Source organism: Lysobacter sp. Root690 (genome assembly GCF_001427785.1).
Taxonomy (GTDB): Bacteria; Pseudomonadota; Gammaproteobacteria; order Xanthomonadales; family Xanthomonadaceae; genus Lysobacter.
In genome coordinates, this window is the sequence record NZ_LMHM01000001.1 from 513,807 (window position 1) to 570,884 (window position 57,078).

Annotated in this window: 55 protein-coding genes and 2 pseudogenes (1 of these 57 cut by a window edge); 12 read left to right on the forward strand and 45 right to left on the reverse strand. The window is 64.2% G+C overall.

The features are described from left to right. Positions 1-501 precede the first annotated feature (501 nt). Positions 502-960: a hypothetical protein gene (locus tag ASD86_RS02240; protein ID WP_056106408.1), complete on the forward strand. Its 459-nt coding sequence runs from the start codon at positions 502-504 to the stop codon at positions 958-960. Positions 961-1,045: 85 nt separating this feature from the next. On the opposite strand, the gene ASD86_RS02245 is transcribed toward ASD86_RS02240, so the two are convergent. The 9 genes and pseudogenes from ASD86_RS02245 to ASD86_RS02285 form a co-directional block, all read right to left on the reverse strand. Then, on the reverse strand, positions 1,046-2,305 hold the full coding sequence (locus ASD86_RS02245; protein ID WP_082577978.1) for a D-alanyl-D-alanine carboxypeptidase family protein: 1,260 nt from the start codon (positions 2,303-2,305) through the stop codon (positions 1,046-1,048). 187 nt (positions 2,306-2,492) lie between these two features. Further along, positions 2,493-4,109, reverse strand: a complete 1,617-nt coding sequence (locus ASD86_RS02250) for a septal ring lytic transglycosylase RlpA family protein (RefSeq protein ID WP_056106410.1) — start codon at positions 4,107-4,109, stop codon at positions 2,493-2,495. A 68-nt stretch (positions 4,110-4,177) separates the two neighbouring features. Next, positions 4,178-5,326 (reverse strand): annotated as a pseudogene (mltB, locus tag ASD86_RS02255) (lytic murein transglycosylase B); the annotation flags it as partial. 226 nt (positions 5,327-5,552) lie between these two features. Next, positions 5,553-5,951, reverse strand: coding sequence for a type II toxin-antitoxin system PemK/MazF family toxin (locus ASD86_RS02260; protein WP_056106413.1), 399 nt, complete (start codon positions 5,949-5,951; stop codon positions 5,553-5,555). A gap of 88 nt (positions 5,952-6,039) precedes the next feature. Beyond that, a complete protein-coding gene (locus tag ASD86_RS02265; protein WP_056107066.1) occupies positions 6,040-6,258 on the reverse strand; it encodes a DUF4287 domain-containing protein in 219 nt (72 codons plus the stop codon). Between the two features lie 61 nt (positions 6,259-6,319). Continuing rightward, on the reverse strand, positions 6,320-6,772 hold the full coding sequence (locus ASD86_RS02270; RefSeq protein ID WP_056106414.1) for a hypothetical protein: 453 nt from the start codon (positions 6,770-6,772) through the stop codon (positions 6,320-6,322). Between the two features lie 172 nt (positions 6,773-6,944). Beyond that, positions 6,945-7,580 (reverse strand): HEAT repeat domain-containing protein, encoded by a 636-nt coding sequence (locus tag ASD86_RS02275; protein ID WP_162253594.1) that lies wholly within the window; start codon positions 7,578-7,580, stop codon positions 6,945-6,947. A gap of 45 nt (positions 7,581-7,625) precedes the next feature. Beyond that, on the reverse strand, positions 7,626-8,645 hold the full coding sequence (locus ASD86_RS02280; protein ID WP_056106418.1) for a hypothetical protein: 1,020 nt from the start codon (positions 8,643-8,645) through the stop codon (positions 7,626-7,628). Positions 8,646-8,677: 32 nt separating this feature from the next. Next, entirely contained in the window at positions 8,678-9,022 is a 345-nt protein-coding gene (locus ASD86_RS02285) for a CPCC family cysteine-rich protein (protein WP_200957159.1), read from the reverse strand. Between the two features lie 159 nt (positions 9,023-9,181). Between ASD86_RS02285 and ASD86_RS02290 the strand changes: the two genes are divergently transcribed. The 3 genes from ASD86_RS02290 to ASD86_RS02300 all read left to right on the forward strand — a co-directional run bounded on the left by ASD86_RS02290 (position 9,182) and on the right by ASD86_RS02300 (position 11,862). Next, positions 9,182-9,886: an isochorismatase family protein gene (locus tag ASD86_RS02290; RefSeq protein ID WP_056106422.1), complete on the forward strand. Its 705-nt coding sequence runs from the start codon at positions 9,182-9,184 to the stop codon at positions 9,884-9,886. 61 nt (positions 9,887-9,947) lie between these two features. Further along, complete coding sequence (locus ASD86_RS02295) at positions 9,948-10,853, forward strand: LysR family transcriptional regulator (RefSeq protein ID WP_056106424.1); 906 nt, start codon at positions 9,948-9,950, stop codon at positions 10,851-10,853. A 160-nt stretch (positions 10,854-11,013) separates the two neighbouring features. Then, on the forward strand, positions 11,014-11,862 hold the full coding sequence (locus ASD86_RS02300) for an alpha/beta hydrolase (protein WP_082577981.1): 849 nt from the start codon (positions 11,014-11,016) through the stop codon (positions 11,860-11,862). 54 nt (positions 11,863-11,916) lie between these two features. Here ASD86_RS02300 and ASD86_RS02305 read toward each other — a convergent pair whose 3' ends face one another. From ASD86_RS02305 to ASD86_RS02370, 14 genes are all read right to left on the reverse strand, one after another. Further along, complete coding sequence (locus ASD86_RS02305; protein ID WP_056106428.1) at positions 11,917-12,663, reverse strand: ankyrin repeat domain-containing protein; 747 nt, start codon at positions 12,661-12,663, stop codon at positions 11,917-11,919. Positions 12,664-12,759: 96 nt separating this feature from the next. Further along, a complete protein-coding gene (locus ASD86_RS02310; RefSeq protein ID WP_056107069.1) occupies positions 12,760-14,346 on the reverse strand; it encodes a PepSY-associated TM helix domain-containing protein in 1,587 nt (528 codons plus the stop codon). Between the two features lie 9 nt (positions 14,347-14,355). Next, on the reverse strand, positions 14,356-14,676 hold the full coding sequence (locus ASD86_RS02315) for a hypothetical protein (protein WP_056106430.1): 321 nt from the start codon (positions 14,674-14,676) through the stop codon (positions 14,356-14,358). Continuing rightward, entirely contained in the window at positions 14,673-14,957 is a 285-nt protein-coding gene (locus ASD86_RS02320; RefSeq protein WP_056106433.1) for a hypothetical protein, read from the reverse strand. Before ASD86_RS02320 ends, ASD86_RS02315 begins: the two co-directional genes overlap by 4 nt. A 91-nt stretch (positions 14,958-15,048) precedes the next feature. Further along, entirely contained in the window at positions 15,049-17,271 is a 2,223-nt protein-coding gene (locus ASD86_RS02325; RefSeq protein ID WP_235567637.1) for a TonB-dependent siderophore receptor, read from the reverse strand. A 263-nt stretch (positions 17,272-17,534) separates the two neighbouring features. Next, positions 17,535-17,906, reverse strand: a complete 372-nt coding sequence (locus tag ASD86_RS02330; RefSeq protein ID WP_056106435.1) for a VOC family protein — start codon at positions 17,904-17,906, stop codon at positions 17,535-17,537. 145 nt (positions 17,907-18,051) lie between these two features. Continuing rightward, on the reverse strand, positions 18,052-18,432 hold the full coding sequence (locus tag ASD86_RS02335; RefSeq protein ID WP_056106437.1) for a VOC family protein: 381 nt from the start codon (positions 18,430-18,432) through the stop codon (positions 18,052-18,054). Between the two features lie 103 nt (positions 18,433-18,535). Then, on the reverse strand, positions 18,536-18,826 hold the full coding sequence (locus ASD86_RS02340) for a hypothetical protein (protein WP_056106439.1): 291 nt from the start codon (positions 18,824-18,826) through the stop codon (positions 18,536-18,538). A gap of 285 nt (positions 18,827-19,111) precedes the next feature. After that, positions 19,112-20,716, reverse strand: coding sequence for a hypothetical protein (locus ASD86_RS02345; RefSeq protein ID WP_157476031.1), 1,605 nt, complete (start codon positions 20,714-20,716; stop codon positions 19,112-19,114). Positions 20,717-21,138: 422 nt separating this feature from the next. Further along, positions 21,139-21,447 (reverse strand): hypothetical protein, encoded by a 309-nt coding sequence (locus tag ASD86_RS02350; protein ID WP_056106443.1) that lies wholly within the window; start codon positions 21,445-21,447, stop codon positions 21,139-21,141. 219 nt (positions 21,448-21,666) lie between these two features. After that, positions 21,667-22,656: a hypothetical protein gene (locus ASD86_RS02355; protein WP_056106445.1), complete on the reverse strand. Its 990-nt coding sequence runs from the start codon at positions 22,654-22,656 to the stop codon at positions 21,667-21,669. Positions 22,657-22,864: 208 nt separating this feature from the next. Then, positions 22,865-23,395 (reverse strand): hypothetical protein, encoded by a 531-nt coding sequence (locus ASD86_RS02360; protein ID WP_162253595.1) that lies wholly within the window; start codon positions 23,393-23,395, stop codon positions 22,865-22,867. A 39-nt stretch (positions 23,396-23,434) separates the two neighbouring features. Further along, positions 23,435-23,830 (reverse strand): hypothetical protein, encoded by a 396-nt coding sequence (locus ASD86_RS02365; RefSeq protein ID WP_157476033.1) that lies wholly within the window; start codon positions 23,828-23,830, stop codon positions 23,435-23,437. A 193-nt stretch (positions 23,831-24,023) separates the two neighbouring features. Next, entirely contained in the window at positions 24,024-24,413 is a 390-nt protein-coding gene (locus ASD86_RS02370; RefSeq protein ID WP_056106450.1) for a hypothetical protein, read from the reverse strand. A gap of 428 nt (positions 24,414-24,841) precedes the next feature. On the opposite strand from ASD86_RS02370, the gene ASD86_RS02375 reads away from it, so the two are divergent. Beyond that, entirely contained in the window at positions 24,842-26,638 is a 1,797-nt protein-coding gene (locus ASD86_RS02375; RefSeq protein WP_157476035.1) for a glycosyl hydrolase family 18 protein, read from the forward strand. Positions 26,639-26,862: 224 nt separating this feature from the next. Here the strand turns inward: ASD86_RS02375 and ASD86_RS02380 are convergent, their stop codons facing one another. The 5 genes from ASD86_RS02380 to ASD86_RS02395 all read right to left on the reverse strand — a co-directional run bounded on the left by ASD86_RS02380 (position 26,863) and on the right by ASD86_RS02395 (position 31,582). After that, positions 26,863-28,431 carry a DUF262 domain-containing protein gene (locus tag ASD86_RS02380; RefSeq protein ID WP_056106452.1) on the reverse strand — a complete coding sequence of 523 codons (1,569 nt, stop codon included), beginning with the start codon at positions 28,429-28,431 and terminating at the stop codon, positions 26,863-26,865. Positions 28,432-28,844: 413 nt separating this feature from the next. After that, entirely contained in the window at positions 28,845-29,129 is a 285-nt protein-coding gene (locus ASD86_RS02385) for a hypothetical protein (protein ID WP_157476037.1), read from the reverse strand. 685 nt (positions 29,130-29,814) lie between these two features. Continuing rightward, positions 29,815-30,243 (reverse strand): hypothetical protein, encoded by a 429-nt coding sequence (locus tag ASD86_RS25685; RefSeq protein ID WP_082577982.1) that lies wholly within the window; start codon positions 30,241-30,243, stop codon positions 29,815-29,817. 221 nt (positions 30,244-30,464) lie between these two features. After that, on the reverse strand, positions 30,465-31,232 hold the full coding sequence (locus ASD86_RS26340; RefSeq protein ID WP_157476039.1) for a hypothetical protein: 768 nt from the start codon (positions 31,230-31,232) through the stop codon (positions 30,465-30,467). Positions 31,233-31,336: 104 nt separating this feature from the next. Then, positions 31,337-31,582, reverse strand: coding sequence for a helix-turn-helix transcriptional regulator (locus ASD86_RS02395; protein WP_056106458.1), 246 nt, complete (start codon positions 31,580-31,582; stop codon positions 31,337-31,339). Between the two features lie 154 nt (positions 31,583-31,736). On the opposite strand from ASD86_RS02395, the gene ASD86_RS02400 reads away from it, so the two are divergent. Then, positions 31,737-32,165 (forward strand): hypothetical protein, encoded by a 429-nt coding sequence (locus ASD86_RS02400; RefSeq protein WP_056106460.1) that lies wholly within the window; start codon positions 31,737-31,739, stop codon positions 32,163-32,165. Between the two features lie 60 nt (positions 32,166-32,225). On the opposite strand, the gene ASD86_RS02405 is transcribed toward ASD86_RS02400, so the two are convergent. The 6 genes and pseudogenes from ASD86_RS02405 to ASD86_RS02430 all read right to left on the reverse strand — a co-directional run bounded on the left by ASD86_RS02405 (position 32,226) and on the right by ASD86_RS02430 (position 39,117). Next, entirely contained in the window at positions 32,226-32,648 is a 423-nt protein-coding gene (locus tag ASD86_RS02405; protein WP_056106462.1) for a hypothetical protein, read from the reverse strand. 110 nt (positions 32,649-32,758) lie between these two features. After that, positions 32,759-33,874, reverse strand: a complete 1,116-nt coding sequence (rodA, locus tag ASD86_RS02410) for a rod shape-determining protein RodA (RefSeq protein ID WP_056106463.1) — start codon at positions 33,872-33,874, stop codon at positions 32,759-32,761. Between the two features lie 392 nt (positions 33,875-34,266). After that, positions 34,267-36,141 (reverse strand): annotated as a pseudogene (gene mrdA, locus ASD86_RS02415) (penicillin-binding protein 2); the annotation flags it as partial. 1 nt (position 36,142) lies between these two features. Beyond that, on the reverse strand, positions 36,143-36,628 hold the full coding sequence (gene mreD / locus ASD86_RS02420) for a rod shape-determining protein MreD (protein ID WP_036101614.1): 486 nt from the start codon (positions 36,626-36,628) through the stop codon (positions 36,143-36,145). Next, positions 36,625-37,893: a rod shape-determining protein MreC gene (gene mreC / locus ASD86_RS02425; RefSeq protein ID WP_056106467.1), complete on the reverse strand. Its 1,269-nt coding sequence runs from the start codon at positions 37,891-37,893 to the stop codon at positions 36,625-36,627. The genes mreD and mreC overlap by 4 nt, the downstream gene beginning before the upstream one ends. A gap of 177 nt (positions 37,894-38,070) precedes the next feature. After that, the gene (locus ASD86_RS02430) at positions 38,071-39,117 is read right to left on the reverse strand and encodes a rod shape-determining protein (protein WP_046658019.1); all 1,047 of its coding nucleotides are present in this window, start codon (positions 39,115-39,117) and stop codon (positions 38,071-38,073) included. Positions 39,118-39,477: 360 nt separating this feature from the next. Between ASD86_RS02430 and ASD86_RS02435 the strand changes: the two genes are divergently transcribed. Continuing rightward, positions 39,478-40,410 carry a carbohydrate kinase family protein gene (locus ASD86_RS02435; protein ID WP_036101619.1) on the forward strand — a complete coding sequence of 311 codons (933 nt, stop codon included), beginning with the start codon at positions 39,478-39,480 and terminating at the stop codon, positions 40,408-40,410. 386 nt (positions 40,411-40,796) lie between these two features. Continuing rightward, positions 40,797-42,359 (forward strand): hypothetical protein, encoded by a 1,563-nt coding sequence (locus ASD86_RS02440; RefSeq protein WP_056106469.1) that lies wholly within the window; start codon positions 40,797-40,799, stop codon positions 42,357-42,359. A gap of 114 nt (positions 42,360-42,473) precedes the next feature. On the opposite strand, the gene ASD86_RS02445 is transcribed toward ASD86_RS02440, so the two are convergent. The 5 genes from ASD86_RS02445 to ASD86_RS02465 form a co-directional block, all read right to left on the reverse strand. After that, complete coding sequence (locus ASD86_RS02445; RefSeq protein WP_200957161.1) at positions 42,474-43,241, reverse strand: GH25 family lysozyme; 768 nt, start codon at positions 43,239-43,241, stop codon at positions 42,474-42,476. A gap of 88 nt (positions 43,242-43,329) precedes the next feature. Next, positions 43,330-44,052, reverse strand: coding sequence for a hypothetical protein (locus tag ASD86_RS02450; RefSeq protein WP_157476041.1), 723 nt, complete (start codon positions 44,050-44,052; stop codon positions 43,330-43,332). Beyond that, entirely contained in the window at positions 44,043-44,774 is a 732-nt protein-coding gene (locus tag ASD86_RS02455) for a hypothetical protein (protein WP_056106473.1), read from the reverse strand. The genes ASD86_RS02450 and ASD86_RS02455 overlap by 10 nt, the downstream gene beginning before the upstream one ends. Then, positions 44,771-45,748 (reverse strand): alpha/beta hydrolase, encoded by a 978-nt coding sequence (locus tag ASD86_RS02460; RefSeq protein ID WP_056106475.1) that lies wholly within the window; start codon positions 45,746-45,748, stop codon positions 44,771-44,773. Before ASD86_RS02460 ends, ASD86_RS02455 begins: the two co-directional genes overlap by 4 nt. Before the next feature lie 22 nt (positions 45,749-45,770). Beyond that, positions 45,771-47,738, reverse strand: coding sequence for a M1 family metallopeptidase (locus tag ASD86_RS02465; protein WP_056106477.1), 1,968 nt, complete (start codon positions 47,736-47,738; stop codon positions 45,771-45,773). A gap of 428 nt (positions 47,739-48,166) precedes the next feature. Here ASD86_RS02465 and ASD86_RS02470 point away from each other — a divergent pair, with 428 nt between their 5' ends. Next, a complete protein-coding gene (locus tag ASD86_RS02470) occupies positions 48,167-48,910 on the forward strand; it encodes an SDR family oxidoreductase (RefSeq protein WP_056106480.1) in 744 nt (247 codons plus the stop codon). 503 nt (positions 48,911-49,413) lie between these two features. On the opposite strand, the gene ubiE is transcribed toward ASD86_RS02470, so the two are convergent. Continuing rightward, on the reverse strand, positions 49,414-50,175 hold the full coding sequence (gene ubiE / locus ASD86_RS02475; protein WP_046658025.1) for a bifunctional demethylmenaquinone methyltransferase/2-methoxy-6-polyprenyl-1,4-benzoquinol methylase UbiE: 762 nt from the start codon (positions 50,173-50,175) through the stop codon (positions 49,414-49,416). A 225-nt stretch (positions 50,176-50,400) separates the two neighbouring features. Here ubiE and ASD86_RS02480 point away from each other — a divergent pair, with 225 nt between their 5' ends. From ASD86_RS02480 to ASD86_RS02490, 3 genes are all read left to right on the forward strand, one after another. After that, positions 50,401-50,883, forward strand: a complete 483-nt coding sequence (locus ASD86_RS02480) for a GNAT family N-acetyltransferase (RefSeq protein ID WP_056106482.1) — start codon at positions 50,401-50,403, stop codon at positions 50,881-50,883. A 381-nt stretch (positions 50,884-51,264) separates the two neighbouring features. Continuing rightward, entirely contained in the window at positions 51,265-51,720 is a 456-nt protein-coding gene (locus tag ASD86_RS02485; protein ID WP_036101637.1) for a nucleoside deaminase, read from the forward strand. Positions 51,721-51,844: 124 nt separating this feature from the next. Beyond that, on the forward strand, positions 51,845-52,312 hold the full coding sequence (locus ASD86_RS02490) for a GNAT family N-acetyltransferase (protein WP_200957163.1): 468 nt from the start codon (positions 51,845-51,847) through the stop codon (positions 52,310-52,312). Positions 52,313-52,349: 37 nt separating this feature from the next. Here the strand turns inward: ASD86_RS02490 and ASD86_RS02495 are convergent, their stop codons facing one another. The 5 genes from ASD86_RS02495 to xerC all read right to left on the reverse strand — a co-directional run. Beyond that, entirely contained in the window at positions 52,350-52,814 is a 465-nt protein-coding gene (locus tag ASD86_RS02495) for a DUF2269 domain-containing protein (RefSeq protein ID WP_056106486.1), read from the reverse strand. 4 nt (positions 52,815-52,818) lie between these two features. Further along, positions 52,819-54,135, reverse strand: a complete 1,317-nt coding sequence (locus ASD86_RS02500) for an SDR family oxidoreductase (RefSeq protein ID WP_056106488.1) — start codon at positions 54,133-54,135, stop codon at positions 52,819-52,821. Between the two features lie 245 nt (positions 54,136-54,380). After that, positions 54,381-55,727 carry an ATP-dependent protease ATPase subunit HslU gene (gene hslU / locus ASD86_RS02505; protein ID WP_046659405.1) on the reverse strand — a complete coding sequence of 449 codons (1,347 nt, stop codon included), beginning with the start codon at positions 55,725-55,727 and terminating at the stop codon, positions 54,381-54,383. Positions 55,728-55,865: 138 nt separating this feature from the next. Further along, positions 55,866-56,417 carry an ATP-dependent protease subunit HslV gene (gene hslV, locus ASD86_RS02510; protein WP_036101643.1) on the reverse strand — a complete coding sequence of 184 codons (552 nt, stop codon included), beginning with the start codon at positions 56,415-56,417 and terminating at the stop codon, positions 55,866-55,868. Positions 56,418-56,558: 141 nt separating this feature from the next. Then, positions 56,559-57,078, reverse strand: partial view of a tyrosine recombinase XerC gene (xerC, locus tag ASD86_RS02515; RefSeq protein WP_082577985.1) — the 3' portion only. 365 nt of this gene lie beyond the right edge of the window; 520 of the gene's 885 nt are visible here — the last part of the coding sequence; the start codon falls outside the window, past its right edge; it ends in the stop codon at positions 56,559-56,561.

A 57,078-nucleotide genomic window follows, 5' to 3' on the forward strand; every position in this document is an offset into this window, starting at 1 on the left:
ATCGCAGCGCTGGATGAACTGCGCGGCTTCAAGCCCAAGCAAAAGCGACATGGCCTTCCTGTAGGAGCGGCGCAAGCCGCGACCGCGGGAATGCAACTACGGCGCAGGTTGCGAGGCTGTCGTAATGGCGCGGTCGCGGCTTGCGCCGCTCCTACAGAAAGGCCATGAGGATTACGATCCACTCATGCACAATCGCGCGGGGTTGTGAACCATGGTCATTGCAAGTGAGATGCCTACGCGGCACGCCCCACGCCGGACATCCTCCCGCAGTGGCGCACGACGCACATCCATGTCGCCGCCCTATGAATGGGCTTTTGCTAGCGCAAGCTACAGGCTTCGCGGCGCTGGATGGACTGCGCGCCTTCGAACATACGCAAAAACAAACCCGCAATGCCTATTGTGGAACGTCAGCACGCCCCCCCTGCCGAACCAATTGCACCGACCAAACCTGGCGCCGGCAGCACTGATAGGCTGTAGCAGGCCGCCCCAGAAATATCGCGCATGACCATAGATCCCTACGCCGCACCCAAAAGCCAGATCACGCCGGCGCATCCGCAGCGACCGCGGCCCAGCCGCTGGTGGTGGCTGTACTTCGCGATTCTGTGCGCATTGTTGCTGGCCGGAATGTGGATGCAATGGCGCATCGGCATGCTGGCGCTGACCTCGCTGCTGCCCACCTTGTTGAACCTGTGGGGCATGCTCGGGCTGGTTGGCTTCATCACCGCGCGGCCGATCGGGCCACGTTGGCAATGGCTGATCTGCCTGATATTGACCTCGGCACAACTGAGCGTGGTCATCCTGTTGCTACTGGGCAATCTGCTAGCGTCCGGATGGACCTCCGAACACCTCGTGGCCCTGTTTGCACTGACCGGACCGGTGTTGATGCTGCCATTGCTGCTGGCGCTGACCCGCTATCATTTCGACTTCGGCCATCTGTGGACGCAACGCGCCAACGACTGAATGCGCATCCAAGCCGAACCGCCGAACACGAAAAAGGCCGGCGAATGCCGGCCTTTTTCGTGCTGCGATGAGCATCGAAGCGGACTTACTCCGACTCCCACCACATCCAGAACTCATCCCACAGGCGCTTGAAGAAACCGCCCTCTTCCACCGCCGCCATCGCCACCAGCGGACGCTGCGCGATCACCTTGCCGTCGAGCATGACCTTGACCGTGCCGATCGCCTGGCCCTTCTTGATCGGCGCGACCAGGCTCTTGGGCACGTCCATGCTCGGCTTGAGCAGCGGGTACTTGCCGCGCGGCACGGTCACCAGCAGCGGCTCGGCGACGCCGAGCTGGACTTCGGCGGTCTGGCCCTTCCACACCTTCTGCTGGGCGATCACCTTGCTGGTGTCGTACAGCTTGTGGGTTTCGTAGAAGCGGAAGCCCCAGTTGAGCAGCGCCTGGCTGTCGGTGGCGCGCTGGGCTTCGGAGGTCGAACCCATCACCACCGAGATCAGGCGCTGGTCGCCGCGCAGGGCCGAGGCCATCAGGCAGTAACCGGCCTTGGAGTGGTGGCCGGTCTTGATGCCGTCGACGGTGTTGTCGCGCCACAGCAGCAGGTTGCGATTGGGCTGGGTGATCGGCCCGACTTTGAGTTCCTTGATCTTGTTGTACGAGTACGCGACCGGGAAATCGTGAATCAGCGCGCGACCCAGCAGGGCCAAGTCGTGCGCGGTGGAGTAATGATTCTCCTGCGACAGGCCGTGCGGATTCACGAAGTGCGAGTTCTTCAGGCCGATGCGCGCGGCGTACTGGTTCATCAGCGCGGCGAAGGCGTCTTCGCTGCCGGCGACGTGCTCGGCCAGGGCGATCGCGGCGTCGTTGCCGGACTGCACCACCATGCCTTTTTCCATCTCCACCAGCGGCGCGGTCTGGTTGACCGCGAAGCCCGAGTAGCTGCCGTCGGTGGCCGCGCCGCCCTTGCGCCAGGCGTTCTCGGTCATCATCACCTGGTCGGTGTCCTTGACCTTGCCGCCCTTGAGCTCGGCGGCGATCACGTAGCTGGTCATGACCTTGGTGATGCTGGCCGGCTCGACCCGCAGGTCCGGGTTGTGACTGGCCAGGATGTTGCCGCTGGCCGCGTCGATCAGGACCCAGGCGGTGCCCTGGATCTGCGGCGGCGGCGGAACCGGCAGCGAATCGCTGGCCGGCGGCAGCGCCGCGGCGGGCGTGGCGGCGGCCGGTGCGGCGGCGGGCTTGGCGGCCGGGGTTTGCGCCGAGGCGAAACCGGCCCCGAGCGTTACCAGAAATGCCGAGGTCAGCGCGGCGAAGGCGGCTGCGCGCGAGGTGGAGCGAAGGGTCATCGTTGAACTACTCCGGAGGCCGGCGGCGTGCCGGCCGAGGGTGTGTGGGGTTCCGGCGTCGGCGTCCTGGCGTCCACCGCGGGTATGGGACGGACCGGGCGTTCCTTCCCCAGTCCGCGAAGTCGTGCATCGTGCCTGAGATGGACGATCCTTGCAGCCGCCCGGCACGCCGGACGGCCGCTGCAGTTCAGTCGCGCACGCGTTGCGGCTGGCCGAATCCCAGACCGACGATACGGGCGGCGAGTTCCGGCGCGGCATCGGCCTGCAATGGGCCGACCCGCAAACGCCAGACCTTCTGGCCGTTGGCGGCATTGCCGTCGAGCAACTTGGCGGTGCCGATCCCGGCGCCGCGCAACATGGTCAGGGCGCGGTCAGCGTTGCTGCGCGCGGAGAAGCTGGCGACCTGCAAGACCACATCGCCAACGCTGGGCGTGGCGGCGGCGACCACCGCGGCGGCCTTGGCCGGGCTCGGCGGCGGCGGCGCGGCCGGCGGCGCCGGCAATGCGGTCGTGGCGGCCACGGCGGTCGCGGGCGATGCCTTGCCGGCTTTCTTCGCGGCTTTTTCGGCCGCGGACAAGGCCTTTGCTTGTTCTTTCTGCTGCTTGGCCATGGCGCGCTGCTCGGCCCGGCTCAGCGGCTTCGGCGGCGCCAGGGCCACGCCCTTGCCGGTCGCAACGCGGACCTGACGGGTCTTCATCCACGCGTCGAACTCGTCGGCGCTCATCGACTTGCCGTTCTGCATCATGTCGAAGCGGTAATCGCCCGAGGCCGACGCGACGGTGGCCGGCTTGGCCGCGGTGGCGGTCGTGGCCGGCTTGCCCGTCGCGACCGTGGTCTTGACCTCGGCGGCCGGCGTCGCGGCGGTCGGCAGCGGCTTGCCCGTGGCGACGGTGGTCTTGACCGGCGCGGCGACCGGCGCGGGTTTGCCGGTCGCCACGCGCACGCCCGGCGGCAATTCGCCGGCGTTCGCGCTGGCGATCGGCATCGCCGAAACCAGACGGTCGATCGCCGACGGCGACGCCGGCTTGGCGGCTACCGCGACCGGCTGCGGCGGATTATTGGCCGCGCTGGCGTACAGCGGCGGCGCCGCCTCGCCCGGATGCAGCGCGCGCACCTCGACCCGACCGGTGCCGCGCTGGGTGATGCCCAGCTTGACCGCGGCGGCGTAGCTCAGGTCGATCACCCGGCCGTCATGGAACGGGCCGCGGTCGTTGACCCGCACCGTCACCGACTTGCCGTTGTCGATATTGGTGACCCGGGCGAAGCTCGGCAGCGGCAAGGATTTATGCGCGGCGGTGAAGGCGTACATGTCGTACACCTCCAGGTTGGAGGTGCGGCGGCCGTGGAATTTCTGGCCGTAGTACGAAGCCGTGCCGGTCTCGACGTAATCGTCGTGCGAGTCCAGCACCTTATAGGTCTTGCCCAGCACCACGTACGGCGAGCGGTTGCCGAACTGCGAACGCGCCTCGGCGACGACTTCGGGTTCGGGGATCGAATCGACATCGGGAATGTAATCGGGCGTGGTGTCGCTGACACCCGGCGCGTACAGGCCGCCGGCCTTGTAGTTGCCGCGCTTGCTGAGGTCTTCCTGCGCCGGCGCATACGGCGATTTCTTACGCCCGCCATGCGACGACGACGGCAGGCCGGCGCTGTGGACATGGCCGCGGTCGGGCAGCGCGAGCGCCTGGGAGCCGGATTTCTTGGGAGAACTGGCGCAGGCCGCGAGGACCAGCGGCAGCGCGGCGACGATCAGCCGACCGAGCGCATGTGCGATCGGCAGCCGTTTCGGGCCGGCGCCGCTCATGCCCGCGGTGCCTGGGGTTCGACCGTCGGGGCCGGCGCGACCGCCGGGCTGGACACGTTCACGGGTGCGGCCAAGGGATTCTCCCGTCCGGCGATCGCCTCGGCCAGCTGGTACACCGCCATGCCGTAATGCTTGGAGATGTTGTAGCGGGTGATCGCATAGAAGTTGCGGAAACCGAGCCAGTATTCGGGACCGTTCACACCATCGAGATTGAGCAGCGTCGCGGTCTCGGCCGGCGCCACCGGGGTCTGCGGGCGATAGCCGCGCGCGGCCAGATCACTGAGCGAATACACCGGGTCCATGTTCTCGGGCACGAAGTCGGCCGCGGTCGCATCGCGATTGGCGCGCGCGACCACCGGACCGCCGCGCACCCAGCCGCCCTTCTTGACGAAGTAGTTGGCGACCGAGAAAAACACGTCGTCCAGATCGGTGAACAGATCGCGCTTGCCGTCGCCGTCGCCGTCCACCGCGAACTCGCGATAGCTCGACGGCATGAACTGGCCCCAGCCCATCGCGCCGGCGTAGCTGCCGGTCAGGGTGGTGATGTCGATCTTTTCTTCCTTGCCCAGCGCGAACAGTTGGGCGAGCTCGCCACGGAAGAACGCCTCGCGGCGGTTCTCGCGATCGAGCTTGGTCGGATCGCCCGTGCGCGGGTAAGCGAAGGCCAGCGTGTACAGCGCATCGACCACGTTGTACTTGCCGGTGTTCTTGCCGAAGCTGGTTTCCACGCCGACGATCGCGACGATGATCTCGGCCGGGACCCCGGTCTGCGCCTGCACGCGATCGAGCTGCGCGCGGTGCTCGGCCAGGAACGCCTTGCCGCCGTCGATGCGCGCCTGGGTGATGAAGATCGGGCGGTAATCGCGCCACGGCTTGGCCTCGGCCGGCCGCGACATCGCCGCGACGATGCTGTCGCGGATCTGCGCCTTGGCCAGCACCGACTCGATATAAGCTGGGTCGACACCGTACTGGCTGGCGGTATCGCGCACGAACTGCGCGCGCGCCTGCTCGATCGGCATCTGCACCACCGGCGGCGGCAGCGCGGGTGTGCCGACCACCGGAGTAGCGGGCTTGACCGGCGGCGGCAACGCGGGCGTCGCGGCGGCAGCCTGGGCGGTGGCGATAGGGGATACGGAAGGCGTCTGCGTAGCGCAGGCGGCCAACGCGAGCGTGAGTGCGCCGAACAGGGCGCAACGGGCGGTATGGCGTCGGGTCATTGGCGCGAGGGTAGCACGCGGGCCCGTGGTAAAAAAACCTTGGGTTTGCGGGACTTAACCGATTTTGTTCACGTCAGGTTGTCGAATTGAAAGCGGCCGCGAGGTGGCTTGTCGATGCCTGGGCTCGATGGTGAAACATGAATAGCGGGCAGGGTCGACCGTGAAGCCGTGCGGGCAGCGAAACGAAGCGGCCGATCGCCCCTCGTGCGCGGCGACGCCCTGGCCCTCAGCGCCGCTCGAAGAACGACGCCTGCAGAAACCGCATCCCCGCCAGGACCTGCGCCACCCGCTGCGCCGACAACACGCCGATGTGCTCGCCCAGGCGCGCCTTGTACAGCGACGACACCTGCGAGACCACCACCACGCTGCGCTTGGCCAAGCCGCCCTCCCCCGCCTCCAGCGCGACATTGCCCGGCTCGCTGGCGCGGGCCGGGTTCGAACTGAGCGCGCAGACCACCACCGTGCCGATGCGCGAATGATTGAACACGTCGTCCTGCACCACGACATGCGGATGCGCGACCCCGGGAATTGATCCGCGCGACGGGTCCGGCTCGATCCAGAACACATCGCCCTGATTCACGACCCTCGCGAGCACCTGCTGATTGGCTTGATCGTCTCGGTCCATGCTCAAGGCGAATGCAGAAGGACGGTTGAAGAAGAAACGGTGGCAACGCAACGACGCGCACGAAGGCGCGCGTCGTTGCCCACCGCGCTCAAGACTTCCCGGCCCGCGCCAGATGGTAGGCGACGAGCGCATTGGCGTGGCCATGGCCCATCTGATGCGCGGTCTTGAGATGGGCGACCATCTCCATGTGCTTCTTGCCGTTCAATCCCTCAAGCACGCCCAGCCAATACGCGATGGGCTGGCCGTAGTTCTTTTCGATCGAAGGGAAATACGAGGCCGGGCCTTTCACTTTCGCGTCGTCGCTCATGTCGTGCGTTTCCATGTCGATAGCGGATCAAGGCGGCTAATCTATCGCAAAGATCGCGGCGCTACCCCGCCCCGCCGAGCACTTGATGGGCGTTGCCGATCGTCAGATGCAACGCCGGAGAAGGTTCGCGCGGCAGCCCGAGCTCTTCGCGGACACTCAGGGCTTGCGCGCACGACACCGGACACCACACGAACCCCTCGGTTTCGCATACCACCGGGTCGTAGTCGAACTCGACCGTCGCGCCGTCCAGCCTCTTCCAGGCCGCGGCGTTCGGCGGAACCTCACCGCGGATCACCGAGATATGCGGGCCCCACAGCGGACTTTGCAGCGCGCGCGTGCGGCGATGGCCGAGCAGGAATTGGTGGCGCAGATAACGCCCGAGTTCGGGATCGCAATCGATGATCAACCACCACCAGGTACTGCCGCCGTCGCGACGCGTATGGCCCGCGCCGGGGCCAAGCTCGGGGCTGTAGCGAATTATCCCGGTGGAACGCAGCAATAAGGGGCGCGGCATGGAAGGTCGTCCTTGAAGGGTGGCGCGAGTGTCAATGCGGGATTGTATGAATCGCAACTTGGCCGGCAGCCGGCTCACAACGAACACGCCTTCTTCAGCAACATCTCCCGCGCGGGCGCACTCATGCCGGATCCGATGCGGCAACCGATCGAAGCGCGCACACGACCGGGTGTTACCCGTCTTCAGCCGCCCCACCATCGTGCTCGCGCAGCTGCTGCGCGAATCGACGAAGCTGCGGCCGCGTGTCCTGCAAGGCATCCGCCAACAAGGCCGCAAGGCGCGGCGACTTCAATTGGCGCAGACACTCCAACGCCGACATCCGCGCCCACTCCTGATTCTCGTCGACACGCTGCCACTCGCCCCAAGCCAACGCTTCCGCCGACTGCACGCCGAGCGCGGCCAGCGAGCGGATCGCGCGACGACGCACGTACTCGTCGTCATCGCGGGCCAAGGCCAGCAACAGGCCCTCGGCTTCGTCGCCGCGCGGCAACTGCCCCAGTTCGACCGCCAACTGCCACCGCGCCTCGGCCTCGCCTTGAACAAGCGCGGCGCGGGTAAGCCACAGCAGGGCGTCGGGATGTCGTTTGCGGATTTCACGGACCAAGTATTGAGCATCGCGGTCGCGAGCGATCGCATACAACACCTGCCCGATATCGGCATCAGGCGCCGCCCGCCCCGCGCGTCCGCCGACCCAATCCAGAACGGCCTCATACCAGGCCGGCCACGCCTCGTACACGCATTCCCACTGGCCGTCGTGCATCGCCAGACCATCGGCCCAGTGGCGGAATCGCTCGGTTTCTGACTTCAAGTCGGGCATCGCTAGCTTTCGTACCTCTTGTCCGCTCCGCGAGCGCTAGACGATCAACTCGCTATGGGTAATGTTGTAGAACAGCCCGCTATCCACCACCAGATCGGACAGGTCCTGCCCAGTGTCGATGGCCGCGAACTGCGCCTTGTCGACAAACATCCGCCGATGAATCAGCGCCCGCAGCACCTCACCGAACAAGCCATCGTTGCCGAGGTAGCGCCTGAGATTCAACACATCTTCCGGGCGATCCTTCAGGACATGAAAGGAGTAGTTCATCAGGATCATGTTCGACACGAACAAACGGTCGTTCGACTGATGGCGATCCACGGCGGCGGCCAGCGCCTCGAACACCCGCCCCGGATCGCGCGCCAACGCATCCACGAACCGATCCGAATCGATCAAATCGGCGTTGCGATCGTCGAAGCTCAAGCGAAGCTCCGGGTCACCGGGAGCGGCCACAAACGCCACCACCGCACGATGGAACCCATGCATGCACGACAGCAGCGCATGCTCCTTGGCGCGTTCGATGCCCAGCGAGCCGTACACCTCGTCGACCACCTGGGAAAAATCGACCTCCACCAGCTCGTCGGTGGCGAACATCATCCTGTTTCCCGACAGCCTCAGCCGGGCTCGCACCTCGTGATCGATGCTCAGCTCGAACAACAGGAAATACAGCGCCTTGCTCCGGACATCATCGCCGCCCTCGATCGGACGCTGCTTCAGCGCCAGCAACTGCAGCACGTAAAAGAATATGAAGTAATCCTTATTGGTGCGCTGACGTCGATCGACCTCGAACACGAGAGCCAAGCGCGAGAGGACCACGACGATGGCATCCAGATCCGCTTCGCTGTAGCCGCGCTTATGCATCGCCCGCGCCAGCGCCTTCCTCGGCAACAGATCATGCCAACGCACCAGCGGCACCGCCGTGCCGCCGGCGTTTGTGGCCGCCAGCAGGAACTGCGAAGGCTCGGCTTGCACATACACAAGCGGGCCGAAGCTGCCCGGCCCAGGCCCGGCGTCGAGGAAGCTGTCCAGCTTCTGAAAAAACAGGTCGGCCAGGTTCATCGTGGTTCGCTGGGATAGTGCAGGCACGCTCGTCATAACTCTTCCGGCCGAGGCGCACGAACCCGCGTCAGGCGCTCGCGCGCCGAGGCGCCGAACTGCCGATAGTTGGCCCGCGCCTGGGTCAGACTCAGCGCGCCATTGGGACCGCCAAGCACTTCGTCCGCGTTGTCGTTGTCCTGGCCGTCGTCCTCCCAACCGCAGACCTCGCAGATTTCGTATCCGCCGCGTTCGCCGAGGGTTTTGCAGCTGCAGCAGGGGCAACGTAAAGGCGAGCCTTGCAGGTCGCAGATCATGCCTGCCATCTGTTTTCCGCTCCGAATCGGACTTTCGACATACAGCCACTGTATCGCGATGACGCCGGAAAGGACTATGCGCATGGCGTGGTGTCGACAGCGTTGCGTACAACCCTCGCGCGTCACACCGACCTGCGCATCGACCTGTGCGCAAACCGCACAGCTGCTGTACGCGCAACCCGCTAAGCGATCCGACCGAAGCCGCGCATCATGCCCGCCATCCAAACCCCACAGGCCCATCGCATGCGAATTTCTGCCCTTCTCGGACTCGCCACGCTCTCGATCGCCGGCATCGGCGCCGTCGATGCAACCACCCCGACCGCCGAACAGCACCCCACCATCCGCGCCATCGCCGGCGCCACCCCGATCTCAAGCCTGCAGGCGGGCAAGACCGCCTTGCTCGTGATCGACTTCCAGAACGAATATTTCGCCGGCGGACGCATGCCCATCCCCGACGGCGACGCCGCGCTGCGGCAAACCCGTCGCCTGCTGGAATTCGCCGATCGCCACCGCATCGCGGTCATTCACGTCCAGCACGTCCTGCCCGCCGGCGCGCCGCTGTTCGCCGACGGCGGAAACACGGTGAAGTTCCACGCATCGATGCAGCCGCGCGCCAATGAGCCGGTCGTGCAGAAGGATGCGGTCAGCGTGTTCGCGGGCGTTTCGGCCGGTGCGATCGAAAAAACCTTGAAGGATGCCAACGCCGACACCTTGATCATCGCGGGCCTGCAGACCCATGCCTGCGTGGCCGGCGCGGCGCGCGACGCGGCCGCGAAGGGTTACAAGGTCATCGTCGCCTCCGACGCCACCGCCACCCGCGATCTGGCGCTGCGCGATGGCGCGCGGGTCGACCATAAGCAATTGCACGCCTCGGCGCTGGCCGAAATCGAGGACACCTTCGGCGACGTCATGAGCACCGACCGCATCATCGCGCTGCCGGTCCACTGATACCCTTGACCCGGAACACGGCATCGGCGCCCCGCCGATGCCGTCCGCCTGGAGTCGAGTGATGGACCAATTGTCAGCCATGCGCGCCTACCGCAGCATCGTCGAATCCGGCAGTTTCACCCAGGCCGCCGAACGCCTCGGCACCACCCACACCTCGCTCTCGCGTCAGTTGGGTCAGCTGGAGAAACACCTCGGCGTGCGCCTGCTCAATCGCAACAGCCGCGGCCTCACCACCACCGAGGCCGGCGCGCACTACTACCGCGACTGCATCGACATCCTCGAACGCATGGACGCCGCGCAGCAGCGCTTGAAGGACGACCCGTTGCTGCCGTCGGGCGTGTTGCGCCTGAGCCTGCCGCACGCGGTCGGCGCGCTCGAGCTGGGACAGTGGCTGCCGGGCTTCGCGCAGCGCCATCCGCAAATCCATCTGGATATCTCCTGCGACGATCGGATCGTCGATCTGGTCAAGGGCGGCTTCGATATGGCGATCCGCATCTCCGGGCCGCTGGCCGACAGCAGCCTGGTCGCGCGCGAACTCGCAGTGTCCGACCGCGTGCTCGTGGCCGCGCCGCAGTACATCGCTCACCACGGCCTGCCGCGCACCACCGCCGACTTTCAGAATCATCAACTGCTGGCCTATGCGGGCGACGGCCCGACCCTGCAATTGACCTCGCACCGTGGGGAAGTGGCGTCGGTCAAGGCCGGCGACCGGCTGCGGCTGGATTCGATCCTGTCGCTGCACGCCGCGGCGATGGCCGGACAAGGCATCGCCGCGCTGACTTACCTGACGGTTCATCAAGACCTCGCCGCCGGCCGCCTGCTGCGCCTGCTGCCGCAGCACCATGCCGGCCAGCGCCACTATTTCGCGATCTATCCGCATGCGCGCCAGCTGACGCCCAAGGTGCGCGCCTTCACCGAGTTCATGCGCGCGCATTACGCGGCGGCGCGGCAAGGCAATGGGGCGTAAGCATCGGCGGCGCCCAATCGAACGATGACGGCGACCCTCCGCCGCGAAGTGTGCAGCCGCGAGCTACCCGAAATGCGACGTCGACTGATCGTTTTCGCTGGTTTGGCGAATCATCGATCATGACAAGACGCCTTATAGCCTTTTTTGGAAAGGACCCCAGATGCGAATCGCATGGCTGACAGGCCTGTTTTTACTCAGCGGCTGCGTGCTGCACGTATCCGAGAAAAACATCGTCCAGGCGAAACCGGGAGCGGCGATCGAATCGGGCACCAGCGCCGATGGTGCATGGACCATCAAGGCGATCTCGCTTCCGCTCGAACCCGGCGCGGTACTGCGTGGCGCGCTCTTTCAGAGGCCCGGCGCGGTCGCGACCGTGCTGTACTTCGGTGGTAACGGCTTCGTTCTCAGCCAGCACTATCAGTACGTGCTGCGCATCTACAAAGACTTGCCCGTCGACATCGTGGCCTTCGACCATCGCGGTTACGGCGGCAGCACCGGCACCGCGTCGCTGGACGCGATGATGGCCGATGGGCCGCTGCTCTACGACTACGTCAAGACGCTGCCGACAGTCGCGACCAGGCCACTGATCGTGCATGGCCACTCGCTGGGCAGTTTTGTCGCCGGAGAGGTCGCGAAGCAACGCTCGCTCGATGGTTTGGTGCTGGAATCGTCGGCGACTTCCGCGGAACAATGGGCGAACGGTTTCGCCGATGCGTCCATCTGGATCCGCAAGGGCGTGGTGGATTCAAGCCTGGCGGGGCGCGGCAACCTGAAGATGATGGCGACGCTGGATGAACCCGTCCTCATCGTGTCGGGCGCGGACGACACCACCACGCGCCCCGCGATGGCCAAGGCGCTGTTCGACGCCGCGGCCGTTGCGGATGCCAGAAAAATCCTGCTTGTCGTCGCGGGCCATGGCCACATGGACGCGTCGCTGAGCGCCGAGTATGTCGAAGCGTTCGATCGGCTGTACTTGACCGATGCACATGGAGACAGTCAGCGGAACTAACGAACCGGTGAGATCGCTTTCTCGGTCGCGACCCGCCGTGTAGAGCCAACCGTGCTATCGCTGGAGGTGAACCTCAACCGCCGACTTTGCTCCACGCGCCTTGAGCCATGCGGCCAGTTCGTCGTACTCGCCACGTTCAGCCGCATCGAGCGGCGTCATGGGCTCCCACGGCGCCAACCAGTTCACGTCCGCACCGCGCTCAAGCAGATACTCCGCCGCATCGCGCTGGCCGCCGTGGCAGGCGCACCAGAAAGCCTCATCGATCGCTTCACGGTCGGGCACGGCCTCGGCGGCGAACATCGCCTCGATGCGATCCATCAACCCGAGTGTCGCGGCGTCCGACAGCGTTACCTGCGCACCGCGCTCGACCAACCGGTGCGCGGCCCGCCACTGCTTGAACGCGGTCGCATCGGCCAGCGGCGAGCCGCCGCCGATCACCGCACCCGCGGCGTCGATGTCCGCGCCGGCATCGAGCAAGGCATCGAGCACCGCGACGTCATCGCAACTCGCCGCCCAGTGCAACGGGGTTTCCTGATGCGTACCCACAAACCGAGCGTTGACGTCGGCGCCGGCCGCCACCAGGACGCTCACCGTCTCGGCACCGTTGGGAAAATGGCCCGGCCAATCGCTGACGATGTGCAGCAGCGTGCGCTGCGATCCGTGAGGATCACCGGCGGCGATCGTGCAAGTGGCGAGGTCGGGATGCTCCAGCAGCAGGCGCTTCAACGTGGCCACATCGCCGGCCTGGATCGCCTCGACGACCGCGACCGCGATCGGGTCCTTGGTGCTGATCGTGTTCATCGTCCACCCGGTTCATCAAACGCGAGGAGAGACGCAGGATATCCGGGGCGCGCGGGATCTGTCCAAGTTGCGCGTCGCGCGATCCACCTGCCTCGCTCAGCTCCCGCTGCGCGCCGTCGTTGCCGCCCAGACACTGTCGCTGTGGCCGTTGCGCATGCGCCGACGGGTATAGCGAGCGATCAGCACGAACACCGGCACGGCCACCAAGGCAGCGAGATCCACCACCACGCCATAACCGGGATGATTCCAGGCCCCGCCAAGGCCCAACGCGCCGGCCAGGCTCGACAGCGGAATCAACAAGGTCAGCACTGCGCACCATCCCAGCAGCTCGACCGCGCCGCGCCCGGCGCCGCGCGCGAACGCCCAGGCCACCGCCGCCACGAACACCGCGTAGTAAATGCCCTGGTGCCATGCGGCCAGATCGTCCACGCGCGTGGGCAGCCACTTGGTCGCGGCCAGCGTGGCGGAGATGCCGGCCACGCAACCCAGCGAAACGCCCACGGTGAGATGACCCAGCGCGCGCGCAGAACGAGTCTGCACCACCGGGCCGTTGCCGCGATCTTTCTTGCGCCGCGATTCGATCCACAGCAGGTTGCCGGTGTAGAACAACATCGCGCCGGCCAGGCCCATCAGCAAATACATCCAGCGCACTGTGTTGCCGCCGAAACTGCCGAAGTGAAGCATGAAGAAGGCGTTGACCGAGCCGTTCCAGCCGTCCATGTGCCCCGGCAGATCGTGCGTATCGACCTCGCCGGTGTACGCGTCCAGATGCGTCGAGGAATAAGTGCGCGCGCGCGTGCCGTGGCGGGTATCCAGGCCGGTTACGCGCGCTTCCACGCGATCGTCGCCTTGTTCGAAGCTGAATCCGTAGACGCGAAAACCCGGCAGCTGCTCGTTGACCCGACGCAGCAGCTCGGTCGCCGGCAAGGGCCGCGCACCGGGCGGTGGCGGCGGCGCGTGTTCTTCCTCGCCCCATTGGATGCCGTTGGCGTACACCAGCTTGTCCTGGACGTCGTAGAACTCGTCATGGAACGCGAACACCACGCTGGTCAGGGCCATGACGATATGGAACGGCAGGCTGACCAGACCGAGCGCGTTGTGTACGTCGAGCCACATGCGCTTGATGTTCTTGCCGATGCGCAGCGCGAACACATCCTTGACCAAGGTCGGCAACAGGATGATCAACCCCGAGACCAGGGCCAGCGCATACAGCAAGGCCACCGCGCCCATGAAGAAGCGCGAGATCTCGTGCGGAAACGGCAGGCCGACGTTCTGATGCAGATCGTCGATCCACTGCGCCACCGGGGTCTTGCGGATCTTCTCGACCTGCAGCACGCCGCCGGGACCGAAGCTGGCGCCGAATTCGGTGACATCGCGACGGCTGGCGCCGCGCACGCGCCAGATCACCCGCGCGGGCACGTCAGGCGCGGTTTCGACCAGCACGAGGTAGTTCTTGGCCGCTTCCGGGTGCGCGGCGAGCACGGCGTCGACCAGCTCCGGCGCGCGCTCCAGCGCCACTGGCGCCGACAACGTCGACGGCGGCGTGGCCCAGCGCTCCAGCGGCTTTTCGAACATGGTGATCGCGCCGCCGTAGAACGCGACGAACAGCATCAGGCCAGCGATGATGCCGACCCAGATATGCACGTCCTTGTAGACCTTGATGATGTCGTTGCGCAATTTCATCGGCATTCCTTACGCCATCACCGAACGCACGATCCACAGCGCGCCGAACGCCACAACGTTCGCCGCGCCGAGCCAGCACCACGCTCGCGCGCTGGTGCGGAACAGGAACACGAACGACAGCGCCATGCACCAGATCGGCGATATCAGCCACATGTTGAACTGGATCTTTCCGCCGCCACCGTCGATGCCGCCCGGCCCCAGCCACGCGAACAGTCCGGACAAGGCCAGCGCCAGGCCGAAGCCGAGCAGCAACCCGGCCGAGCCCTTGCCGAACCAGTGACGGCTTTGCAGACGTGGACGGCTTTCCGAAGACGGCTGTTTGTCGCTCATGGCTTGACCCGGCGACGCTGATGACGCCAGGCGCCGAGGAACGGCGCCAGCGTCGTGACCAGCATCAGCACCGTCAGCCACAGCGCCACCGCTTCGACCGGCCCCATCGCCGGCCACAGCAACACCAGCGACAGCAGTGCGCAGATCGCACCCGGCCAAATGCCGCGTCGCGCGGGCCACGGCCCGGCGGCGCGCCATTGCTGCTGCGGCGAAGCGAGATACAGCAACCCACCGGCCGCGACCGCGAACAGCAGCGCGGGAATCAACAGCCACACGTTCATGCGTTTTTATCCTGCCTAGTCATGCGCACAGCGCGAGGCCGACGCGACCCGACTGCGATGAACACGCGTGGCAATGCGCCGCCATCGCGCATCACCAGCCGAACCGCACGCTCGCCACGACCGTGCGGCCGGTGGCGTAGAAGCACGACGAAACGCCGCCGCAGGTCGACACATAGGTCTTGTCGCTCAGGTTGCCGATGTTGAGCGCGAACTGAGTGCTCGGACCGTTGCCGCCTTCGATGCGATAACGGATCGCCGCGTCGAACACCGTGTACGACGGGATGCGGTAGAGATTGGCGCTGTCACCGTAGCTCTCACCGTTGTGGCGCACGCCGGCGGCGAACCCCAGACCCTGCAACGCGCCGCGCTGCAGGGTGTAGTCGGCCCAGATCGATGCGGTCCAGTCCGGCACCATGCTCAGCTGCTTGCCCTGCACGTCGGGCGTACCGCGGGTGATTTCCGAATCCATGCGCGAGGCCGCGCCGATGATGCTGAAGCCTTCCAGCGGGGTGACCCGCCCTTCCAGCTCCAGGCCGCGCACGCGTCCCTCGCCGCTCTGCACCTGGCAACGGCTGGCGCCGGTCGACCCGCAGGTGACGTGGGTCGGGTCGGGATCGTCGGTGAGGATGTTCTGCTGACGCAGGTCGTAGGCCGACAGCGTGATCAATCCGTCGAAGCCCGAGGGCTGGAATTTGATTCCGCCTTCCCACTGTTTGCCGGTGATCGGATCGAACGGCGTGCGCGTATGGCTTTGGTTGATATCGGTGGTCGGCGGCTGGAACGACTCGGCGTAGCTCAGATACGGCGACCAGCCGTTCGCCGCCGCGTACAGCACGCCGGCGCGACCGGTGAACGCCTCGTTCTTCAGACGCGTGCGTGCCCACGGCGTGGTCCGGCCGGTGGCGACGGTGTAAGTCGCGGTCGCGGTGTCGTCGTCGGTGCGGTCGTAACGGCCGCCGAGCAGGAAACGCCAGTTGCCGACCGCGACCTGATCCTGCAGATAGGCGCCGAATTGTTCGTTGACGCCGCGCGACAGGCCGACCGAGCGGGTAACCGGCACATAACCGGTATACACCGGTTTGAAGATATCGATCGGCGCGGGATTGCTCATCGCGCCGCGGCCGCCGTTCCAGTCGGCCTTCTGCCAGTCCACGCCGACGATCAGCGTATGCGCCAGCGCGCCGGTGCGGAACTTGCCTTGCACTCGGGTATCGACGGTGTCGCCGTCGGACTCGCCCTCGCCCCAGGTTGCGCGGCGGTTTTGAGTGCGACCATCCGGATTCAGCGCGCCGCTGGTGACCACGGTGCGGAACAGCGATTCCACGTGGGTGCGGCGCGCGCTCTGGCTCAGGCTCCAGTGATCGTTGAAGGCATGCTCGAACAACCAGCCCGCGGTCCAGATATCGCGGTTGAAGGTGTTCCAGTTCGGCTCGCCGATGAAGGTGCTGTTCTTCATCCGGCCATAGCGGGTAGCGACCAGCGTGCCGTCCATCGGCAGGAACTGATAGGTCGAGCCGCCCTCGTCCTTCTGATACAGGCCAAGCACGGTCAGGCGGGTGCGCTCGCCCATCTGCCACGAATAGCTCGGCGCGAGAAACCAATGCTTCTGTTCGGTGTGATCGATCTGGGTGTCGCCGTCGCGATACAGACCGACCAGGCGCAGCAGATGCGCGTCGTCGGCCATGGCGGTGCCGACGTCGAACGCCGCGCTGTACTGGCCGTGCGCGTCCAAGCCCAGTTGCAGCACCTGCTGCTGATCCGGCTGCGGCGTCTTGCTGACCTGATTGACCATGCCGCCCGGCGCGACCTGGCCGTACATCACCGCCGACGGCCCCTTGAGCACTTCCACCCGCTCCAGGTTCCAGCTGTCAAACATGGTCCGATTCCACTGACTGCCCTGCGGCGCGCGCATGCCGTCGAGGGTGACGTTATTACTCCAGCTGCCGGCGTCGTAGCCGCGGATGCGGAAGTCGTCGACGCGGTTGTCGATGCCGCCACTTTCCAGCGACACGCCGGCGACGTAGCGCATGGCCTCGTTGAGATTCTGCACGCCGCGCGCGTCGAGTTCCTCGCGCGCGATCACCGCGATCGATTGCGGGGTTTCGGCGACCGAGGTATCGGTCTTGGTCGCGCCCTGCGCGTGCGAGGTGACGCGGTAGGCGTTGACGCGCACTGCGTCGAGCGTCTGCGCGTCATCGGCCGGGGCGGACGACGAACTCTGCGCCGCCGCCGCGAACGGCAGCGACAGGACCAGGAGGACGGACAGGAACAGCGGAGACCGCGCGGGCGCGCGGAAGCATCGGGTTGCGGACACGGAGTCGGCCTCGATCGATGAGGTCTGGCTGACTGCGTGTGCAGCGGCTGTTGGGGGAATGGTAGCAAATGCGAACGGTTCGCAACAATAAACGTGCGGTGCGCCTCGGTCTTCGGCCGGGACGAACTTGTTGCGAGCGTGTCCGGCGGTGGCCAGGCCCCTGCTCTCGCCTACGCTGATGTTGAAACGCTACCGCATAGATGCAGCGGATCGGCAACCTCTACGCCGAGCGACACCGACGCAGGCCCAACCGGCGGATCGAGTTAAACGTGCTGATCGAGCATGATCACGTTGCCGTCGGGATCGGACAGGATGATATGCGCCGGGCCGGTGCTGTCCGGGTCGGCTCGCGTAGTGATTTCGACGCCCTGCGCCTCTAACGACTTCTGCACCTCGCGCACATCCGTGAACGACGCCAACGCGCTGGCGCTTTGATCCCAGCCCGGATTGAAGGTCAGGATGTTCTTGTCGAACATCCCGCGAAACAGACCGATCACGGTCGACCCGTTGCGCAGGATCAACCAGCCCTGCGCCTGATCGCCGGCCATCGGCGAGAAGCCGAGCTTCTCGTAGAACGATCGGGACGTCTCGATATCCTTCACAGTCAGGCTGACGGAAAATGCACCGAGTTCCATGAGTCACCTTTCAGGTCGTGGAGCGCTGTGTATCGGTTGATCAGCATCGCCGCCGGCATGGATTGCTTGGAACACTGATTTCAACACTGTCAGCGCCTTGAGCGAACCGTTCCGGCAATCACTGTGCCGATCCGCATTCGCCCAATCAATCCCAGGCCGACGCGTTCTTGGGAAATCCGGGGCGCTGAACCCGCACCACGCAAAACCGCTGCCCCGTCGGCGCCTGCATCACCACCCATCGCTCCAGCCGATCGACCACGCGCGCGCCCAAAGCCTCCAGCCGCGCCACCTCCGCGGGAATGTCGTCGGTCTCGATGTCGATATGAACCCGGCTCTCATGCTCGACCTTCTGGATCTGCACGATCGGCTCGTCCGGTGGCGTTTCCAGCATGCGGTAGTTGCCGCGGGTTCCCGGATGATCGGGATCGACTGGTCGGCCCAACGCATCGGCCCAAAATTGGGCGGCCTGATCGATGTCCGGTGTATTGCAATCGATCAGCAGTGCGCAAAGGCGGGAATAGTGCATGGTCGGCTCCTCGATCCGCGGGGCGAGCCGTGAGTGTAGAGAAAGCGGCCTCTCTCGGCGTCAAGAAAGAGAGCGATTGCGCCCCGCTCCCACGACGTTCCCGTCACATCCCTGGGAACCAACGGCTGCGCATATCGCTCAGGAATTCGTCCGTGATCGGAAAGCCCGATGCCGACCCAATCACCGCGTCGACCCCGCAACGCGGGCATAAGGCCGTGGTGCCGGTTTCGCTATCACTGCCGTCCGGCGCATCGTCCGGCGCATCGATCCATTCATCGATCGCGGCGGGAGCGAAAGTAGACAAGCAGTAGAAACAGCCGCACAACACGCTGGTTTCCAATTCCCGCCGATGATTGGCGCTGTGCTTGTGAGCGAGATCGCTGTCAAACCTCATGGCTTACCCCTGATCCCTGGACAAACCTTTCCGGCCTTGCGCGTGCGCGTGGCGTTTGGTCGCTTACGCCGAATACGGAAGGCAGAACCGACTTCCCCGGGATCCACTTCGACCCCGGAACTGAAGTATGCGCCGGGCCAAGTTTGGAGCGCACCATGACCTGGCCGGCTTACCTCAATCATCCGAGCCTGATGCAATCTCGTCCGCCGAAAAAAATTTGGGCCCGCCGCTCACAGCACGAGCGAACGGGCCCATCGCTACCTATTAGGAATCAGCGCCGCTGGATCAGCGATAACCCTCGTTCAAATACGCGGCCTCGTACGTCCCGGAGAAGCACAGGCGCTCGCCGGTCTGGCCCGGATAGGTGTTGTCGTAAGCCACCAGGGTCAGCGAACCGCCGCGGATCACGCCCTGCAGCATCTTCCCCGACACCGCGTCCGCGCGCCCGCCGCAGACCTGGACGCTGTTGGCGCGGGCCGGCACGGGTAGCGGAACGATGACCGAACCACTGGCGGTCTGATTGTTGGCGATGACCACGTGGCCCGAGAAATGGATGGTCTTGCCCTCGGCGGACCAATGGACCTCGCACGTCGCCTGAAAGCTGCCCGACTGCGGCACGGCCGTGGGCGCATGTTGCCGCCAGCCACCGATCTTCTCGGAGATATCGCCCAGGTTGTTGCTCGCGAACTGCGCCGAGATGCGCGCGTTCTCGCTGCCCTGCACCGATTGAACGCCCCAACCACGATTGTTGTCGATGCTGACGCCGTCGCCGAGAACCACATAGGTCGACGCATCGTCGACCCGCACGCCGTCTTGAAGGTTGTTGAAGATACGGCCGGCGCCCATGACGAAGCTGCTCTGCGGCCAGGTCTTGATGTAGACGCCGTGCAGCTTGGAGCTCCCGATAAAACCGTGCGAAACGACCGTCCCGCCGCTTGCCGCCGGATCGTCGATATAGATGCCGTACGACGACACCGTGTGGACGCCGTCGGCGATGTAGTTCGCGCCCAGGATGATTTCGCGGTTACCGGGCAGCGACGCGGACGGCTGCGAATTGTCGATGATCAGATTGGCGGTACCGTTCGCCAGAGTTTCGACCTCATCCAGATACAGACCGCCGAAGCCGCCCGCGCAGCGCACACCGCAGACGCCGTTGTTGGTCGAGTAGCCGTGGTCCAGATACAGGTCCGAGCACGATTGCAGATCGATGCCGTTGACCCGGATGCCGTCGCCCTTGGTCTGGCAGTCGAAGTCGGTCAGAAAGACCTGATGCGCGCCGTTGAGCCATACACCGTTCGCCGTGTAGTTCGCGTACAACTCGCCGCCGAAGGTGACGTCGGTAATGGACGAATTCGCCAACCGATTGGCCTTGAGCGCGAAGCCGCCGGTCATGTCGTAGTAGGAGAAGATCGAAATGCCCTTGATCTGCACGCCGTTCGAGTTGGCCGCGGCATTGCCGATCTCGAAGATGTTCACGTTGGTATTCGCGCTGGCGTAGAAGAACGCCGAGGCGTAACGACCGTGACCGACGATTCGCCAGAAATCGCCGCGCGCCGCGGTCACCGGCGCGGTGAGCTTGTAGTTGCCGGGCGGCACCACGCCGGTCTTGCGGTTCTGGGAAATGTCGGTCAGCCACATCTGGACCGCGGCGGTGTCGTCGGTGACGCCATCGCCCGCCGCCAGGTACGGCGCCTGCTTGAGATTGGCCACATCCGACGAACCGGCGGTAGTCGCCAGCAGCGATTGCGAACCGGGCGCGGGCGCCCCGCCGATCGACTGCGGCGTAGCCGCGTCCGCGCTTGTGCGCGCCGGCACGAATGCGGAACTCTGCGGCAGCGTCATGGACGCCACGCCCGCGGCGCCCACCGTGATGAATCCTCGTCTATCCATGTGCATCTCCATTCTAAAAATAGGCAGTGGGCTTCGATTCAAACCGCAGGGACACTGCAACTTGGCAGTTGCCTTGATAAGCGGACTGCAGACGGCTCGTAGAGGCTAAAGCGGCAGCCGCGATGTACCGCCGCGATCCATTAGATCAACTGACCATCTCGCGCCGTGATACGCCCATGGCCTTGCGGATGGCTGAGTCAGATCAGAACGAAAACAGGGGATTGAGTGGACTTGGCAGCGTCCACCCAGCCCCTGTTTTACTTAAAGTCTAAGGGCTCAGTGACAAAAAAAGGGATTGAAACAGACGAAGCAGACGAAACAGACGACACAGCGGTCTTTTTCGGCGCTGAGCGATAAAGACTAAAGGCGGAGTATCGGCAAGTTCCGGAGTGCCGGGCGTTTTTTCCGCGTCCGCTTGACGGTCAGCCGCCTACGCCGAACACGACGAAAGCGCTGACGAACAAACCCACGCCCGCAAGCACCGCCAGCGCCAATACGGCGATATCCGGGCCGCTGAGGTGAGTCCAATCGGCCAGACTTTCGGTGTAATCGTCTGGCTTACCCTGACGTGCGCGGGAGCGGGAGAACGCCCAGTTGGATGCGATCACGGGCAATGTAACGCCGGACAGCAAAGTCACGACACCCGGCAACGACACCTTGCCAGCCAGCGCGCACGCTACGCCTATAAACCAGAACATCAGGATCAATGCCCAGCGTCCCGCGTTGATCATGTGCCGCTCTCTTGTTGGCGCTCGACGCGCGGACGTGAGAAGTACTTTAGGGATGCACCTTTTCCATATGACCTGCTGAGTCATCGACGGACGATGCGCTCGGCATTTCGCAGTAGAACAGGGCCAGAGTAGTCTTTCTCGACTCGTAAAGAGAAAAACTACTCTGCCCCTTTTTTCCTTCATCAGACGATGCTTGCCGTTGTCTGTAACGACTGACGATTAGTGCGGTTCGCTCACGACGCGGGTAATCAGCAGTACACCCATGCGGTCTTCGCCCGCATCCCAGCCACCGTCTGCGTCCTCCGCAGAGACGTTCGCACCGTCTTTAGTCTCCACCGGGCTTCGCAGCGGCTGCTGTGCCATTTGCACGGTTAGGTCAAGCGGGGTATCCGCAGACATCATCTTGAGGATGCCCGCCATACGACTACCAGATCCCGCAACGGCTTGAGCTACAGCCGGAAGCTCTGCGCACACGCATTCTTGGATCAATGTAGCCACCAGTTTGTCCCAGTCGCAGGACTTTCCGTGAAGATCCGGGGTGAGCACGCACCGGGCGCCAATGTCGATATCGGGACGAAATGAAGCGACAGCGGCGATCACCTCACCAATTGTGTAATCGCAGCTTGTTCCGTCCATTGGTGCGCCGCAAAGCCAAGCAGCGCTTTGCTTGCATGCGTGGTTGAAGTCACGGTGTGCAGCCATAAACCACCCGTAGGAGCCCGGACCTGAATTCAGATGAAACGTGTCAATCTTTTGACCGCCGACGCTGTGCGGAAACAGATCGAAGCAACCCCAATTCGATAGAAGATATTGTTGATTGAGAGAACTTTTATCGATTTTTCCGAATAAAACCGTGAGCGCATTGGATATGTTTGGTTCTTGAAGCTTCGCCTGCATCAGAGCGCAACGACCGGTGAAGTCGCGGGGCGGTCGCTTAGGACTGATGACTTTGTTGAGTGCAATGATGGCTAGATCACCGAGCTCCACGCGAGACTGCAACCCCTGAAGCTCAGCATACGGGCGCTTGTCGATCCACCCGAAGGCGACTTGATAATCGCTGTATCCACTAGTGTCCGTGTTATTGAAGGCAACGCGCATCCCATCAAGCGAATTTTTGGAAAACATGGTCGCAAGCCGTCTCAACTCGTGGCCTTGCTTATGTACGTCTCGGCGATTCAACGCTTTGTCCAGCTCCGTGCTCAGCGCCATGGGAATCCTTCTTGAGTTGATCGGCTAGCGTCGCGAAACAGGGTCAGATTAGCCTTTCTCGGCTCTAAAGGAGAAAATTATTCTGTCTGCTGTCTGGACTTGAAGCCCACTCCGCTCCTGTTTTCAGTGAAACACGGGGCGGGCGGGGCTTTTCTCAACCCAAAGAGAGAAAGGCCACTATTAGCCGTCTTACTCCTCACTACTCGCCTCACTGGCACCTGTTGTAGGTCGTGGATCGCTCGCCGTCCGTCACGGTCAAGTAGTCGCCGCTCAGGACGTAGATATCCACGACCGGGTCTTTGTCTTCGTCGTGTTCCTCTATCGCCTCGATACGCCACGCCTTCGGCATCGCGGAAATCTGCTGGACCTGCTTCGGCGTATCGGAGTGCTCGTAGCCTTGCAGCCGACGGGCGGCGATCTTGAAACCGCCGTCGCTGTCGTAAGTCAGCGGCAGTTTGCAGGGGTTGGGGCCTGGTTCCCACTGACCTATGAGTGCCGCGGGATAGGACGGCTCCTGACTCTTCTGCGCGGCGCTTATCTTGGCGGCGCCTTGCGTCGCCCCGGGGTCTTTGGCTAGCGAACAGGCCGGCAACATCAACAATAGCGCGAGCGCTGATACGACGATTTTTCCAGTTCGCATGTCGATTGCCTTGGGGAGAAGATGTCGTTGCTTCCAGGGAAGGCCGAAACCGCTTTTCGGACAATGTGCATTGAGACGCGCCCCAGCTTTCCCTTCCATACTGGCGACGCTGCCTTAGTGCGGAGAGCGAAACTAGGCTCAATGTTGGTTGATCAAGTCCGCTGGCTGATCAGGCGCAAGCAGCACGGCGTTGAGCGTTCTTGAGAAATCGACTCTGGCCCGGGGCTTTTGGCTTCTGGCTTGAGCCGCGCCACCCTTCGCGTGCACCACGCGGGTGCACGCGAACGCCGCTGCGTTGCTCCCGAACACCGCGACGCTGCTTCGGAATACCGATTCGGTAATCGCGTAAGCCGTTCCGGTCTTACGGAAGACGAATTTCGTGTTCGCGAATACCAGCGAAGCACTCCGGAAGCCCGTCGCGGGCTTCCGGAATCTCTTTTCGGCATTACCAAAGACCAGCGCGGGATTCGCATGCACCACATTGGGGCTCCGGAAGGGCTCGATCGGATTCCGGAACACCGATTCGGCTTTCACGAGAGCCGAATCGGTATTCCGGAGAAGCTTTTTCGTGCTCTCGAATCTCTCAGCGCGACTACGGAAGACCTCCGAGGCCTTACGGAAGGACTCGTTTGCCTTCCGGAATGGAAAAAATACATACCGATAGTGCACGGGGCACCGAAAAGAAGGGAAACAGAGGCGCGGTCGTTCTCACGTCCAAGGCAGAAGACTAGGTTGATCCGTGTGGTCCGGATTCGACCGTATCGTCCGAGCCCCAGATGTTGGTCAACTTCCGGACGAAGACTGTCGGATCGTCCTCATCGACATAGCCCATGCCCTCGTCGCGCAGAATGCCGGCCGCGATCAGATCCGCGACGACCGGGTCCGTCAGGTCGGCGTAGTCGCTCAAGTCACCGAACGCGCCGCTCGCGAACGGCCACACGTCGTCGTGATCGTTGACGAACGCAATGGCGTCGCCGGGGTGCTCCAACAAATACCAAGCCACCACGGCGGCCGCCGCCGGATGCCCGGCAATCTCGCGCTTGGTCGATGCCGGCAGGTGGCGGAACGCGATCTGTTCGCGAAGGGTTGCGTTGACGAGGATGTAGCCGACGCTCATGGAGAACTCTCAGGCGGATTGATACGAAGCGGGGTCCGAAACAGGGGGCCGGTAATAGGCGGAAACAAAGATCAGATTGGACTTACGGAGAGTCCACTGCGCCCCCTGTTTATCCGATGTGCGACACGATTGCAGACGCTCGCGCGCATCGCTGCATGACAGCATATTCCGCAGCGTGACGACCACCGCATTAATCGAAAGTGGATAACTTGACAGGCCGGTCGCCGCGCACCACAGTCGGCAGCGCCTGATAGCGCTGCACACGCATGCGGCGCACTTCGCGGATCAGCAACTGACCGCACCACTGTCGTCATTGTTCTCTGGGGGGAACAGCCGCGCCGCAGCACGTCTGCCGCGTGGCTGGTAAAGGTTGGCGCGTGCGCGCCCGCCTCCTTCCCTATCCACCCGGTATCTGGAGAACACACCTCATGAGTATCCGATTGACAGGAATCTTGCTGTCCGGCGTTTTGCTGGCGGCCGGGCTGTCGCCCGCGCATGCGCAGAACGTCAGCTGCGCGGGGATCGCCGAATGGAATCCGTCCACCATCTATAACGCGGGCAGCAAGCTCGTGTATCAGGGGCGGCTGTACCAGGCGACGACCTCGATCTGGAATACGCCGCCCACGCATTGCCCCAGTTGCGGCTACTACCAGGATCTGGGTGTCTGCAGCGCCGGCGGCAACACGCCGCCGACGGTCACGTTGACCGCCCCGGCGAACGGCGCGACCTTCACCGCGGGCGCCACCATCACCGTCACGGCGAATGCGGCCGATGCCAACGGCACCGTCACTCAGGTGCAGTTCTTCCGTGGCGGCACCTCGCTCGGCGTCGATACCACGTCACCTTACAGCGCGAACTGGAGCAACGCGGCCGCGGGCAGCTACGCGATCACCGCGGTCGCCACCGACAACGCGGGCGCGACCACCACGTCCGCGGCGGCCAACATCACCGTCAATACCGGGACGCCCGACACCACCGCACCGAGCGTGCCGACCGGACTGGCCGCGACGTCGGTGACCTCGTCCAGCGTCAACCTCAGCTGGAACGCCTCCACCGACAACGCGGGCGGCAGCGGCGTCGCCGGCTACGACGTCTACCGCAACGGCACGCTGGTCGGCTCGCCCGCCGGTACGTCCTTCAGCAACACCGGCCTGACCGCGTCCACGGCCTACACCTTCCGCGTGCGCGCCCGCGACAACGCCGGCAACGCCTCGGCCCAAGGCACGCAGATCAGCGCGACCACCAGCGCTGGTGGCAGTGACAACACCTTGCCGCGGCATGCGTTGGTGGGTTACTGGCACAACTTCACCAATCCGTCCGGCCCCACCATCCCGATCAGCCAGGTCTCCAACGACTTCGACGTCATCGTGGTGGCCTTCGGCGACGATGCGGGCAACGGCGCCGTCAGCTTCACGGTCGATCCGGGCGCCGGCACCGAAGCGCAGTTCCGGACCGACGTGGCCGCGGCGCGCGCGCGTGGCAAGAAGGTCGTGCTGTCGCTGGGCGGCCAGAACGGCACGGTGACCCTCAACAATGCGACGCAGGTGACGAACTTCGTCAACAGCATGGAAGACCTGATCCGCTACTACGGGTTCGACGGCGTGGACATCGATCTGGAAAGCGGCGCGGGCGTCATCCACGGCGCGGCCGTGCAGACCAACCTGGTCACCGCCATCAAGCAGCTCAACACGCGCATCGGCCCGTCGTTCTATCTGTCGATGGCGCCCGAGCACCCGTACGTGCAGGGCGGATTCACCGCCTACAGCGGCATCTGGGGCGCGTACCTGCCGATCATCGACGGACTGCGCCAGGAGCTGGACCTGATCCACGTGCAGTACTACAACAACGGCGCGCTGTACACGCCGTACAGCCAGAACGGCCTGGCCGAGGGTTCGGTCGACATGCTGGTCGGCGCCAGCCTGATGCTGATCGAAGGGTTCCGAACCAACAACGGCACCGGCGTCGCCTTCAACGGCTTGCGCCCGGACCAGGTGGCGTTGGGACTGCCCTCGGGCCCGTCCTCGGCCAACAGCGGACAGGCCTCGTCGGCCACGATCGCCAATGCGCTGAACTGCCTGACGCGGTTGCAGAATTGCGGAACCATCCGGCCGCAGCAGGCCTATCCCACCTTCCGCGGCGTGATGACGTGGTCGGTCAATTGGGATCGGCGCGATGGGTTTATTTTCTCTCGGCCGGTGCGGGCTACCTTAAATACACTGCCCTAATTGGCAGTGAAAAGTCGGGGGGCGCGTGACAGTTCGCCTGTCATCCTACTCCTCCTTACTCGGCGCCCTCGGTGGGCGCCGAATTTTTTATCAACTCATCGCAGATCCATTCCAACCATAATTGGATTTTTCCAGGCGAACCAGCACCAAGGAGATCAAAAGTAGAGCCGAGTAGCCTTTCTTGACCCATAGAATGAAAGCTTATCCCACCCTGCTTTTTCTACCTAAACACCGCCAGTAAAAATCAATTTTTCTGCAGCCGCTGCGAGCGCAACGGAACGCGCTGCAATGAAGTCCGCATAACTCTTCGTGCCCGAGAACACTTCCATCGGGATAATAGCCCCCGCCGCAATATCCGCCTTTTTTTCGCTTGGAATCTTTGCCATGTAAGTGACCGGGCTTTCATCAGATATCGCCCTGTTATCTGACGAACTCAGCAAGCAAATGTTAGCAATGATATTCGATTGATGAAATTGAATGCCCTGCGCCGAAAGATGGGCCTTAGGATATATGTGATGAAACTCACGCGCGTTGTACGCTGACATCGCCACGCCAAGATCCACCAGCGCACCAGTCAAAAAACTACGCGGCTCCATCTGAGCCAACATACAAATCGACGCTTTCGCAACGGTGGAGTTTACTCGCCATGTCTTCCTAAAAATATCAGGACTGACTTTAGCGACCTCATCAAAAACCGCTTTTCCTTCAGCCAGCTTTTCCATACTCCTAAGATCTTCTAGCACCGCCGTGTTGGTACCGGCTTTGTATTTTTGAGTGAATGCACAATGCCAGAACCAACGTTTTAAACTACCACGCTGCGAAGCGTCAGGCTTCAAGTTACGGGAAAAAAATCCAACGAGAGAGACAAGCATAATGGGGAAAGGCACGAATACCACGTTTTTTATTCGCAGTTCCTTTTCGAGAAAATCCACAGATGCGAATATTGCCTGTTTAAGCCGACTCATACCATCAATCAGATCGCTCGGCGGAATATCCACCAATTCTTCCGCATCAATTTTTCCAACCACGACAGCGGTCAAGCACCTGAGGACAAGTTCTTCACTCAGCTCCCCGTAGTTAACATCCTCTAGCTTTTCGAGTAGCCCAGCTATTTCGTTGATGAGATTGAACTCATTAGACCACGTCCAAGCAGACAGCAATTCCAGTGTTGAAAGCCTCGTACCGGAAGAGTTGATACGTTGAAAGATTCGACAAACCTCAATGTTTGTTCGGTCCCGAATTGTAACCACAGGAAACTCATAGTCCTTGAATCTCTCAGTCAGAGTAGCGACAGCCTTTTGATCCTCTGACGAGAAACGCCCCAATTCTGGCAACAGCTTTGTGGTGTCTAGAATCGTCCTTAAATTGATGCTTTTCGCTGGATCAGCTACGCTTGAATGAAGAAACTCCTCTGTTGCGGGGACAAAGGAAACGTCGAATCGAGAGGCCAGTTCCGCATCCTTCGTGGCAGCGTCGGAATTGAAAACTCCAAATAGTGTCGTCAGTCGCTGCTGACCGTCCAGTAAGTAATTGACCGGAAAATCCATGGGCGTCAATGGCAGTGCAAAACCACCGACATCTCTCTCATGATTGATAGTCTCCTTAGTACTCCAAAGCAATAACGAGCCGACAGGATAGCCTCGATAAATCGAGTCCAGCAGGCTCATTATTTGATCATCTTTCCAAACATACTCCCGCTGGAACGCAGGGATTTTTATGTTCCCGCGACTCACATCCGACAAGAGTGCCCCAAGACGTGGATTTGTCGGCGATATCTTGCTTGCTGTATTCATTGGACACCCAGTTCCTTGTGCGTCTTATAGACTATTTTGACGACCGACCACCGCTGTATCGTTAATATCTTGTTCGCTTGCATGGGCCGGCGCGCCAATGCATTTTCACAACGACTGCCGTCCCACTCGACAGGCTCCATAACCGTAGAACAGGGGTCAGAGTGGCCTTTCTCTACTCATAGAGAGAAAGGCCACTCTGATCCCTTTTTTCACATCATAGAAAGAACGACTACGCCGGCCACTGCCTAGAAATTGACCCCAGCGACTCTCAAGAGCCGAAGCTCAGCGCCCAACTCCCAAGCAATGTGCTGTACAAATTCTGATTAAATCATGGGTGCGTCCAAATACATTCCTTACGGACATCCACTCTGTCAAAAATCAGATAGCAGACCACTTTGACAAGTGGCCGCACACTACTTTTCGCCGCGGAGTATTCGGTCGATTTCGATCAACATCTCGCTATTATGTTTAAGTTGTTTGTAGAGCGTATCAAGCAACTCCTGCGCCTCGTCCGCCGTTACTTGCCGTTGTTCCATGGTCTTCTCCTTCACCAATCGCTTCAAACGATTAGTAATCGCCCGCTTCTTTCCCAGAAAACTGTAGTCGTTAACTTGCCAATATATTTCTCGGTAGTCGTATTGGGGATATTTTTTTGCTATGTCTGCGATCTTCTTGCCCTTACCGAGAAGATCGTTCATGACTTCAAGTTCAGCTTTGCTTATGGACATTCTCATTCCTCTACTTGCTACGATGTACTCGATTATTTGAATTGGCATTCAATACTTTAACTAATTAATTTGCGCAGCAGTCGGCTTAGCCTTTGCGTACCTAGATCAAGTTATTGAACGCAGGATTTGACTCTATGCGGCCATCTTTGTTGGCCAAGGCTTTAGAGCTAGATACTTGGCTATTGTTATTTTTCAATGCGTCAAACAGGACTAAAGTGGAATTCCAAAGTCGGCTCTAACGACGACACTTCCACCTCTGAAATCCGAGAGGAAAGACCACATGCAAGGGAATTACTGGCTCACCACTCCCCATCAATGCATCACATGCGGAACTCACTTCCGGGGAAAACAGGGGTCAGAGTGGCATTTCTCATGCAATAGAGAGAAGACTACTCTGCCCCCTGTTTTCCAGACCCCTGTTTTCCAAAGCCGAATGGTGTTCCGGAGAAGCTTCTTCGTGCTTTTGAATCTGTCCGCGCGACTACGGAAGGCCGTCGAGGCCTTACGGAAGGACTCGTTTGCCTTCCGGAGTGGAAAAATACATCCTTGGTGTAAGGGCACCGAATCGGAACCCTGTGCGGAAAATAGGGGTCAGAGTGGCCTTTCTCAATTCTTTGAGAGAAAGAACACTCTGACCCGCGTTTTAGTATTGCCCTCAGAATGCCGTCGGCGTCACTTGGATCACACCTTCGTGGGTAATCGCTAGTCTGATCTTCGCCGTAGTACCGGCCTCCACTGCATAGGACGTTTCCCGGCGATGAGCTTGTTCGTTGCCCCAAGTGCATATACCTTTGCCCGCAGGGCCAGCGCTAAGAATACGATTGCCTGCGGGCACCGTCAGAGTGGTCGTTTCGCCCGCACGCAAATGAGCTGCCAGCGTGCCATCAATGTAGAAGGCCATGGGGCACCCGCTGGCCATGTATCCCGCATCCCGTGCAATGACCAGTTTTCCACTGGCTGCGATATCGGGTGACTGAAAGGCGAAGACTTTATCCGCCGGCACTGCCGCAGCTTTGTCGAGAGCAACCGGATGGGTTGAGCATCCCGCCAGCGCGACGGCAGTTAAGAAGATGAGACGGTTCATAGAACTCCCTCGAGTCAAGGTTCGTGGAATCGGCAGAACGGGGCAGGTTCAATTCTGAAAACAGGGGTCAGAGTGGACTTAGCGAAAGTCCAGAGAGCAGGGGGCAGAGTGGCATTTCTCATGCAATAGAGAGAAAGACTACTCTGACCCTTGTTTTGGAGTGGACTTTGAATAAGTCCACTCTGGCCCCTGCTTTATTTTTCTCGCTTTCCATTTCCGACCTACCTCTTGATGCCTGAAGCACTAAGAAGGCGAGAAATTTCACCGGAATAAATCTCCTCATACTTCCCGGCAATGGCCCGTGCTTGCAACGCATGCTTTTCGATCGCCTCTTTCGAAACGACTCTAATCAACGTTCGCACATGGGTATCCAAGTACGCGCTAAATTCAAAGAAACTTGAAGTCACTTCTTTGAAAACTTGCTCACCAACCTCCGATTCACTGTACTCGTAGATCGGAGAGTCCACCACTATCACAGGAAATGCAAAACTCAGATCGTCATTCTGACGAGAAACTAGTGCTACCGATGCCTTTAGAGCGCTCATACACGCAACATATGCTTGATCATTTTGCCCTGAGAATGCTTGCTTCAGCGCATATCCACCATTAGACCTGCCGAATACTGAGTTAAACGCTTCTAAACTTTCGAAAATTTCATCACCTCTTGAATGTCGAGCGCGTTGAGACATCAAAGACAAAGACAGCGCTGTGTGCTCGCCGTACTGATGCCTGTTGGTGAGGACAATCCAAGGTTTATCGCTCGCCTTACACTCCACCACGATAAATGCACGAAAGCAGCCAGAAGGGTCTGTCTTATAAGCTAGAACATCAATCTCCCTCCCCTTTTCTGCCTCAGGGTCTAAATAGACAGCAGAGTGCAAGGTTCCAAATCCCGCTTGAAACAGGGACCTGGCAACGGATATTTCCAGTGGCAAACCCGTACCATTGAACCATCGTCTCAATTCCAGCTGAATATCCTTGCTCGGCATTGGCGAATTCCCTTTCCACATGAAAAAACGCAAGAGTCAAAGTGAATCTCTTCAAATTACTCCATGCCGCCCCCCTGCCGAGGCGCGTCAGTTCATCTAAGGATCTAGCGAAGCGCCACTTCGAAACGCTTCACGAACGCCGTAAGAGATACGCCACAAACCGCGCAATAGTCCCGGAGCTGGACCAAGTCCAAGCGACGAGTCCCGCTTTCGATGTCGCTGATGTGCGACTGAGATCGTCCCAACGCCTCCGCGAACGCCACCTGCGTGATGCCAGAGGCTTGGCGCATCTCCTTGAGCAGACGGACAAGCACCGTGTGTTCGTCCTGATGGACTGACTTCTTAGGCATTTGTTGTGGCCTTCCTGTAGCTCAGACCAAAACGACGCTATATCTACTTTCTAGATATCGGAAAAGTCGATATAACTACCTTGAGCGTCGGCCGCCCTGCCCTTGCGATCCGGCGAACTGACGTTGCTTCGACCACATTGCAAGGAATGCACCCATGCCTCAGCTCAGCCCCTTCTCTGCGTCTGCTGATTTATTGCTGCGACTGCTGCAATCCAGCCCCGAGATGCCGCAATCGGCGGCGCATCTCGCTCGACTGGAGCCCGGCCTACTCGACTACCTGCAAACCCAAGCCGCCGACCTGCACTATCGTGCCGTTGGCGAAGCGCGGGATTTGCTGGATGTTGCGCTGGAATTGCTGGAACAGCCGCTCTCGACAGAACACCAACGCCGTTTGATCGAACGAGCGGACGACGAACTGGCATCCGCCCAGCGCTGGGGCGAGTTAGCGGCAAACGCACGGTTCTGCCTGCAGCGGCCGGAGTTGGCGCAGCAGTTGGCGGGTGATGCGCGGGCGGCGGGTTCGGACGATGCGGCGGGCGATGGCGGAAAGCGGTCGCGCGGGCGGGAGCGGTCGGCCGGGTGAGTGGCGCGGGTGGTGGGGTTCGTGGTCGCGGCTCACGCCGCTCCTACAGGGGGCGGGTGCTCAGCCCACGAACCAGAAGACGATGCGTTCCGCGCCGGACGACTGCAGTTCGATCAGGTCGGGCAGAAAGTGTTCGTCGAGGAATTCGCGGTAGGTGGCTTCGGCGCAGTTCGGGCCGCGGCCGCCTTGCTGGAATCGCAAAGGTGCGTCGTAGTCGAAGGCGAGCAGCTCTTCCAGGCTCAGCCAGGAATGCATCGTCGTGTCGCCTTCTTGAAGGTCCGCGTTGGATGCGACGTAGGCGCTGACATCCGCGGGCAAGCCGCGCGGTTCGCTGATGGGCACGATGTTGAACGAATTGCGTGCGCCAGCGAGGAAGCTGTAGCGCCAGTAGTTACGCTGGTCCAGGTCCTTCGGTGTGGGGAGTTTCTGGAAGGTGCCTTCACTATCGCGACGTTCGGGGTAGAGGTAGAGGTCGCAGCCCATGGGTGGGTCCTTGCGGCGGGCGTTGGGTGATTCGTCGTTGTTGCGGGGTCGCGGTCGCGGCTTGCGCCGCTCCTACAGGGGTGCTCCGGGGTTGCGCGGCGAACGGGTGGTCAGCGGCCGCCGTGCACGGGCTTGTGCGCACGCACGGCCATGACTACACCCAGGCCGGCCAGCAGCGATACGGCCGACGTGCCGCCATAGCTCAGCAACGGCATCGGCACGCCGACCACCGGCAGCAAGCCGGAAATCATGCCGCCGTTGACGATGACGTAGACGAAGAACGCCAAGCCCAACGCGCCGGCGATCAATCGCGAGTAGCCGTCGCGCGCGTCGGCGGCGATCCACAGGCAGCGGCCTACGACGAACAGGTACAGACCCAGCACGGTAACCACGCCGACCCAGCCGAATTCTTCGCTGAGTACGGCGAAAATGAAGTCGGTGGTGTGTTCGGGCAGGTAGTTGAGGTGCGATTGCGAGCCTTGCAGCCAGCCTTTACCGGTCATGCCGCCGGCGCCGATCGCGATCTTGGACTGGATGATGTTCCAGCCGGTGCCCAGCGGGTCGGTCTCGGGGTTGAGGAAGGTCAGGATGCGGTCTTTCTGGTACGGGCGCAGCAGCCAGAACCAGGCGACGGGGGCGATCGCGGAGACGCCACCGAACGCGGCGGCGAACCACCACCACGACAGGCCGGCGAGGTACAAGGCGAATGCGCCGCTGATGCCGACCAGCATCGCGGTGCCGAAGTCGGGTTGCAGCAGGATCAGCACGGTCGGCACGCCGATCAGCACGGCGGCGACGATCACGTTGAAGAATTTCGGCGGCAGCGCCTGACGGTTGAGGTACCACGCCACCATCATCGGCAGGCTCAGCTTGAGCAGTTCGGCCGGCTGGAAGTAGAAGACTTTCAGGTCGATCCAGTGACGGCCGTGCTTGCCGGTGCCGACCACCAGCACCAGCAGCAGCGGAATCATCGACACGGCGTAGATCACCGGGGTCCAGTTGCGCAGTTGCGGCATCGACATGCGCGACAGACCCCACATCGCGGCCAGGCCGATGACGAAGCGCGAGCCCTGCGCGAGCACCATGCGCATCGAGTGTTCGCCGGCGCTGTACAGCACCGCCAGGCCGATCGCCATCAACGCGATCAAGGCGGCGAGCATCATCAGGTCCAGCGTGCGGGTGAAGCGCTGGGTCATGTCCCACAGGTAGCGCAGGATCACTTTCACCGGCGCGGCCCCGTGGTCGGCGCCGTCACCGGCGCCGCGTCGTCGTCGGCCGCATCGGGGTCGAGGTCGGGTTCGATCAGCGCGTCGTCGCTGCGCGGCGCTTCGCTCGGCGTCTGCTCCGGCACGTAGCCGGGCAAGGCCGGGCGCAGCATCGACGGGCCTTGCAACACCTGCGGGGTGTGGCCGGGCTGGTTGGCGACGCGCGCGTTGATCTGCGCGACCGATTCGGCCCAGGCGCCGTTGACCGCGACGGCGCGGCCCTTGGGTGCGTCCTGTTCGGCCTGCGCGGCGGCTTCGCCGAGTTTGGAGGTGGCGCTGGGCTTAGGCGCGGCGCCGTTGGCGGCCAGCGGCGCGACGGTCGGCGCGGGCGCGTCCTTCGGCACGATCGGTTCGGGCATCTTGCCGAGCAGCCAGGCGTCGAAAATCTTGCGCGCGATCGGCGCGGCAGTGCTGCCGCCGTAACCGCCGTGTTCGACCACCACCGCGACCGCGATGGTCGGGTTGTCGGCCGGCGCATAGCCGACGAACAGCGCCTGATGGCGCAGATGGAACGGCAGCGAATGCGGATTCATGCTGACGTTGCCCTTGCGGCTGACCTTCTGCGCGGTGCCGGTCTTGCCGGCCATGCGGTACGGCGCGCCGCGCGCCATCATCGTCGCGGTGCCGCGGCCGCCGTGGATGGTCGCTTCCATGCCTTCGTGCACGGCTTGCAGATGCGCGGGGTTGTCGGTGATGCGGGTGGTGGGTTGCAGCACCTTGGGCACCCACGGCGATTCGTAACCGGTGCGGATCTCGCGCACCAGATGCAGCTGGCGCAGGTTGCCGCCGTCGGCGATCGCGGCGGTGCCGCGCGCGAGTTGCAGCGCGGTCACCACCCAATAGCCCTGGCCGATGCCGGCGATCACGGTCTCGCCCGGGTACCAGCCTTCTTTCTTCTTGTTGTTCTTCGCCTTCCACGCCGGCGACGGCAGGATGCCGATGTTTTCGCCGGACAGGTCGATGCCGGTCTTCTGGCCAAAACCATATCGCGTCATGTACTGATCGACGCGGTCGATGCCCATCTCCAGCGCGAGCTTGTAGTAGTAGGTGTTGACCGACTGCGCGATCGATTCGCGCAAGTCCACCCAACCGTGGCCGCCGCCGTGCGAATCGCGATAGCCGCGCTTCTGCCCGGCGATATGGAATTCGCCGGTCGACAAAGTCTTGTCTTCGGCGCGGCGGAAACCGCTGTCGAGGCCGGCCAGGGCCATGAACGGTTTCATGGTCGAGCCCGGCGGGCCGCCGCCGAGCACGTTGCGGTTGAACTGCGGGCGCGAGGGGTCGTCGTTGAGGGTCTTGTAGTCGACGCTGGAGATGCCGTTGACGAACAGATTGCTGTCGTAGCTCGGCAGGCTGACCATGCCGAGCACTTCGCCGGTGCGCGGGTCGACCGCGACCGCCGAGCCGTCCATGTCGCCGAACGCGGTGACCATCGCGCGCTGCAGGTCCAGGTCGATGCTCAGGCGCAGGTCGGCGCCGGGCTTGGCCGGGACGTGGCCGACCTGGCGGATCGGGCGGCCGTCGACGTTGGTTTCGATCTGCTCGTAACCGATCTGGCCGCGCAGTTGTTCTTCGTAGGAGCGTTCCAGGCCGGTCTTGCCGGTGTGGGTCAGCACGCTGCGCCCCATCGCCTCCTGGTCCTTGGTGTCGATGCGGCCGACGTAGCCGATCACGTGCGCGAACAATTCGCCGTAGGGATAGCGGCGATTGAGGTAGGAGACCAGTTCGACGCCGGGGAAGCGCCAGCGGTCGACCGCGAACGCGGCGACTTCCTCGTCGCTGACCCGCATCTTCAGGACGATCGGCTTGAATCCGCGCGAGGCGCGGCGTTCGTCTTCGAACCGCGCGATGTCCTCGGGCGTCAGCGCGACCACCTTGGCCAGCTGCGGCAGCCAGTCTTCGCTGTCGCCGGCTTCGCTCGGGGTGACTTCGATCCGGAACGCCGGCACGTTGTCGGCCAGGATGCGGCCCTGGCGGTCGTAGATCAGGCCGCGGCCGGGCACCACCGGGCGCAGCTTGACCCGGTTGGCCTCCGAGCGCATGGCGTAGTCGTCGTGCTGCCACACCTGCAGGCGGAAGTACCAGAAGCCCAGGCCGATCACCGCGATCAGCACGCAGGCGAAGGCGACAGCGGCGCGCAGGCGGAACTGGTCGGCCTCGGCCGCGGTGTTCTTCAGCACCCGCTTCTTCAGCGGATGACGTCCGAGCAGGCGGCGGCGCGGGCCCATCTCAGCGTCTCCGCCAGCTGCCCAGACGCAGCGCGTCCAGCAGCAGGAAGATCAACGGCCACAGCAGCATGCCGGTCAGCGGCGAGAACCAGAACGCCGACGGCAGCGCCGGTTCGCGCAGGACCATGTGGATGGCGGCGGTGACGATGCGGTCGTTGAGCATCAGACCGCCGACCGCGAGCGCCTGCTGCGACAGCGGGAAGAAGCGCAGCCGCGCGCGGAAGCGCTGCAGGATGAAGGTCATCACCACCAGCCGCAGCGCCTGTTCGCCAAGCAGGCCGTCGGAGACGAGGTCGCCGGCCAGGCCGACCAGAAACGCGAAGCCCAGGCCGACCCGGTCGGGGTCTTCGATCACCCAGTACGCCAGCACCAGCCCGACCCAGTACGGCCGCAGCGGCAGCAGCACCTGCGGCATCGGCAGCAGGCTCAGCGCCAGCGCGACGACCAGGCTGGTCGGCAACACCCAATGGTGGCGGGCGCGGGTCACGGGCGGTTCTCGGCGGGCGGCGATGCGGCGTCGCGCGTGGGCGCGGCGGCGGGCGGGCGGGTGGTGGTCGGCGCGGTTTGCGCGGGACGCGATGCGGGTGCGTTCGCGGCGGTTCCGCTGGCGGGCGGGCGCGGGTTGCGGCTGGCGGCGGCCTGATTGGCCGCGGCGCGCGTGCCGTTCGCGCTGTTGCTGGCCGGTGTGTTGGCTGCGCCGGCTCCGGCGCCGGGACGCGCGGCCGTATTGGACGCAGCCGTGGCCGGCGGCTTGGATTTCCTCGCGCTGTGCTTGGCCGCCGCGGCCGCGACCGCGGCAGCGGCTTCGGCCGCTGCACGGGTCGCCGCGGCCTGCGCGGCCGGACTCGACGCCGCCTGGGCTTCGGGCAGCGCGGGCTGGGTGTCGAACTGGGTAAGGTCGGCCGGCGGCGGCGGGATCGACAGCAGCACCAGCACTTCGCGGCCGCGATCGAGCTGCGCGGCGGGCTTCACTTCGCCGACCAGGAACGCGCGGCTGTCATCGGGCTTAAGCGCGGCGATGGTGCCGACCGGGAAACCCGGCGGAAAGCGTCCGCCCAGGCCCGAGGTCACCAGCATGTCGCCGACGCGCACGTCGCTGGACAGCGGCACGCTGCGCAGGTTGAGGCTGTCGCTGCGGCCTTCGCCGTACGCGACCAGGCGCACGCCGTTGCGCGCGACCACCACCGGCACCGCATGCGAGGGGTCGGTGATCAGCAGCACGCTGGCATGCAGCGGGGTGATCCCGGTGATCTGGCCGAGCAAGCCACCGGCATCGATCACGCTCTGGCCCACGCGCACCTTGTCGCGGCTGCCGGCGTCGAGCACGAGGCGCTGGCGGGTGGGGTCGAGATCGATATCGAGGATCGGCGCGAGCACCACGTCCAGATTGCCGCGTTCCGCCGCTTCCAACAGCCCGCGCAAACGCAGGTTATCGGCGGCGATCGACTGCAACCGCGCCATGCGCGCCTGATTGACCAGCGCGTCGTTGCGCAGCTTGCGGTTTTCTTCGGTCAGCTGACTCATGGTGCCGGCGTCGTCGCTGACCCGCTCGATCAGCCGCCCGGGCCAGCCGGCGACCGCCCACAGCGGCGCGACCAGGGTCGCGGTCTGTTTGCGCGCTTGATTGAGCCAGCCGCCGCGGTGATCGAGCACGATCAGGGTCAGCGCCAACGCCAGGTACGCCATCAGGCGCAACGTGTCGGCGACTTCGCCGCTACGGGCTGCGGTGGATGGACCGGCGTAGGGGGGCATTGGGGCCGGGAGTCGGGGTTCGGGAGTCGGGATTCGTAGAAGCGAGAACGCAGCGACGGATCGCTGCGCGCGCTTGCGAGGTAACTGCTGACACTAACGCCTGAGCGTCGAAGGAACCAGACGCGGCGAACGGGCTTTCACGACTCCCGCTTCCCCACTCCCGATTCCCGGCTCCACTCACTCCGGCGCGAAAAACTCGTTGCCGTGCATGTCGACCAGCTCCAGCGCGCGGCCACCGCCGCGGGCGACGCAGGTCAGCGGATCGTCGGCGACCTGCACGTGCAGGCCGGTTTCCTCGCTGATCAGGCGATCCAGGTCGCGCAGCAGCGCGCCGCCGCCGGTGAGCACGATGCCGCGCTCGGCGACGTCGGCGCACAGTTCCGGCGGGGTCTGCTCCAGCGCCAGCTTGATCGCCGCGACGATGCCGGCCAGCGGCTCGCGCAGCGCTTCGAGCACTTCGTTGGAGTTGATCCGCACCATCTTCGGCACGCCCTCGGCGAGGTTACGGCCGGAGATCTCGATCGTCGCGGCGCGTTCCTGCGGGTAGGCGCAGCCGATCTCGAGCTTGATCCGCTCGGCCGTGGCTTCGCCGATCAGGGTGCCGTAGGTGCGGCGCACGTAGTTGATGATGGATTCGTCGAAGCGGTCGCCGCCGATGCGGACCGACGCCGAGTAGACGATGCCGTTGAGCGCGATCACCGCGACCTCGGTGGTGCCGCCGCCGACGTCGACGACCATCGAGCCGCGCGCCTCGGTCACCGGCATGCCGGCGCCGATCGCCGCGGCCATCGGTTCTTCGATCAGGTAAACCTCGCGCGCGCCGGCCTCTTCGGCCGATTCCTTGATCGCGCGGCGCTCGACCTGGGTCGAGCCGCACGGCACGCACACCAGCACGCGCGGGCTCGGGCGCAGGAAGCGCGATTTGTGCACCTTGCGGATGAAATGCTTGAGCATTTCCTCGGTGTAGGTGAAGTCGGCGATGACGCCGTCCTTCATCGGCCGGATCGTGGTGATGTGGCCGGGGGTGCGACCGAGCATCTGCTTGGCCTCGCCGCCGACCGCCGCCACGGTCCGATTTCCGCCGATCAGCCGGTCCTGGCGCACTGCGACCACGGACGGCTCGTTCAGGACAATCCCTTGCCCGCGCACATAAATGAGGGTGTTGGCCGTGCCCAGGTCGATGGACAGGTCATTGGAGAACATGCCGCGAAACTTCTTGAACATCGGGGGATTGGGCCGTTAAAAGTTGGGGCGAGCGGGGGCATAAGCCTAGCAACCGCCCCCCCTGCGAGCAAGGAAAATCAACGGTTTCGCTCGACCTGCGCTATTCAGCGAGTGGGTCCGGATCGGGCCCGGCACCCCTGGGGATAACCCTAGGTCAGCGGCCTGCCGGCTGCCTGTCGCGACCGGTTTCGGGGTTGGACCGGGACCGGCCGAGCGGGCCGCCGCGGGACCCTCGCGGTGCCCGCCGGCGTCGGGCCGAGCGCAAAAAACTGGCCGCCCGCGCGCCCACCCGCTACCCTACGCCGCCGGGCGGTCTTTCACCGCCCGCTTTCGCATTCGCGACTTTTATTTGGGGTGACCATGTCTGCACTGATTTGCGGCTCGCTGGCCTACGACACCATCATGGTGTTCCCGGACCAGTTCAAGAACCACATCCTGCCGGACAAGGTTCACATCTTGAACGTGTCGTTCCTGGTGCCGCGCATGCGCCGCGAGTTCGGCGGCTGCGCCGGCAACATCGCGTACAACCTCAAGCTGCTGGGCGGCGATCCGATTCCGATGGCGACCGTCGGCCAGGATTTCGGTCCGTATCGCGAGTGGTTCGAAGAACAGAAGATCCGCCTTGAGTGCGTCAAGGAAATCCCGGAGCTGTTCACGCCGCAGGCGTTCATCACGACCGATCACGACAACAACCAGATCACCGCGTTCCATCCCGGCGCGATGATGCGTTCGTACGAAAACCACGTGCGCGACGTGAAGGGCGTGACCTTCGGCATCGTCAGTCCCGACGGCCGCGAAGGCATGATCCAGAACGCCACCGAATTCGCGGAATTGGGCATTCCCTTCATCTTCGATCCGGGCCAGGCGATGCCGTTGTTCAACGGCGAAGAGCTGCGTCATTTCATCGAGCAAGCCGACTACGTCACCGTCAACGATTACGAATCCAACCTGCTGCAAGAGCGCACCGGCTGGAGCGAGAGCGACATCGTCAAGCGGGTGAAGGCCTACATCACCACGCGCGGCCCGCACGGCTCGCAGATCCACACCGCCGAAAAGAGTTACGACATCCCGCCGGCGCACGAGCGCCGCGTGACCGATCCGACCGGCTGCGGCGATGCGTTCCGCGCCGGCCTGATCTTCGGCATCGAGAAGGGCTACGACTGGCTGACGATCGGCCGCATGGCGAATCTGATGGGCGCGTTGAAGGTCGAGCATCCGGGCACGCAGAACCAGCGCTTCGATTACGAGGAATTCGCCGAGCAGTTCCGGCAGCAGTTTGGGTACGCGCTTTAACAGCGGGAATCGGGAGTGGGAGTCGGGAATCGTTAGAGCGGATTCTGGCTTCGGTATACATCGCGATGTGGTGCGGACAATCCCGGCTTCGGCCGGGATTTTTGTTTGTTTTTGCGATACCTCGGTCGTCGCGTGGGTGTGCAATCCGCGTGCACAAGGGGCGCAAGCCGCGACGCGAACACTCCGTCGAGACCGGCGCAATGTTTCTTCGCGCGCTCATGACCGCCTCGCCATGACGCCGTCGTATCGGCTTAGAATCGATCCAGACAGCTTCGGACACTCGGACGTGTTCCAGCGCGATCGAGTACGTTCGAACACCCGGGACGTCGCCCGCGAAACCTCCGCTCAACCGAACATCGCCGAGGAATCTGCTCATGGAACGAGACATGCCGCGTCGTTTGTGCGGCTTGCCAATACTGGTCGTGCTGGCCGTACTGGCGCCGCTGGCGTCGGCCGCCACTTCGCCGATTCCGATCGCGCTGCGCCTGGAGCGACTCGACGCCGAACGCGGCCTCAGCGTGTCGCTGCGCACGCGCGGCGACAGCGACGGGCGCACCACCTTCGCCAACGAAGACCAATGGGCCGACGTACGCGACGCGCGCCGGCTCATCCGCGACTTGCGCGTCGAGGATGAAAGCGGACGCGCGTTGAGCGTCAATCAAGACGTGTCGGGCTGGACGGTGCGCAACGCGCCCGGCCAGCCGCTGACCGTGCGTTATCGCATCGCGCCCAGCGGCCCATCCGTGCTCGGCGCCGAACCGATGGCCGTGCATCGGCCGATCGTGCATGCCGGCATGCTGCATCTGGTCGGGCACACCGCCCTGGTGTTGCCGACAAGCGCGCGTGGCAGCGACACCATCGCGTTCGAGTTCGATGCGCGCGCTGTCGCCGACGACGCGCACTTCGCCTCTTCGTTCGGCCCCGGCGCGCATCTCGCAACCACCCCGGTTCAACTTGCGACGCTACGCAACAGCCTGTTCGTCGGCGGCGCCATCCACCTGAGCACGCTCGACACCCCCGACGGCAAGATCGGCGTCGCGCTGTCGGCGATGGCGCCGGGCTTCGACCGTCGCGCCTTCGACGCTGACGTTCGCGCCGTGCTCGGCGGCGTGCGCGCGTTTTACCGCGACAGCCAGCCGTGGTTTCTGATCGGCCTGCATGGCGCGACCGGCGGCGAGGAAAAAGGCATACGCATCGGCGGCGGCACCGGCCTGCAACGTGCGTTCACCACGTATGTCGCGGCCGATTACGATCTGCGCGATCACGACGAACGCGGTTTGATGCGCTGGCTGCTGGCGCACGAGTACTCGCACCAATGGATCGGGCAGACGCTGCGGCTGTCGATCCAGGGCGACGACCGCAAGGAGCCGCGCGGTTATTGGTTCACCGAAGGTTTCACCGAGTTCTTCGCGGTGCGCGTGCTGACCCGTGCCGGCCTGTTCGATTCGGCGCAGGCGCTGGATGCCTTCAACGAACGCATCCTGCGTTACAACCTGGTCAAGCGTCGCGGGCTCGGCGCCGATGCGGCGGGCGACCGCTTCTGGAGCGATCCGGATGCCGAGCAGTTGCTGTATCGCCGTGGTTATCTCGCCGCGTGGCAGGCCGAACTGTCGCTGCGGCGCGCCAGCGATGGACGGCGCGGACTCGACGAAGTGCTGCGGGCCTTGATACTCAAGGCGCGCAAGCAACCGGCGTACCGCGTCGACAACACCGCCTTGATCGCAGCGATCACCGCGGGCATGCCGGCGGGCGATGCCGCGGTGTTCCGCCGTTTTGTGCTCGACGGCGGCGATTCGCCGTTGCGCGCGGCGGATTTCGCGCCGTGCCTGAGCGGCTACGTCCAGCGCGACGGCGCGATGCTCGACGGGCGGCGTTTCGATGTCGCGCCGGGCACGGTGTTGCAGTACCGCCGAGTCGACGGGGCCAAGGCGGATTGCTTCAAGCACTGATACGACGCGCGACGCGCGATGGCCTGCAAGCACTCGTGAAACAACGCCGCGCTCACCCGTCCGGCTGTCGGCGATCGATGTGCGGGGATTGCTCACGCGGCGATCACGGTTCGCTCAAGGCGCCTGCTTGTCCGCCTCGACGCCCGCGCGCGGCTGCGACGGCACCTTGCCGCCGCGCCAACGCGCGAACGCGGCCGCGTCGCCGTCGAACACGTTCAGATCGACCGGACCGACGATGCCGGCGACGCGAGCGCGGTTGTGGTACTGCCACAGCACCCACGGCGCGCTCGCGTCGGGCGCGCGCACGATCGCGCGCCGCCACAGCGCGCGCGGCGGCAATGCCTGGCGATATGCCGCGAGGAATTCCGGCGTGACGTACAGCAGCGCCGGTTTCGCGTAGGCGTGTTCGACCGCTTGCAGGTAGGCATCGAGTTCGCGGCGCAGGGTCGCGTCGTCCGGGGTCTTGCCGCAGTTGCCGCCGAACTCCAGGTCCACCGCCGGCGGCAAGGCATCGGCGGCGACCGGCACCGCGTCGATGAAGTTGCGCGCCTGCTCGGCACCACTGCGGCAGAAGGTGAAGAAGTGATACGCGCCGGTGGCGATGCCGGCCGCGCGCGCGGCGCGCCAGTTCTCGGCGAAGCGCCGGTCGCGGTGGTCGCCGCCTTCGCTGGACTTTAGATAGACGAAGGCGACGTCGTCGCGCGCGACCGCGGGCCAGTCGATCGCGGCCTGATGGTGCGATACGTCGATGCCGCGTAAGGGAAAACGTTCGCGATCGGGTTGCCAGCGAAGGAACATCCACCAGGCCGCGGCCACGCCCACGGCCGCGAGCAGGATCAGCGCGGCGATCCACATCGAGATTCGTACGATGCGTTGCTTCACGGCTGCGTTGCGTCGTGAATCACAGGCGCCGTTTCAGCGGTCGGCAACGGCGTCGCCGCCGACGCGGTCGCGCCATCGAAAAGCGAGCTCATTCTTTCGACGGTCCCCACGACGCTTTCGCCAGTGGAATCCCCGCCTTGCGCAGGATCGCGTTCAATGCGGCCTGACTGCCCATCGAGTAGGTCTGGCCGTTGCCGCCTTCGTCGTCGCCGTCGATGATGACCCGAACCTGTCCGCATTGGTAACACAACAGCACGTCGTAGTAGTGTCCACCCGATACGAACGCGACACTATGCCGGTACTCGGGAAGACACATCGAAACGTATCCAGGGATTTTTCCGAGCGATTCGCGCAGGGCCTTGATCACCTGAGCACGATCGTTCTTGCTGTTCACCGCGACCTTTCCCAGCACCTTGTTGCTGGCCAAACAGTCGTCGCGCGCGCACCATTCGCGCTGGCTGCGCTCCCATAATTCATCGTCGCGCTTTTCCGCGGCGATGTATTCGGGGCTGCCGTAAGCGCCGCGCCGCGGCGGCGATGTCGGCGGCATAAAAGGCTGCAACGAGTACAAGGTCAGCGGCCCTTCGATCGCGGCCAACGCGGCCAACGCGCGACCTCGCGGCGAATCGCGCTGCGGCGGTTGCGGCACGTCGGGCTGCTCCATGCCGCGCTCGCCCACGAGCTTGCTGACTTTGAATTTCTCGCGATTACCCTCGACGGCGTCGGCGCGCCCGGCGAAAAACACCGCGGAAAGCATCAAGCCGAACATCGCCAGACCGCAAGCGCCGCGCACGCCGATCATCACTTCCAACCCGGCAATTTGTCCTGCTTCAACCCGCCGACTTCGAACGTCGCCGTGCGCGTGCCGCCGGCCTTGACCGGGAACTCGATGGTCAGTTCCTTGGCCTTGTCGAGCATGCGCCACAGGCCGCGTTCGTCCTCGATGAACATCGCGATCGCTTCGTCGGTCTTTGGCCTGCGTCCGGCCATGGTCTTGATCTTGCCGTCGATGCCGACCTTGAGCTTGCAGCCGCCGTAGCAATTGAAATCGCCGACCTGCAATACGAGGTAGCTGCTGCGGCCCCAATCGGGATGATCGCGGAAGATCAGCTGCACCGGGCGCGGCGTGCGGCCATCGGTTTCGACGTTGGCTTTCGCGTACAGCGACGCCGACAACTGGGTGCCGTCCTTGCCCTTGTCGGTCTTGACCGGCGTGCTCATGTACGACCACAGCGACTCGACCCGGCGCTGCTCGCGCGCCAGCTTGGCCTTGCCCTGCGCTTCCTCGTACAGCGGCCGCACCCGATCGGCGGTCGGCGTGCCCGGATACTTGGAGGTGACGATCTCGCCATAGGCCGCGGCCATTTCCCAGTTCTGCTGACCGTAGGCGCCGTCGAAATCCTTGGCCGCGGTCGCCGCGGCCTGTTCCTGCTGCGCGGCCTTGGCCGCTTCGGCGATCTTGGGATCGGGCTTTTCGCAGGCAGCGAGAATCATCGCGGCGGCGAGCAGCAAGGTGGCGGTACGGGTATTCATCGTGCTTGGCCCTTGTCTATCAGTTGGGTCACGGCCTGCGCGGCCGCATCGGGACGTTCGACGATCGACATGTGGCCGCAACCGTCGAGCAATACGCGCTGCGCTTGCGGCAGTTGCGCCGCGTACAACTCCAGCGCACTGGCATCGATCACCGCGTCCTGCCGGCACCATAGCAGCAGCGCCGGTTGAGCGATGCGCGCGGCCTCGATGCCGGGCAGAAAGCGCTCGTCGCCGCGGCCGATCTTGTCGAGCACGGATTGCTCGAACGCCGCATCGCGCTTGCGCCGTTCGATATAGATGCCGTCGGCCGGCCACGGGATCGACGGCTTGGTGCGCGGATCGAAGAACACGGTGTCGATGTAGCGTTGCAGCGATGCGGCGTCGTCGACCGCGAACGGATTCTTGCCGTCCAGCACCTCGATGCCGAACCGGTTGTCCTTGAAGCGCACGCCGGCTGCATCGAACAGACCAAACCGATCGACCAGTTGCGGATGCCGCGCAGTGGTCAGCGCGACGATGCCGCCGCCCATCGAATGGCCGAGCAATACGATCGGGCTGCCGTCCTTGCGCGCGACCTGTTCGATGAAGCGCGCGACGCGATCGTTCTGGGCGACGAATCCGTAATCCCCGCCCTGCTTGCGCTCGCTCTCGCCCCAGCCCGGCAGATCCGGGATGAAGATGCGATAGCGGCCGTGCAGCCGCTGCGCGAGCGGATACCAGTTTTCCTTGCCGCCGGTGAAGCCGTGGATCATGACGATGGTCGGCGCGTTCGCCGGCGCGTCGTCGTTGTAGGCGTAGACCCAGCGCTGATCGTCGATCTTGACCGCGTTGCGGGTCAGTCCGGCGGCGATGCGCTGGCGGGCGAAATCGGCCAGCACGACGCGATACGGATCCCACCACAGCCACACGAACAGCGCGCACAACAAAACGGCCGCCCCGAGGGCGACCGTCTTGATGATGCGTCGCAGGCTCATGCGCTTGCGCTGCCGGACCGGCTTACTGACCGGCCGCCGACGGCTGCGCCGGCTCCTTGGCCTTGGCGATCACCGCCTCGACCGAACCGGTGGTGATCGGGTGATAACCCGGCTTGGCCTTGGCGAAGGTGTCCTCGGCCAGCTTCAGGCCTTCGGGCGTTTTCACCAGTTCGCCGTAGGTCGGCATGATCAGCTTGCGCCGGCCGATGGTGGTGAGGAACGCGGCGATGGCCTGGTCGGCCTGGTGATAACCGCTGCGCACCGTCAGCGGATACCAGCGCTGGGCGATCTCGCCGTTCGGCGTGCCGGTGAACTTGTACGCCGCATCCAGCGCGCCGAGCTGATCGACGCTGAGTTTTTCCGGCATGCCTTCGATGAAATGCACCCATTCCTGGGTGGTCCACTTCGCGGTCAGCGCCTTGTCCGGCAGCGCGCCGCCGTCGACCCAGGTCTTGCGCGCGGCATCTACCGCGTCGAAACGCGGCGACACCGTGGCCGGCGCCGACTTCGGAATGCCCGACCCGTAGATCCATTCGTCCAGCTCGGCTTCGCTGACCTTGCCCGGATGCTTGGCGAGCAGGTTGGCCTTGGCGTAGTCGACGAACTGGGTGGTCGCGATGCTCTGGAACGCGAAGTGATTGAAGTAGTCGCGCAGGAACGGATCGAACACCTCGCGGCCGTAGCGCTGTTCGAGGAACTGCAGGAACCACGCGCCCTTGGTGTAGACGGTCGCGCTGCTGGCTTCGTCCGGGTCCTTGAGCACGCCGGGCTTGAGCGCCAGCGCCTGCAGCTTGGGATCGATGGTCTTGAATTCGGCGGCGAGCTCGTTGCGGCCGATCACGCTCTCCATGTCGGAGCGCTCCTTGCCGTACAGCGCCTCGACGATGCGGTTCTCGACGTAGCTGGTGAAGCCTTCGTTGAGCCAGGCGTCCTTGCTGCTGCTGAAGGTCACCAGGTTGCCCGACCAGCTGTGCGCCAGCTCATGCGCGACCAGCGACACCAGCGACTTGTCGCCGACGATCACGGTCGGCGTGGCGAAGGTCAGGCGCGGGTTCTCCATGCCGCCGTACGGGAACGACGGCGGCAGCACCAGGATGTCGTAACGCTCCCAGCGATACGGGCCGTACAACTTCTCCGTGGTCTCCATCATCTTTTCGGTGTCGACGAACTCGGTCGCGGCCTTTTTGACCATGCCCGGCTCGGCCCACACGCCGCTGCGGTTGGAGATCGGCTGGAACACCAGATCGCCGGCCGCGATCGCGAGCAGATACGACGGGATCTTCTGCGGCATCTTGAATTCGTAGTCGCCGTCGCGCGCCGCCTTGGGATCGTTGTCGGCGCTCATCAGCACCATCGCGTCCTTCGGCGCGGTGACATGCGCGGTGTAGGTGAAGCGCACGCTCGGCGTATCCTGCAGCGGCACCCACGAACGCGCGTGGATCTGCTGCGACTGGCTGAACATGAAGGGCGTTTTCTTGCCCTGAGTCATCGACGGTTCCAGCCACTGCAGGCCCGACGCGCTCGGCGAAGTCGCGTAGCTCACGCGGATGCGCTTGTTGCGATCCGGCGCTTCGATGGTGAGCTTGCTGCCGAGGGTCTTGTCGGCGTCGGCGAGGCTGTACTTGAGGTCGACCCACTTGCCGTCGTCGCGTTCGCCGACGATCTTTTCGATCTTCAGGTCGCGCGTGTCGAGCACGAGCTGGTTGGCCTTCGGATCGGTCCACGCCAGGGTGTAGGTCGCGCTGCCGGTCAGGGTCTTGCTGGCGAAATCGACCGCGAGCAGCAGGGCCAGATCGTCGATGCGCACCAGATCGGGCTGGGCGTAGGAATGTTCGTCGCGGTCGGCCGCGGCTACGGCGGTGTCGGTCACTTTGGCCTCCGGCGTCGCGGTGGTCTTGGAAGCGTCGGCGGCCGGCGCGGCATCGCGCGAGCAACCGGCGGCGGCGGTCAGGGCCGCGACAAGGCAAACGGTCAGGATCGAGGTACGCATGGAAAACCACGGCAGCGGGTGAGGGCCCGAGTGTAGCGCCTCGCCCCGGCGCTGGGCTTGTGCATGTTGGCAGGTCGCGGGGATGGGTCGCGGTGGGCTGGATCGTGGGCGATGCGGCGATCTTGCCGGTGCGGGGTTCGGGCCGAAGCCCTCTCGCGAGAAAGATTCCGCGGCCATGTGGCCGATACGGTTACGCGAATGAAACGCGACGCCAGACGCTGGATCTGTCCAGTGCGCGACAAAGCCACGAAGTTTCTGTGGGAGGGGCTTCAGCCCCGACGCTTTCCGCTCCAACGCGACGAAACCCACAGAACCGAATTCGCTCCGACCACGACAGCAATACGCATCGTCCTGACCGCCCCCGCTGCGCAACCGCCGCGACCGGGCTAGCGTGGACGCCCTACTCCCACCTTTCGGAAACCCTCGACATGAGCCTTCCCCTCGCAGGAAAAGTCGCCCTGGTCACCGGCGGCAGCCGCGGCATCGGCGCGGCGATCGCCAAACGCCTGGCCGACGACGGCGCCGACGTAGTGCTGACCTACGCGCGCGCAGCCGACCAGGCCAACGCGGTCGCCCAGCGGATTCAGGCCGGCGGCCGCCGCGCGCTCGCGCTGGCCGCCGACAGCGCCGATCCGCAGGCAGTGATCGCCGCGGTCGAACGCACGGTCGCCGAATTCGGCCGCATCGACATCGTGGTCAACAACGCCGGCGTATTTCCCTACGGTCCGTTCGAGGACGAGAGCGCCGAGAGCTACGAGCGGGTGATGGCGATCCATGTACGCGCGCCATTCGTGGCCGCGCAGGCCGCATCCAAACACCTGCCGCGCGGCGGCCGCATCATCACCATCGGCAGTTGCCTGGGCGAGCGCGTCGGCGCGCCGGGGATGACCTTGTACTCGATGAGCAAGGCCGCGGTGCTCGGCCTGAGCAAGGGGCTGGCGCAGGACCTGGGCAAGCGTGGGATCACCGTCAACGTGGTTCAGCCCGGCCCGGTCGATACCGACATGAACCCGGCCGACGGCGAAGGCGCCGATCACCAGCGCGCCGGTTTGCCGCTGGGCGAATTCGGCCGCGCCGAGGATGTCGCCGCGACGGTGGCGCATCTGGCCGGGCCGGGTGGGAATTTCATTACGGGTACGGCGATTTCGGTGGATGGTGGGTTTTCGGCTTAAGGTAGCGGACGCGGGTTGGTTGCTGGGACCGCGGTGCTTAGTTGATCAATGCAGCGAGGTCCGCGAGCTGGTGCTTCCTAGCCGTGCCTGCGCCCCTTCCAGGCCGTCATTCCCGCGAACGCGGGAATCCAGTGACTTGAACGTTGCCGCGCCGATATCAAAGAGTGGTTCACTCGCCATCCATCAACGTCCCGCCCTTGCACAAAAGTCGCTGGATTCCCGCGTTCGCGGGAATGACGAATTGAGAGTTGCGACGCTGTTGTCGCTGCACGCGGATTGTCATTGCGCATGCGTCGGCTTTTGCTCGTCATCCCCGCGCAGGCGGGGATCCAGAGACTTCAGAGTCATGCCGCGGTGAAGCCCTGGATCCCCGCCTTCGCGGGGATGACGGACTTGGGGGTTAATAAGTCAAACGGGATACACGCTAGACGCGAGATACGCGAAAAATAGCAGCGACGCTCTCGAACGATCGCTCGACTTATGCCTGTGCGCCGCTGGCGGCGTTACGCCTTATACCCAGTATGAATCGCGCAGATACCCGCGCTCAGATTCTTGTAATCCACGCGCGCGAAGCCCGCGTCAACCATCATCTGCTTGAGCTCGTCCTGCGGCGGGTGCTTGCGGATGCTCTCGGACAGATAGCGATAGCTCTCGCTGTCGTTGGCGAACAGCTTGCCCAGACGCGGCAGCACGTTGAACGAGTGGAAGTCGTAGATCGGCTTGAACCACTCGGCCTTCACTTCGGAAAATTCGAGCACGCGCGCCTGGCCGCCGACCTTGAGCACGCGCAGCATCTCGCGCAGCGCGGCGTCCTTGTCGGTGACGTTGCGCAGGCCGAAGGCGATGGTGACCAGGTCGAAACTCGCATCCGGGAACGGCAGCGACTCGGCGTTGAGCTGCACGTATTCGAACCCCGACACGCGGCCGCGATCGGTCATGCGGTCGCGACCGACCCGCAGCATGTCCTGGTTGATGTCGCCCAGCACGATCACGCCGCGGTCGCCGACCCGGTCGCGCAGGAGCGCTGCGATGTCGCCGGTGCCGCCGGCCAGATCGAGCACGCGGTCGCCGCGGCGGACCTGCGCGGTGGCGGTGAAATAGCGCTTCCAGACCCGATGGATGCCCAGGCTCATCAGGTCGTTCATCAGGTCGTAGTTGCTGGCGACCGAGGAGAACACTTCGCCGACCAGCTTGCGCTTTTGCTCGCGCGGAACGTCGCGGAAACCGAAGTGGGTGGTGTCGGGCTTGGGGGTGGATTCGCTCATGGGCCGATTATCGCACGGGGCGGCGCAAGCGGCAGGTGAGACGGTTTGCCGCGCCGGGGCGGTATCGCGGCCCTGCCCTGTTCCGCGCCGCCGGCTTTTTGTGGGCGCGGCTTCAGCTCCGGAGCGTTCCGTCCGGCGCGACGCCCCAGGCGCAAGGCGGGGCCGAGCCCCTGCCACGAGGCCGCTGTCCGCGTCGCTTCCGCGAAGTTTTGGCATCATCTCGCGATGACCGCGAACCTGACCTGGCAGAGCAAGCCCTACGCCGAACTGAGCCTGGACGAGCTGTACGACCTGCTGCGCCTGCGCGCGGAAGTGTTCGTGATCGAACAGAACTGTGTGTACCTCGATCCCGACGGCAAGGACCGCCATCCGCAGGCCCTACATCTGTTCGGGCGCGACGCCGACGGCACCCTCGCCGCCTACCTGCGCATCCTGCCGCCGGGGCTGAGTTTTCCGCAGGTCAGTTTCGGCCGCGTGCTGACCGCCGCGAGCCACCGCGGACGCGGTGTCGGCGGTCCGATGCTGGAAGCGGCGCTGGGCGCGATCGAACGCGTCTGGCCGGGCGCGGATATTCAGATCGGCGCGCAGGCGCATCTGCTCGGGTATTACGGGCGGTATGGGTTCGAGCCGTCGTCGGAGCCGTACGACGAGGATGGGATTCCACACGTCGATCTGTTGCGGCGTGGGCGGGGGGTGGGGTCGGGTTGAGGGCGGCTTTGCTCGACGCCGCGCCTTATACCTGCCGTTGCAACCTGTCTGATACCAACCGCCGCTTCGAATCTCTCAGCCCGTCATTGCTACCAATCGGCCGACCTGCCGTTCGCACGAACCTCCCAGCCGTCATTCCCGCGAACGCGGGAATCCAGTGACTTGAAACGTGGCCGCGCTGACTCCGAACAGATGATCCACGCGCCATCCGCCAATGCATCGCCCTTGCCGAAAGTCGCTGGATTCCCGCGTTCGCGGGAATGACGGGCCTGGGGTGCGATCGCCTCATCAGCGCCCCCGCACCTCGCCCATCAACGCACCCCGCACTCGACCCGGCGCCGCGCTCGCGCCAGACTGGCGGCCATCGCTCAGGAATCCCACATGATCGCCACCCCCGACTACCGCGCCCTACTCGCCACCGCCGTCGCCGAAGCCCGTCAGGGCTTGGCCGAGGGCGGCATTCCGATCGGCGCGGCGCTGTTCCACGACGACGGCCGCCTGCTCGGCTGCGGCCACAATCGCCGCATCCAGGAGAACGATCCGTCCGTTCACGGCGAAACCGACGCCTTCCGCAAGGCCGGCCGCCAGCGCCGTTACCGCGACACGATCATGGTCACCACGCTCGCGCCGTGCTGGTACTGCAGCGGCTTGGTGCGCCAGTTCAACATCGGCACGGTGGTGGTCGGCGAATCGGTCAACTTCAGCGGCGGCGTGGATTGGCTGCGCGAGGCCGGGGTCAAGGTGATCGATCTGGCCGACCAGGAATGCATCGAAATGCTCGGCGGTTACATCGCCGCCAATCCGGATGTCTGGAACGAGGACATCGGCGAGGATTGAGGTCGGGATTCGGGATTCGGGATTCGGGATTCGGGATTCGGGATTCGGGATTCGGGATTCGGGAAAAGTCTGTTTCCACCGGTTTTCGTGCGCAAGCGTGCTGGCGATGTCCGACTCAGATTCGGTGCCTTTCCAATCCGCGGTGCTGATCCGACCCTACGTGCTGGGCGACTGGCCGCGCCTGTGCGAAATCCACGATCGCGCGCGCCTGGACGAATTGACACTCAGCGCGAATCCCGCCGCGTTCCGCAGCCTGGCGCGCACCGCGCACAGCGAGGGTCTGTTCGAGGGCCGGCTCGATGTCGGCCTGCTCGACGGCGTCGTGCAGGGCTTTGTCGCTTATCAGCGGCATACGCTGAACTGGTTGTACGTCCACCCCGACGCGTACCGCCGCGGGGTCGGACGCAGCCTGTTGCGGCACGCACTGGCCGATTGCGGGCCGGTGGTCGGGACTCAGGCGCTGGACGGCAACGAACCGGCGCTGCGCTTGTATCGCTCCGAAGGCTTCGTCGAGATCGAACGCCGCAACGGCCGGCTCGCGGGCAGCGACGAATTCCCGGCGATCGGGGTGATCCTGCGGCGCTGGCGCTGAGCGCCACGCTCACACAGGCACGTCCGGACCGGCGTGCTCAGATCGGCTTGAGCACCATCAGCCAGAAGATCGCCATCACGCTCAGGAACGCCGGCCAACCGAGCCAGAACCACCAGCGCATCGTGCGGTGATACGCCGGCGACAACGGTTCGCCCGCGGCCGCGGCTTCGCTCGCCAGCCGCTTCGCCCGCGCCTGCAACCACAGCACCGGCAGCCAGCACGCGCCGACCACGAAGAACAGCACCAGCGCGGTCTTGAGCCAGAACACCGACGGCGGCATGCCCAAGTGCAGCATCAGCCACACGCCGGTGGCGAACTGCACGATCACCGCCGGCGCGGTGAAGCAGGCATCGGCGATCACCACCGTGCGCGCGGTCTCGGCGATCACCTTCGCGTCGCCGCGCTTGTGCGCGATCCAGAAGAAGAACGCGATGCCCAGGCCGGTGCCGAACAGCAAGGTCGACGACAGGATGTGTATCCACTTCACCCACAGATAGAGCATCGGTTTATCTCCTGTCCGCCAACACCCAGGCCACCGCGAGCGCCGGCAGCACCACCAGATTCTTGGCCAGTCCGCCGAGCGGATCGAGCCACTGCATCGGCAGCAAGGCGCCGAACACCACGGTGTAGGCCAGCACGCTGATGCCCATCAGGCCGAGCATCCAGCGCGGCCGCCAGCCGATCAACAGCCCTGCGGCGAGCACAGCATCGAGCGTCGCGGTCGCGCGCGCCAACAACACCGGCTGCAGCGCCTGCATCGGCGAACCGGCGGTCATCGCTTCGATCGTCGCCGCCGGTGTGAGCCATCCGGTCACGGCTGAAATCAGCCACAGCGCGACGATCGCCAAGCGCAAGGTCGGCGCGAGGAAATACAACTGCGCCTGCCAACGGTCCTGGACCTGGCTCGGCGTGGCCGCGAGCACCTGCGGCAGATCACGCGCGGCGTGACCGAAGTCGGCCTGCACCCGCGCCGGCGCATCCGCCGCAGTGATGTTGCCGCGCCGGAGCATGCGCCACATGGTTTCGCCGACCGGCCCGCGGCCGAGCCGTTCGCTGATCGCGACCTGCAGCGACACCAGCGACTGCGGGAAATCGATCGCGCGGCTGCCGTCGATGCGCAGCCAGCGCCGCCACTGGGTCTGGTACTCGCGCAAGGACATCGTGCGCGGGCCGCCGATTTCGTAGATGCCGCGTTGCGTGCCCGCCGCGGCGCGCGCGGCGATCTCGCCGAGGTCTTCGGCCGCGACCGGCTGCAGCGGCCAGTGGCCGTCGCCGGGCAGCAACTGCCAGCCCGGAAACGCGGCCAGCGCGCGCAACAGCGAGGTGCCGCCGTAGGAACCCGAAGCGGCGTAGACGATCGACGGACGCAGCGCCACCGCGCTCAACGGCAGCGCGAGCAAGGCCTCATCGAAACGGTGCTTGGAGGCGAGAAAACCGCCGTCCTCGGCCTGGCCGAGCGCGGAGATCTGCACGAAGCGTGGGACGCCGAAGTCAACGCAGGCCTGCGCCAACGCAAGTGGACCGTCGACATGGATGGTCTGAAAGGTCTGCACGCCGGTCTCGCGCAGGATGCCGGCGACGTTGACCACCGCATCGACCCCGCGCAGGCTGTCGCGCCAGGCATCGGGCGTGGTCATGCGGGCAAGGTCGGCGGCGCGTTCGTCCTCGCGCAAGGCGCGGCCGCTGTCGCGGACGCCACGCAGCACGCGCCAACCGTGGCGATGCAGGGCGGCGATCAGATAGCCGGCAAGAAAACCATTGGCGCCGATGACCAAGGCGGTGCGCGCGGTGTCGGTCCGTCGCGCGAGTGCGGTGTCGTCCATGGGGCGACACGGTAGCAGAGCGGGTGCGGATTTCGGACTGGTTGCGCGATAGATCGTGTGGGTATATCGGCTAATCGCCGCGACAGTGTTCCCTCTCCCGCTTGCGGGAGAGGGCTAGGGTGAGGGGCTTGGAGCTTTGACTGCAGCGATGTCGCTCAGGCGACGCAACCTTGCTCCCCTCACCCCAACCCCTCTCCCGCAAGCGGGAGAGGGGCTTGGAAGCGCCCGCGAATTACCGGCGCGAATTACAGGATGTAACGACTCAAATCCGGATCCTGCACCAACTCGCCCAGATGCTCGTCGACATAGGCGCGATCGATCGTCACTGCCTGACCATCGCGATCGGGCGCCTCGTAGCTCAAGGTATCGAGCAGACGCTCAAGCACCGTATGCAGACGACGCGCGCCGATGTTCTCCTGGCGCTCGTTGACCTGCGCGGCGATCTCGGCCAGACGATCCACCGCATCGGCGGTGAACTGCAGATTCACGCCCTCGGTCTTGAGCAGTTCGACGTACTGAGTGGTCAGCGCCGCCTTCGGCTCGGTCAGGATGCGGACGAAATCGTCCTTGGTCAGCGCGGTCAGCTCGACCCGGATCGGGAAGCGGCCCTGCAACTCGGGAATCAGGTCGCTGGGTTTGGCCAGATGGAACGCGCCCGACGCGATGAACAGGATGTGGTCGGTCTTGACCGCGCCGTACTTGGTGCTCACGGTCGAGCCCTCGACCAACGGCAACAGATCGCGCTGCACGCCTTCGCGGCTGACGTCGCCGCCGCTCATGCCCGACTCGCCGCGCTTGGCGACCTTGTCGATCTCGTCGATGAACACGATGCCGTGCTGCTCGCAGGCTTCGATCGCGGCCTGACGGATGTCGTCTTCGTTGACGAGCTTGCCGGCCTCCTCTTCGATCAGCTGCGGACGCGCGGCCTTGATCGTGAGGTGCTTCTTCTGGCTCTTGCCGCCCGACACCTGCGAGAACATCTGCCGCAGCTGCTGGCCCATTTCCTCCATGCCCGGCGGCGCCATGATGTCGACGCCGACGTTGAGCGAGGTTTCGATTTCGATCTCGCGTTCGTCCAGCTCGCCGCTGCGCAATTGCTTGCGCAGTTTGGCGCGGGTGTCGCTGTCGGGCGCGCTATGATCGGCGGCCGGGGTTTCCGCGCCGAAGCCGAAACCGCCGGGCACGCGCTTGGGCAGCAGCGCGTCGAGGATGCGGTCCTCGGCGCGGTCTTCGGCCTGGGTGCGCACGCGGGTCTTGGCCTGTTCGCGATACAGCTTGACCGCGGTGTCGGCCAGATCGCGCACGATCTGCTCGACGTCCTTGCCGACGTAGCCGACTTCGGTGAAGCGCGTGGCCTCGACCTTGACGAACGGCGCGTTGGCGAGCGTCGCCAGGCGGCGCGCGATCTCGGTCTTGCCGACGCCAGTCGGGCCGATCATCAGGATGTTCTTGGGCATGACTTCGTTGCGCAGATCGTCGTCGAGCTGCATGCGCCGCCAGCGGTTGCGCAGCGCGATCGCGACCGCGCGCTTGGCCGCGTGCTGACCGACGATGTGGCGATCGAGTTCCTGCACGATTTCGCGCGGGGTCATGGTGGCGTGGGTGTTGTCGGGTTTCATGAGTGCCGGGATTCGGGATTGGGGATTCGGGATTGGCAAGAGCCGGTGCAAGGTGTCGGTGCGGGACGGATCGCTTTGCGAATCCCTTATCCCGAATACCGAATCTCGGCCTTACAGCTCTTCCACCACCACATTGCGATTCGTATAAATGCACACATCGCCGGCGATGCCGATCGACTCGGTGGCGATGGTGCGCGCGTCGAGCTGGGTGTGGGCCATCAGCGCGCGCGCGGCGGACAGCGCGTACATGCCGCCCGAACCGATCGCGATGATGCCGTCTTCGGGCTCGATCACATCGCCCGTGCCGCTGATGATCAACGACGTTTCCTTGTCGGCCACCGCGAGCAGCGCTTCGAGTTTTCCAAGGCGTCGTTCGGTGCGCCAGTCCTTGGCCAGTTCGACCGCGGCGCGGGTCAGCTGGCCGTGTTTTTCCAGCTTGGCTTCGAACAGTTCGAACAAGGTGAATGCGTCGGCGGCGGCGCCGGCGAAACCGGCCAACACCTGGCCGTCGCGGCCCAGGCGGCGCACCTTGCGCGCGTTCGACTTCATGACGGTGTGACCAAGCGTCACCTGACCGTCGCCGGCCACGGCGACGCGGCCGTCGCGGCGTACCGAGACGATCGTGGTGGCGTGAAATACGTTGGGATTCTGACTCGGGTCCATTGCGACCTCCAGGATGCTGTAACCCTGGATGGGGTCGCCGGACCGCTTGTCAAGGGGAGCGGGGAGCAGAAGTGAGTGGAGAGGAGTGAGGGGTAAGTAACAGCAAGGCCCGGCTCTTACTCACTCCTCACTCCTCTCCACTCATTCCTGCTTCTTCCGCTTGGCCCGAGGATGCGCCGCGTCATAAACCTTCGCCAGATGCTGGAAATCCAGATGTGTATAGATCTGGGTGGTGGCGATATCGGCGTGGCCGAGCAGTTCCTGCACGCCGCGCAGATCGCCGGAGGATTCCAGGATGTGACTGGCGAAGGAATGTCGCAGCAGATGCGGATGCACGCGCTTGAACAGGCCCTGGCGCTGGGCGAGTTGGCGAATGCGCAGTTGCACCGCGCGCGGCGTGATCGGGCCGCCGCCGCGTCCGGGAAAAATCTGCGCATCGTTGCCCGCGCCGGTCGATGCGCGCCACTCGCGCAAGGCGGCGCGCGCATGCGAGCCCAGCGGCACGATGCGTTGCTTGCCGCCCTTGCCGAGCACGGTGACCAGGCCGTCGTCGAGGTCCAGATCGCGCCAACGCAAGGCGCACAGTTCGCTCAGGCGCACGCCGGACGAATAGAACAGTTCCAGCACGGCGCGATCGCGCAAGCCCAGCGGCACATCGGTC

Coding starts and splice junctions, on each gene's coding strand:
- ASD86_RS02240 (WP_056106408.1), top strand. CDS start 502: ATGACCATAGATCCCTACGCCGCACCCAAAAGCCAGATCACGCCGGCG.
- ASD86_RS02245 (WP_082577978.1), bottom strand. CDS start 2,305: ATGACCCTTCGCTCCACCTCGCGCGCAGCCGCCTTCGCCGCGCTGACC.
- ASD86_RS02250 (WP_056106410.1), bottom strand. CDS start 4,109: ATGAGCGGCGCCGGCCCGAAACGGCTGCCGATCGCACATGCGCTCGGT.
- ASD86_RS02260 (WP_056106413.1), bottom strand. CDS start 5,951: ATGGACCGAGACGATCAAGCCAATCAGCAGGTGCTCGCGAGGGTCGTG.
- ASD86_RS02265 (WP_056107066.1), bottom strand. CDS start 6,258: ATGAGCGACGACGCGAAAGTGAAAGGCCCGGCCTCGTATTTCCCTTCG.
- ASD86_RS02270 (WP_056106414.1), bottom strand. CDS start 6,772: ATGCCGCGCCCCTTATTGCTGCGTTCCACCGGGATAATTCGCTACAGC.
- ASD86_RS02280 (WP_056106418.1), bottom strand. CDS start 8,645: ATGAACCTGGCCGACCTGTTTTTTCAGAAGCTGGACAGCTTCCTCGAC.
- ASD86_RS02285 (WP_200957159.1), bottom strand. CDS start 9,022: ATGCGCATAGTCCTTTCCGGCGTCATCGCGATACAGTGGCTGTATGTC.
- ASD86_RS02290 (WP_056106422.1), top strand. CDS start 9,182: ATGCGAATTTCTGCCCTTCTCGGACTCGCCACGCTCTCGATCGCCGGC.
- ASD86_RS02295 (WP_056106424.1), top strand. CDS start 9,948: ATGGACCAATTGTCAGCCATGCGCGCCTACCGCAGCATCGTCGAATCC.
- ASD86_RS02300 (WP_082577981.1), top strand. CDS start 11,014: ATGCGAATCGCATGGCTGACAGGCCTGTTTTTACTCAGCGGCTGCGTG.
- ASD86_RS02305 (WP_056106428.1), bottom strand. CDS start 12,663: ATGAACACGATCAGCACCAAGGACCCGATCGCGGTCGCGGTCGTCGAG.
- ASD86_RS02310 (WP_056107069.1), bottom strand. CDS start 14,346: ATGAAATTGCGCAACGACATCATCAAGGTCTACAAGGACGTGCATATC.
- ASD86_RS02315 (WP_056106430.1), bottom strand. CDS start 14,676: ATGAGCGACAAACAGCCGTCTTCGGAAAGCCGTCCACGTCTGCAAAGC.
- ASD86_RS02320 (WP_056106433.1), bottom strand. CDS start 14,957: ATGAACGTGTGGCTGTTGATTCCCGCGCTGCTGTTCGCGGTCGCGGCC.
- ASD86_RS02330 (WP_056106435.1), bottom strand. CDS start 17,906: ATGGAACTCGGTGCATTTTCCGTCAGCCTGACTGTGAAGGATATCGAG.
- ASD86_RS02335 (WP_056106437.1), bottom strand. CDS start 18,432: ATGCACTATTCCCGCCTTTGCGCACTGCTGATCGATTGCAATACACCG.
- ASD86_RS02340 (WP_056106439.1), bottom strand. CDS start 18,826: ATGAGGTTTGACAGCGATCTCGCTCACAAGCACAGCGCCAATCATCGG.
- ASD86_RS02345 (WP_157476031.1), bottom strand. CDS start 20,716: ATGGATAGACGAGGATTCATCACGGTGGGCGCCGCGGGCGTGGCGTCC.
- ASD86_RS02350 (WP_056106443.1), bottom strand. CDS start 21,447: ATGATCAACGCGGGACGCTGGGCATTGATCCTGATGTTCTGGTTTATA.
- ASD86_RS02355 (WP_056106445.1), bottom strand. CDS start 22,656: ATGGCGCTGAGCACGGAGCTGGACAAAGCGTTGAATCGCCGAGACGTA.
- ASD86_RS02360 (WP_162253595.1), bottom strand. CDS start 23,395: ATGGAAGGGAAAGCTGGGGCGCGTCTCAATGCACATTGTCCGAAAAGC.
- ASD86_RS02370 (WP_056106450.1), bottom strand. CDS start 24,413: ATGAGCGTCGGCTACATCCTCGTCAACGCAACCCTTCGCGAACAGATC.
- ASD86_RS02375 (WP_157476035.1), top strand. CDS start 24,842: ATGAGTATCCGATTGACAGGAATCTTGCTGTCCGGCGTTTTGCTGGCG.
- ASD86_RS02380 (WP_056106452.1), bottom strand. CDS start 28,431: ATGAATACAGCAAGCAAGATATCGCCGACAAATCCACGTCTTGGGGCA.
- ASD86_RS02385 (WP_157476037.1), bottom strand. CDS start 29,129: ATGAACGATCTTCTCGGTAAGGGCAAGAAGATCGCAGACATAGCAAAA.
- ASD86_RS25685 (WP_082577982.1), bottom strand. CDS start 30,243: ATGAACCGTCTCATCTTCTTAACTGCCGTCGCGCTGGCGGGATGCTCA.
- ASD86_RS26340 (WP_157476039.1), bottom strand. CDS start 31,232: ATGCCGAGCAAGGATATTCAGCTGGAATTGAGACGATGGTTCAATGGT.
- ASD86_RS02395 (WP_056106458.1), bottom strand. CDS start 31,582: ATGCCTAAGAAGTCAGTCCATCAGGACGAACACACGGTGCTTGTCCGT.
- ASD86_RS02400 (WP_056106460.1), top strand. CDS start 31,737: ATGCCTCAGCTCAGCCCCTTCTCTGCGTCTGCTGATTTATTGCTGCGA.
- ASD86_RS02405 (WP_056106462.1), bottom strand. CDS start 32,648: ATGGGCTGCGACCTCTACCTCTACCCCGAACGTCGCGATAGTGAAGGC.
- mreC (WP_056106467.1), bottom strand. CDS start 37,893: ATGCCCCCCTACGCCGGTCCATCCACCGCAGCCCGTAGCGGCGAAGTC.
- ASD86_RS02430 (WP_046658019.1), bottom strand. CDS start 39,117: ATGTTCAAGAAGTTTCGCGGCATGTTCTCCAATGACCTGTCCATCGAC.
- ASD86_RS02435 (WP_036101619.1), top strand. CDS start 39,478: ATGTCTGCACTGATTTGCGGCTCGCTGGCCTACGACACCATCATGGTG.
- ASD86_RS02440 (WP_056106469.1), top strand. CDS start 40,797: ATGCCGCGTCGTTTGTGCGGCTTGCCAATACTGGTCGTGCTGGCCGTA.
- ASD86_RS02455 (WP_056106473.1), bottom strand. CDS start 44,774: ATGAATACCCGTACCGCCACCTTGCTGCTCGCCGCCGCGATGATTCTC.
- ASD86_RS02460 (WP_056106475.1), bottom strand. CDS start 45,748: ATGAGCCTGCGACGCATCATCAAGACGGTCGCCCTCGGGGCGGCCGTT.
- ASD86_RS02465 (WP_056106477.1), bottom strand. CDS start 47,738: ATGCGTACCTCGATCCTGACCGTTTGCCTTGTCGCGGCCCTGACCGCC.
- ASD86_RS02470 (WP_056106480.1), top strand. CDS start 48,167: ATGAGCCTTCCCCTCGCAGGAAAAGTCGCCCTGGTCACCGGCGGCAGC.
- ubiE (WP_046658025.1), bottom strand. CDS start 50,175: ATGAGCGAATCCACCCCCAAGCCCGACACCACCCACTTCGGTTTCCGC.
- ASD86_RS02480 (WP_056106482.1), top strand. CDS start 50,401: ATGACCGCGAACCTGACCTGGCAGAGCAAGCCCTACGCCGAACTGAGC.
- ASD86_RS02485 (WP_036101637.1), top strand. CDS start 51,265: ATGATCGCCACCCCCGACTACCGCGCCCTACTCGCCACCGCCGTCGCC.
- ASD86_RS02495 (WP_056106486.1), bottom strand. CDS start 52,814: ATGCTCTATCTGTGGGTGAAGTGGATACACATCCTGTCGTCGACCTTG.
- ASD86_RS02500 (WP_056106488.1), bottom strand. CDS start 54,135: ATGGACGACACCGCACTCGCGCGACGGACCGACACCGCGCGCACCGCC.
- hslU (WP_046659405.1), bottom strand. CDS start 55,727: ATGACCCCGCGCGAAATCGTGCAGGAACTCGATCGCCACATCGTCGGT.
- hslV (WP_036101643.1), bottom strand. CDS start 56,417: ATGGACCCGAGTCAGAATCCCAACGTATTTCACGCCACCACGATCGTC.